Below are 55,969 nucleotides of genomic sequence, written 5' to 3' on the forward strand. Positions count from 1 at the left end.
AGGCCACGCTGGCCGTGAAGGAAAGCCAGACGCGCCTCGAGAGGGTGCCGATCGCGGTGAACCTGCGGCACGACCAGCTCGATGAACACCTGCCGGCCGAATTCCTCGAGGACCCCACCGCTTCGCGCGAGGGGGTTCCGGAGCCCGCCCTGCGCTTCCGCGCCGAACTGTCCTTCCTGTTCCGCCTCGCCAGGCAACTGAAGGCGCAGCGCGAGGTGCTGCGCGGCAAGCCGGAGAACTTCAACCGCCCCGACTACAACTTCCGCGTCCCCACGGCGGGCGAGCAGGGGCCCGCCGGCGACGAGCCGGTGGAGATCACCGTGCGCAAGCGCGGCGCCCCGCTGGACCTCATCGTGGCCGAGGCCATGATCCTCGCCAACAGCACCTGGGGCCTGTGGCTGGCGGAGTGCGGCGTGCCCGGCATCTACCGCAGCCAGGCCAGCCTGGCCCCCGGCGTCAAGGTGCGCATGGGGACCAAGGCCCTGCCGCACGCCGGCATCGGCGTGAAAAGCTACGCCTGGAGCACCTCGCCGCTGCGCCGCTACACGGACCTGGTGAACCAGTGGCAGATCATCGCGGCGGCGCGCCACGGCCGCACCGCCGCCCTGGCCGCGCCCTTCAAGCCGAAGGACGCGGAGCTGTTCTCCGTCATTTCCGCCTTCGATGCGGCCTATTCCGCCTACAACGGGCACCAGGCCGCGATGGAGCGGTACTGGACGCTGAAGTACCTCCAGAACAACGGCGTGCGCGAGCTGGAAGCCACCGTCTTCAAGGAGGGTCTCGCCCGTGCCGACACCCTGCCGCTGGTGCTGCCGGTGCTGGGAACCGCGGACCTGCCGCGGGGCGCCCGGGTGCGGCTGCGCCTGGGCGAGATCGACCTGATCACCCTCGACGTGAGCGGCTCGGTGCTGCAACGCCTGGATACCATTGCGGAGCCGGCGTCGGTTGAAGACGACAGCGAGGAGGAAACCGTCGCAGGTCCGATCGCGATTGCCGTGGATGTTTCGGAGACTTCCGAGGACAATCCGGTCATCGCGCCAGCAGGCGCCGACGTGAGTTCGTGAACCTGAAGTCCCTCAGCACCCTGCAGATCGCACTGGGCGTGTCCGTCGTCGTGCACGCGGCCCTGCTCACGGTGCGCATCGTCGACCCCGAAGGCTTCAACCGCGTGTTCCAGGACACGCCGCTGGAAGTCGTGCTGGTCAACGCGCGCAGCAGCGAGAAGGTGGACCGCGCCCAGGCCATCGCCCAGGCGTCGCTGGCCGGCGGCGGCGAGGCCGACAAGGGCCGCGCCACCTCGCCCCTGCCCGCCTCCGCGCTCACCTCCATCGGCGACGCCGCGGAAGACGAGCAGAAGAAGATCGAGACGATGCAGGAAGAGCAGATGCTGATGCTCGCGAACCTGAAGCGCACGCTCGCTGCCATGCCCCCCGCGGACCCGAGGCAGGCCAACTCCAATCCCCAGGCCGCGGCGCAGGAGGAAAAGCGCCGCCACCTGATCAAGCTGCTGGCCGAAATCGAGAAGCGCATCAACGAGGAGAACTCGCGGCCCAAGAAGCGCTACATCAGCCCCTCCACCCGCGAGGAGGTGTACGCGGTCTACTACGACTCGCTGCGGCGCCGGATCGAGGAGCGCGGCACGAACAACTTCCCCGAGCTGGCGGGCCGCAAGCTCTATGGCGAGCTCACCATGATCGTGACCGTCAACCACGACGGCAAGGTGATCGACACCGAGGTCGTGGAGACTTCCGGCAACCGCACGCTGGACCGCCGCGCCGCCACCATCGCCCGCGCCGCTGGGCCCTTCGGCCGCTTCAGCGACGCGATGCGGCGCAAGGCGGACCAGATCGTCGTCGTCTCGCGCTTCAAGTTCACGCGCGAAGACACGCTCGAGACCAAGCTCACCACCCGCTGAGGACCCCGCCGTGGACCGTTACTGCGTCATGGGCAACCCCGTGGAGCACAGCAAGTCGCCGTGGATCCATGCGCGCTTCGCCGCGCTGACGGGGCAGCCGCTGGAATACGGCAAGCGCCTGGTGCCGCTGGACGGCTTCGCGGCGGCGGTGCAGGCCTTCCGCGCCGAAGGCGGCAAGGGCTGCAACGTGACCGTGCCCTTCAAGTTCGAGGCGGCCACCCTGGTGAGCCACCGCAGCGCGCGTGCCGCGCTGGCCGGCGCCTGCAACACGCTGCGCTTCGATGCCGGCGGCATCCACGGCGACAACACCGATGGCCTCGGCCTGGTGCACGACCTGCAGGTCAACGCGGGCCTGCCGCTGGCCGGGCGCGACCTGCTCCTGATCGGCGCCGGCGGCGCGGCGGCCGGCGTACTGGGGCCGCTGGTCGAGGCGAAGCCGCGCCGCATCGTCATCGCCAACCGCACGCTCGCCAGGGCGCAGGCGCTGGTGGCAGGCCACGCCGCGCTGGCCGAAGCCACGGGCGTGGCGCTCGCCGCGAGCGGGCTGGACGCGGTGCCGGGCGCCTTCGACGTGGTGGTGAACGCCACGGCCAGCAGCCTCAAGGGCGCCGAGGTGCCGGTACCGCCGTCGGTGCTGAAGCCCGGGGCGCTGGCCTACGACATGATGTACGGCCCGGCCGCCGAGGGCTTCCTGCAATGGGCCCGCGCGCAGGGCGCCAGCGGCCGTGACGGCCTGGGGATGCTGGTCGAACAGGCAGCCGAGTCCTTCCTGGTGTGGCGCGGCGTGCGCCCGCCCTCGGGGCAGGTGCTGGCGGAACTGCGCCGGGAGCTGGCGCGATGAAGCCCGTGCTGCGCTGGATCGGCCTGGTGCTGGTCGCCTTCTTCGCGCTGCAGGCCTTCTTCATCGGCCGCATCGCGCTGATGACCGTGCTGGACCCGGAGTCGACGACCTTCCAGCGCTCGGAAGCATGGCGCATCGCCGTGGAGCGCGACCAGCTGCGCTGGAGCCAGCGCTGGGTGCCCTATTCCCGGATCTCCGACAACCTGAAGCGCGCGGTGATCGCCTCGGAGGACTCCACCTTCGTCGAACACGACGGGGTGGACTGGGACGCGCTGGAACGCGCCTGGCAGCGCAACGAAAAGGCGATGGAGGCGGCCGCCAGGCGCTCGATGCTGGCGCCGGCCCGCGCCAAGGCGCCGAAGATCGTCGGCGGCTCCACGATCACGCAGCAGCTTGCCAAGAACCTGCTGCTGTCCGGGGAACGCAGCCTGCTGCGCAAGGGGCAGGAGTTCGTGCTGGCGATGGCGCTGGAGCACCTGCTGACCAAGCAGCGCATCCTGGAGATCTACCTCAACAGCGTGGAATGGGGCGAGGGCGTGTTCGGCGCCGAGGCCGCCGCGCAGCACTACTTCCGCAAGCCCGCCAGCCGGCTGAGCGCGTACGAGGCGGCGCGGCTCGCGGTGATGCTGCCGCAACCCAAGCGCTTCGAGAAGATGCCGGGGTCGCGCTATCTCGCCGGTCGCACGTCGACGATCGTCGCCCGCATGAACGCGGCGGAAATGCCGTGATGCGGATTCTCGGCATCGATCCGGGACTGCAGACCACGGGCTTCGGCGTGGTCGATGCCGACGGCTACACGCTGCGGTACGTAGCGAGCGGCACCATCAGCACCATGCACCTGGAGCGCGGCGACCTGCCCGCGCGCCTGAAGGTGCTGTACGACGGGATCGGCGAGCTGCACACGCGCTACCAGCCCGATGCGGCGGCGATCGAGATCGTGTTCGTGAACGTCAACCCGCAGTCCACGCTGCTGCTGGGGCAGGCGCGCGGCGCCTGCATCACGGCACTGGTCGTCAACGCACTGCCGGTGGCGGAATACACGCCCATGCAGATGAAGCAGGCGGTGGCGGGCACGGGCAAGGCCGCCAAGACGCAGGTGCAGCACATGGTGCAGCGGCTGCTGCAGCTGCCCGCGTTGCCGGGCAAGGACGCGGCCGATGCGCTGGGGCTGGCGATCACGCACGCGCACGCGGCGATCGCGACGGCGAGGATCCAGCAGGCCGGGGGGGTCGCGCGACGCAATACCGGCTCGTACAAGACGGGCCGGGTGATCTAGGAAGACAGCCGGTCGGCGAAGATGGCCGCGAACAGGGCGAACACCGCCACCATCGTCCACTTGAACAGCACCAGGCCGAAGCGCTTGTACTTCGGCTGCCCGGTGAGCGCATAGAGCGCGAAGCTGAGACCGGCTGCAAGGAGCAGCAGCAGCACGAGGATGCGGACGACGGGCACGCCTACCAGGCGCGGGCCGGCTGCGCGAACCCCGCCGGAGCTTCCTTCTCGTCCCCGAAGCTCACCACCTCGAACGCATCCTGGTCCGCCAGCAGCGCGCGGATCAGCTTGTTGTTCAGGGCGTGCCCCGAACGGAAGGCGCCGTAGGCGGCCAGCAGGGGCTTGCCGATCAGGTACAGGTCGCCCATCGCGTCGAGGATCTTGTGCTTGACGAACTCGTCGTCGTAGCGCAGGCCGTCCGCATTGAGCACGCGGTAGTCGTCCACCACGATCGCGTTGTCCATTCCGCCGCCCATCGCCAGGCCGCGGGCGCGCATCATCTCCAGGTCCTTCGTGAAGCCGAAGGTGCGGGCGCGCGCGATGTCGCGCGAATACTGGCCCGAGCTCAGGTCGAATTCGTAGCGTTGCCCGGTCGAACTGACGACGCGGTGGTTGAACTCGATCTCGAAGCCCAGCTTGTAGCCGTGGTACGGATCCAGGCGGGCCCACTTCAGGTCCTCGCCCTCGCCTTCGCGCACTTCCACGGTCCGCAGCACGCGGATGAAGCGCCGCGGCGCGTTCTGCTGCTCGATGCCGGCGCTTTGCAGCAGGAACACGAAGGAGGCCGAAGAGCCGTCGAGGATCGGAACCTCTTCGGCGGTAATGTCCACGTAGAGGTTGTCGACGCCGAGGCCGGCGCAGGCGGACATGAGGTGTTCCACGGTGTGCACCTTGGCACCGCCGTTGGAGATGGTGGAGGCCATGCGCGTGTCCGTCACCGCCTGCGCGGAAACCGGGATGTCCACGGGCAGGGGCAGGTCCGTGCGGCGGAACACGATGCCGGTATCGGGCTGGGCGGGACGCAGCGTCAACTCGACGCGCTGACCGCTGTGGAGGCCCACGCCCACGGCCTTGGTCAGGGTCTTGAGGGTTCGCTGGCGCAGCATGCGGTCGATTTTACGGGCGGGCTGGGTTCCCCCCGGTTGACTTCCCGCATGTCCGCGATAGGTCCAGGCCATTGCATGAGCCTCGTGCGGGAGCGTGAAGCGCTGATGAAGCTGGGGTAAAACCGAACAGCCGGACGCAGAGGGCGCAAAGGGTACGCAGAGGACGCAAAGAAAACCTTTTCAAAAGGGCTGTTCTTTTGCGTCCTCTGCGTACCCTTCGCGTCCTCTGCGTCCGGTATCTGGTTTTCTTAATCCGCCTGCTTGCGCAGGAAAGCCGGGATCTCGAAGTCGTCCATCCCGCCGCTCGACAGCGCGTCCACCTTCGCCGCCGCCTGCGAGCGGTTGGTGCGCCAGACGCTCGGGACGGCCAGGTTGCCGTAGTCGGCCGGCTGCGGCGTGGTGGTGCGCGCCGTTTCCATTTCGCGCGTGACGATCGCGCCCGGGCCCGCCACCGCGTTGTGGATGGTCGGCACGTTGAAGGGCACGTTGTCGGTGCCGGTGCGCAACACCTGCAGCGGCGGCGCCGTGCGGCGCTGCTGGCCCTGGCGCGACAGGCCCGTGGCCACCACGGTCACGCGGACCTGGTCGTCCAGCGAGTCGTCGTAGGCCGTGCCGTAGATCACGTGCGCGTCGGCCGAGGCGTAGGCGCGGATCGTGTTCATCGCCAGCTTGGACTCGGACAGCTTCAGGCTGCCCTTGGCGGCGGTGATCAGCACCAGCACGCCCTTGGCGCCGGAGAGGTCGATGCCATCGAGCAGCGGGCAGGCCACGGCCTGCTCGGCGGCGATGCGCGCGCGGTCCGGCCCCGAGGCCAGCGCGGTGCCCATCATCGCCTTGCCCGGCTCGCCCATCACCGTGCGCACGTCCTCGAAGTCCACGTTCACGTGGCCGGGGACGTTGATGATCTCCGCGATGCCGCCCACGGCGTTCTTCAGCACGTCGTTGGCGTGCGCGAAGGCCTCGTCCTGGGTGATGTCGTCGCCCAGCACTTCGAGCAGCTTCTCGTTGAGCACCACGATCAGCGAATCGACGTTGGCCTCGAGTTCGGCCAGGCCCTGGTCCGCGTTGGTCATGCGGCGGCCGCCTTCCCAGTCGAAGGGCTTGGTCACGACGCCGACGGTGAGGATGCCCATCTCCTTGGCGACGCGCGCGATCACGGGCGCGGCGCCGGTGCCGGTGCCGCCGCCCATGCCGGCCGTGATGAACAGCATGTGCGCGCCGGCGATCGCCTGGCGGATGTCTTCCACCGCGGCTTCGGCGCACTCGCGGCCCTTGTCCGGCTTGCTGCCCGCGCCGAGGCCGGTGCCCCCGAGCTGGATCAGCTTGTGCGCCGCGCTGCGCGAGAGCGCCTGCGCATCGGTGTTGGCGCAGATGAATTCCACGCCCTGCACGCTGCGCTCGATCATGTGCGCCACGGCATTGCCCCCGCCACCCCCGACGCCGATCACCTTGATCTGCGTGCCCTGGTGGAACTCCTCGACTTCGATCATTTCGATGCTCATTTGATTCTCCTGACTCTTGCAGTTGCCACTGACGAACTTGTTGGATGGATGGTTAACGCGGGAACGGTGGATCGGTGCACCGACAGCGCTCCTTTCTCGGGGGACTCCCCCGCGCGAGCCAGAGTTTGTAGTGGGTCATGGTCAGAAGTTGCCCACGATGAAGTCGCGGATGCGGCCGAACGCGGTCTTCACCGAGCCGTGCTTCTGCGCCACGCGGGCGCCGCGCATGCGCGCCAGCCGCGCCTCTTCGAGCAATCCCATGACGGTGGCGGCCCGCGGCTGCGCCACCATGTCGGCCAGCGCGCCGCTGTAGCGCGGCACGCCCCGGCGCACGGGCTTCAGGAAGATGTCCTCGCCCAGTTCCACCATGCCGGGCATCACCGCGCTGCCGCCGGTGATCACGATGCCGGAGGACAGCACCTCCTCGTAGCCCGATTCGCGGATCACCTGCTGCACCAGCGAGAAGATCTCCTCCACGCGCGGCTCGATCACGCCGGCCAGCGCCTGTCGCGAGAGCATGCGCGGGCCGCGGTCGCCCAGGCCCGGCACCTCGACCTGCTGCTCGGGGTCGGCCAGCAACTGCTTGGCATAGCCCGACTCCACCTTGATGTCCTCGGCGTCCTTGGTCGGCGTGCGCAGCGCCATCGCAATGTCGCTCGTGATCAGGTCGCCGGCGATCGGGATCACGGCGGTGTGGCGGATCGCGCCGCCGGTGAAGATCGCCACGTCGGTGGTGCCCGCGCCGATGTCGAGGCAGGCCACGCCCAGTTCCTTCTCGTCGTCCGACAGCACGGACTGCGAGGAGGCCAGCGGATTGAGCAGCAGCTGCTCGACTTCCAGCCCGCAGCGCCGCACGCACTTGATGATGTTCTCGGCCGCGCTCTGGGCGCCGGTGACGATGTGCACCTTGGCTTCGAGCCGGATGCCGCTCATGCCGATCGGCTCCTTCACGTCCTGGCCGTCGATCACGAATTCCTGGGGCTCCACCAGCAGCAGGCGCTGGTCGGTGGAGATGTTGATGGCGCGCGCCGTCTCCACCACCCGCGCCACGTCGGCGGGGGTGACCTCGCGGTCCTTCACGGCCACCATGCCGCTCGAATTGATGCCGCGGATGTGGCTGCCCGTGATGCCCGTGTAGACGCGGGTGATCTTGCAGTCCGCCATCAGCTCCGCTTCCTTGAGCGCCTGCTGGATGCTCTGCACCGTGGCGTCGATGTTGACCACCACGCCGCGCTTGAGGCCGGTGGCCGGCGCCACGCCCAGCCCGGCGATCTTCAGTTCGCCGCCCGGCATGACCTCGGCCACCACGGCCATCACCTTGGCCGTGCCGATGTCCAGGCCGACGACGAGATCCTTGTATTCCTTCGCCATCCTCGTTGTTCCTCAGTTCCTCTGCGTCGCCGACTCTGTCGTGGCGACGCCCCTCAGCCTGACCGCATAGCCGTCCACGTGCCGCAGGTCCGCCGTCACCAGCGCCTCCGGCCGCCGGCCGTACTTCGAAGTGACCTGCGTGAGCGTGTGCGCGAAGCGCTCGCTGCGCGCCACCACCTCCTGCGCCGTGCCCCGCCCCAGTTCCACGACCGCGCCGCTGTCCAGGTGCAGCGTCCAGCCGCCGCGGCCGGTCAGCTGCACCTGCTCCACCGACAGTTCCAGCGGTTGCAGCAGCGGGTTGAGCGAGCGGTACATGGCCAGCACCTGCGCCGACGAGCCCTCGGGCCCCGCCAGCCGCGGCATCTCGTCGTCTTCCACGTCGCCGGCGTTGGCCTCGAACACCTCGCCGAAGGTGTTGACCAGGCGCGATTCCGAATCCGTGCCCCAGAGCGCCTCGGCCTTGTGCTCCTCGATCTGCACGCGCAGGCGGTTGGGGAATTCGCGCTTCACGACCGCCGTGCGCACCCACGGCACCGCCTCGAACGCTTCGCGCGCCTTCTGCAGGTCCAGGGTGAAGAAGTTGCCGGCCAGCCGCGGCGCCACGTTCGCGCGCAGGGTCGCCGCGCTGTTGTGCGTGACCTCTCCCTGCACCACGATCGCGCGGATCGCGAACACGGGATGCCGCACCGCCCACCAGGCGAGCGCCGCCAGCAGCACGACGCCGCAGGCCGCGAACAGCACCGTGGCGGTGATGTTCATCAGCCTGACGTCGAACGGCAGTTGCGACGGTTTCACAGGGCCCCCAAGCTTGTCACTTCGTGTACGGCGCTACCCCCCAGGGGGGCGCTCGCGCCTTCGGGCGGCCGTGCGGCGCTCGGTTTCCTCATTTCTTCGCCACCTCCTGCTGCGGCAGGTCCAGCGCGGCATCGGCCAGCAGTTGCAGGCACAGGTCCTCGTAGCTGATGCCGGCGGCCCGCGCCGACATCGGTACCAGCGAGTGGCCGGTCATGCCCGGCGAGGTGTTGATTTCCAGCAGGGAGGGCTTGCGGGTGCCGGCGTCGATCATCACGTCGATGCGGCCCCAGCCGCGGCAGCCCAGCACGCGATAGGCCTTGACCACGATCTCCTGGATCGCGGCCTCCTCGCCCTCGGGCAGGCCGCAGGGCACCAGGTACTTGGTGTCGTCGGTGAAGTACTTGTTCTGGTAGTCGTAGTTGCCCTCGGGCGCCACGATGCGGATCACCGGCAGCGCGCGGGCGCTGTCGCCGGTGCCGAGGATGGGGCAGGTGACCTCGTCGCCGGCGATGAACTGCTCGCACAGCACGTCGGTGTCCAGCGCCGCGGCGGCATCGACGGCGGCCAGCATCTCGGAGTAGCCCTGCACCTTCGCCACGCCGATCGACGATCCCTCGCGCGCCGGCTTCACGATCAGCGGCAGGCCCAGGTCGTCCGGGATCTTGACCACTTCCTCGCGCTGGTAGGCGCCGCGCTTGAGCAGCGTGTACTTCGGCGTCGGGATGCCCTCGGCCAGCCACACGCGCTTGGTCATCGTCTTGTCGATCGAGATCGCGGAGGCCATCACGCCGGAGCCCGTGTAGGGGATGCCGAGCAGTTCGAGCGCGCCCTGCACCGTGCCGTCCTCGCCGAAGCGGCCATGCAGCGCGATGAAGCAGCGCCTGAAGTTCTTGCGCTTGAGTTCCACCAGGTCGCGTTCGGCCGGGTCGAACGCGTGCGCGTCCACGCCCTTGGACTGCAGCGCCTTCAGCACGCCGCTGCCGGACATCAGCGAGACCTCGCGCTCGGCGGACTTGCCGCCCATGAGCACGGCGACCTTGCCGAAGGACTTGGGATCGATGCCTGCGCTCATGCCTTGGCCCCCAGCAGGTCGACCAGCTTGCCGGGCACGGCGCCGATGGTGCCGGCGCCCATGCACATCACCACGTCGCCATCGCGCACGGTTTCGATCACGGCCTGCGGCATGCCGGCGATGTCGCCGACGAATTGCGGCTCCACCTTGCCCGCAACGCGCACGGCGCGCGCGAGCGAGCGGCCATCCGCTGCCACGATCGGTTCCTCGCCGGCGGAATAGACCTCGGACAGCAGCACCGCGTCGGCGGTGCCCAGCACCTGCACGAAGTCCTCGAAGCAGTCGCGCGTGCGGGTGTAGCGGTGCGGCTGGAACGCCAGCACGATGCGGTGGCCGGGGAAGGCGCCGCGCGCGGCAGCCAGCGTGGCGCGCATCTCCACCGGGTGATGGCCGTAGTCCTCGATCACGGTGAAGGTGCCGCCGCCCTGCACGCCGGGCACGGGCAGCTCGCCGTAGCTCTGGAAGCGGCGGCCGACGCCGCGGAACTCGGCCAGGGCCTTGAGCACGGCGTCGTCGGGGATGTTCAGTTCCACGGCCACCGCGATCGCAGACAGCGCGTTGAGCACGTTGTGCATGCCCACGAGATTGAGCTTCACGTGCAGGTCGGGCAACGTCACGCCGTTGCGCCGCTGCACGGTGAAGTGCATCTGCGGGCCGACCGCCTTCACGTCCACCGCGCGCACCTGCGCGTCCTCGCCGAAACCGTAGGTGGTCACCGGGCACTGCACCTGCGGGACGATGGAGCGCACGGACTCGTCGTCGATGCACAGGATCGCCGTGCCGTAGAAGGGCATGCGGTGCAGGAATTCGAGGAAGGCCTTCTTCAGGTTGTTGAAGTCGTGGCCGTAGGTGTCCATGTGGTCGGCGTCGATGTTGGTCACCACCGCCATCACGGGCAACAGGTTGAGGAAGGACGCATCGGATTCGTCCGCCTCCACCACGATGTATTCGCCGGAGCCGAGCTTCGCGTTGGCGCCGGCGCTGTTCAGGCGTCCGCCGATCACGAAGGTGGGATCGAGCCCGCCCTCGGCCAGCACGCTCGCCACCAGGCTGGTGGTGGTCGTCTTGCCGTGCGTGCCGGCGATCGCGATGCCCTGCTTCAGGCGCATCAGCTCCGCCAGCATCACCGCGCGCGGAACGATCGGGATCTTGCGCTTGCGCGCGGCCACGACCTCCGGGTTGTCCTGCTGCACCGCGGTGGACGTGACCACGGCGTCGGCGCCGATCACGTTGCCCGCGGCGTGGCCGACGAAGGTCTGGATGCCCAGCTCGGACAGGCGCCGCAGCGTGGGCGAATCGGCGATGTCGGATCCGGAGATCAGGTAGCCGAGGTTGCGCAGGACTTCGGCGATGCCGGACATGCCGGCGCCGCCGATGCCGACGAAGTGGATGTGTTTGATCGCGTGTTTCATCGTGCGAGGGCCTCGCAGGCGGCGACCACCTGCTCGGTCGCCTGGGTCTTCTGCATGCGCTTGGCCGCCACCGCGCGTTGCAGCAGTTCGCCGCGCGTCAGGGTGATCAGCATGGTGGCCAGCTTGTCGGGGGTGAGCTCGCGCTGCGGCACGAGCCAGCCGCCGCCGGCGTCCACCAGGAACTTCGCGTTCGTGGTCTGGTGGTCGTCGACGGCGAAGGGAAAGGGGACGAAGAGCGCGGGCGCGCCCACCGCCGCGAGCTCGGTGACCGTGCTCGCGCCGGCGCGGCAGATCACGAGGTCGGCTTCGGCGAAGGCGCTCGCGGTGTCGTCGATGAAGGGCGTGAGTTCGGCCTGCACGCCCGCCTGGGCGTAGTTGGCCCGCAGTTCGTCGATCTGCTTCGCGCCGCTCTGGTGCAGCACGCGCGGGCGGTTGGGGCCCGGAATGCGCGCCAGGGCCTGCGGCACGATCTCGTTGAGGGCCTTGGCGCCGAGGCTGCCCCCCACGACCAGGATCTTCAGCGGGCCGTTGCGGCCGGCGAAGCGCTCCTGCGGCGCAGGCTGGTGCAGGAAGGCCTCGCGCAGCGGGTTGCCCACCCACTCGCCCTTCTTGAGCACATCGGGGAAGGCACTGTAGACGCGATCGGCAACGGCGGCCAGCACGCGGTTGGCCATGCCGGCCACCGAGTTCTGTTCGTGCAGCACCAGCGGCTTGCCGAGCAGCACGCCCATCATGCCGCCGGGGAAGGTGATGTAGCCGCCGAGGCCGACCAGCACCTGCGGCCGCACGCGCCGCAGCACCTGGATGCTTTGCCAGAAGGAGTGCAGGATGCGCAGGGGCAGGAAGGCATAGGCCTTCAGGCCCTTGCCGCGCACGCCGCCGAAGTTGATGGTTTCCAGCGGAAAGTCGCGCGGCGGCACCAGCTGCGCCTCCATGCTGTTCGGCGCGCCCAGCCAGTGCACGCGCCAGCCGCGCGCGCGCAGTGCCTCGGCGACGGCCAGGCCGGGGAAGATGTGGCCTCCGGTTCCCCCGGCCATGACGAGTGCGGTGCGCTCGGTCATGCGCGCCCTCCCCTCATCAAGGTGCGGTTCTCGAAATCGATCCGCAGCACCACCGCTATGGCCACGACGTTCATCAGCACCGCGGAGCCGCCGTAGGACATCAGCGGCAGGGTCAACCCCTTGGTGGGCAGCGCGCCGAGGTTCACGCCCATGTTGATGAAGGCCTGGAAGCCGATCCAGATGCCCACGCCCTGCGCGACCAGGCCCGCGAACACGCGGTCCAGCGCGATCGCCTGCCGGCCGATGTGCATGATGCGGCGCGTCATCCACAGGAAGCACAGGATCACGCCCAGCACGCCGACCAGCCCGAATTCCTCGCCGATCACCGCCAGCAGGAAGTCGGTGTGCGCCTCCGGCAGCCAGTGCAGCTTCTCCACGCTGCCGCCGAGGCCGACGCCGAAGATCCCGCCGCGGCCGATCGCGATCAGCGAGTGCGACAGCTGGTAGCCCTTGCCCAGCGCGTACTTCTCGTTCCACGGATCGAGGTAGGCGAAGATGCGCTCGCGCCGCCAGTCGGAGAAGGCGATCATCAGCATGAACGCCACCACGATCACCGCGGCGATCAGGAAGAACATGCGCGCGTTCACGCCGCCGAGGAACAGGATGCCCATGGCGATCACGGCGATCACCATGAAGGCGCCCATGTCGGGCTCGGCCAGCAGCAGCACGCCCACCATGGCGACGGCGGCCGCCATCGGCAGCACCGCGCGGAAGAAGCGCTCCTTCACGTCCATCTTGCGCACCATGTAGTTGGCGGCATAGAGCAGCACGGCGAACTTCGCCAGCTCGGACGGCTGGAAGGAGATGGGGCCCAGCGCCAGCCAGCGGCGCGCGCCGTTGACGCCCTTGCCGATATGCGGGATGAGCACCACGGCCAGCAGCACCAGCGAGCCGACGAACAGCCACGGCGCGGCGCGTTCCCAGGTCTCCACCTTGACCTGGAAGGTGAGCAGGCCGACCACGAAGGACAGCCCCAGGAACAACGCGTGGCGCGAGAGGAAATACGTGTGGGCGTAGCGGCCGAAGCGCGGGTTGTCCGGCATCGCGATGGAGGCCGAATACACCATCACCATGCCCCAGGCCAGCAGGGCCACCGTCAGCCAGAGCAGCGCCGGATCGAAGGGCCGCAGGCCCTCGACGGGGGCGGCGCCCCGGGTCACCCACGGCGCATCGCCGCGCGCGATGAACGGGTTGCGGCGGAACATGGCGGCGACGCCGGCGAGCGAAAGGTTCACGCCTCGCCTCCGTCCAGCATGGCGCCCGCTTCGTCGGCGACGGCCTGCACCGCGGCGCGGAACACCTCGGCGCGGTGCGGGTAGTTGCGGAACATGTCGAAGCTCGCGCAGGCCGGCGACATCAGCACGGCGTCGCCCGCGTGGGCGCGCTGCGTGGCGACGCGCACGGCCTCTTCCATCGTTGCCGCCTCGGCCAGCGCCACGCCCGCGGGTTCGAGCACCGCGCGGATCTGCGGGCCGTCGCGGCCGATCAACACCGCGGCGCGGGCGAAGCGCGCGACCGGCTCGGCCAGCGGCGCGAAGTCCTGCCCCTTGCCGTCGCCGCCCAGGATCACCACCAGCTTGCGCTCGGCACCCAGGCCGTGCAGCGCGGCGACGGTGGCGCCGACGTTGGTGCCCTTGCTGTCGTCGAAGTATTCGACCCCGTTGACGATGCCCACCGGCTCCACCCGATGCGGCTCGCCGCGGTACTCGCGCAGGCCGTACAGCATGGGCGCGAGCTGGCAGCCCGCCGCCGTGGCCAGCGCCAGCGCCGCCAGCGCGTTGATCGCGTTGTGCCGGCCGCGGATGCGCAGCGCGTCGGCCGGCATGAAGCGCTGCAGGTACAGCTCCTCCTCCGCGTCCTTGCGCCGCTTCTCGGTCTCGTCGGCTTCGTGCGCGCGCACCAGCCACGCCATGCCGTGCACGATCTCCAGGCCGTAGTCCCCGGGACGCAACGGCCGGTCGCCGCCGAAGGTGAGGTAGGGCCGCTGCTCGTACTTGCCGCCCTTGACGCGCACCGGCGCCGGCAGCATCTGCATCACGAGCGGATCCTCGCGATTGAGCACCATGATGCCGGTCTGGCCGAACACGCGCGCCTTGGCGCCGGCGTAGGCCTCCATCGTGCCGTGCCAGTCCAGGTGGTCCTGCGTCACGTTCAGCACGGTGGCCGCGGTAGGCTCGAAGCCGGTCACGCCATCGAGCTGGAAGCTGGAAAGCTCCAGCACCCAGACCTGCGGCAGCGCGTTCGCCTCGCGCCGGGACGCCAGCGTGTCCAGCAGCGTCGGGCCGATGTTGCCGGCGACCGCGACGGTCTTGCCGCTGCGCTCCACGAGCTGGCCGGTGAGGGAGGTGACCGTCGTCTTGCCGTTGGTGCCGGTCACGGCGAGGACGGCGGGGTGATAGCCCTCGGCCTGGCCCATCGCAGCGAGTGCGTCGGCGAACAGCTCCAGCTCGCCGCGCACGGCAACGCCCTGTGCGCGGGCCGCTTCCACCACGGGTGCGATCTGGGCGGGCGCGAGCCCCGGGCTGCGCAGCACGAGCTGCCGGCCCTGCGCCAGTTCCGCCGTGAAGCCGCCGCCGAGGAATTGCGCATCGGGCACCTGCTCGCGCAGCGTGGGCAGCTGCGGCGGATCCTCGCGCGTGTCCGCGACCGTCACGCGCGCGCCGTGCTGCGCGCACCAGCGCGCCATGGCGAGGCCCGAGGCCCCGCAGCCCAGCACCAGCACGTCGCGGTCGCGCAAGGTTTCCATCACCGCAGCTTCAGCGTGGACAGGCCGACGAGGCACAGCAGCATCGTGATGATCCAGAAGCGGATCACCACCTGCGTTTCCTTCCAGCCAGTTTTCTCGAAGTGGTGGTGCAGCGGCGCCATCAGCAGGATGCGCCGGCCCTCCCCGAACCTGCGCTTGGTGTACTTGAAGTAGATCACCTGCGCCATCACCGACAGCGCCTCCACCACGAAGATGCCGCCCATGATGGCCAGCACGATCTCCTGCCGCACGATCACGGCGATCGTGCCCAGCGCGCCGCCCAGCGCCAGCGCGCCGACGTCGCCCATGAACACCTCGGCCGGGTGGGCGTTGAACCAGAGGAAAGCCAGGCCCGCCCCGGCCACCGCGGCGCAGAAGATCAGCAGTTCGCCGGAGCCCGGGATGTGCGGCAGGAACAGGTACTTCGAGTAGACGGCGCTGCCGGTCACGTAGGCGAACACGCCCAGCGCCGAGCCCACCATCACCACCGGCATGATCGCCAGCCCGTCGAGGCCGTCGGTGAGGTTCACCGCGTTGCTGGAACCCACGATCACGAAGTAGGTCATGATCACGAAGCCGAACACGCCCAGCGGATAGGTCACTTCCTTGAAGAAGGGCACCCACAGGCCCGCCTTGGGCGGCAGGCTCATGTCGAAACCGGAGCGGACCCAGTCGAAGAACAGGCCCAGCACCCGCACGTTGGTCGTCTCCGACACGCTGAAGGCCAGGTACAGCGCAGCGACGAGGCCGATCAGGGACTGCCAGAAGTACTTCTCGCGCGAACGCATGCCTTCGGGGTCCTTGTTGACCACCTTGCGCCAGTCGTCCACCCAGCCGATCGCGCCGAAGCCCAGCGTGACCAGCATCACGATCCACACGAAGCGGTTGGTCCAGTCGAACCAGAGCAGGGTCGACAGCGTCACCGAGATCAGGATCAGCACGCCGCCCATGGTGGGCGTGCCGCTCTTCTTCAGGTGCGACTGCATCGCGTATTCGCGGATCGGCTGGCCGATCTTCAGGGCGGCCAGGCGGCGGATCACCCAGGGCCCGAAGATGATGCCGATCAGCAGCGCGGTCATGGCCGCCATCACCGCGCGGAAGGTGATGTACTGGAAGACGCGGAAGAAACCGAATTCATGCCCGTGGCTTTGCATCCACGCGGCCAGGCTGACGATCATCGGGCCTCCCCCTGGTCTTGCTGTCGGGCGTGCTCCGTGATGGCCTCGACCACGCGTTCCATCTTCATGAAGCGCGAGCCCTTGACCAGCACGCTCTCGGCCTGGGCCAGCGCCTGCACCACGGCGGCGTTGAGCGCATCCACGTCGGCGAAGTGCCGGCCCTTCATGCCCTGCGCCTGCTCGCCCAGGGTGAAGAGCTGCTCGACGCCGCGCTGGCGCGCATAGTCGCCGACCTCGGCGTGGAAGGCCGGGCCCTGGTTGCCGACCTCGCCCATGTCGCCCAGCACCAGCAGGCGCGGGCCGGGCAGTTCGGCCAGCACGTCGATGGCCGCGCGCACGGAGTCGGGGTTGGCGTTGTAGCTGTCGTCCACCACGGTGAGCGTGCGGCCGCCGAGCGCGACGGCCAGCGCGCGCGAGCGCCCCTTGACCGGTTCGAAGGATTCCAGCCCGCGCACGATGGCCTTCAGCGGCACGCCGGCGGCCAGCGCGCAGGTGGCCGCGGCCAGTGCGTTGCGCACGTTGTGGCGGCCGGCGATGTGCAGCGCGAAGTCGATCGTGCCGGCGGGCGTCTGCGCCCGGACCTGCCAGTGGCCCTGCTGCCAGTCGGCAGCGGCCAGGCGCACGTCGGCATCGCTGCCCGCCGCGTCGCCGAAGGTCATGCAGGGCCGCGCCTGCGCCATCCCGGTCCACAGCATCGTGAACTCGTCGCCGGCCGGGAACACCGCCACGCCGGTGGGCGGCAGCGCGCCGAACACGCTGCCGTTCTCCTGCGCCACGGCTTCCACGGTGGCCATGAATTCCTGGTGCTCGCGCTGGGCGTTGTTCACCAGCGCCACCGTCGGTGCGGCGATGCGCGCGAGGTAGCCGATCTCGCCCGGGTGGTTCATGCCCAGCTCGATCACGCCGAGGCGATGCGCCCGGCGCAGGCGCAGCAGCGTGAGCGGCAGGCCGATCTCGTTGTTCAGGTTGCCCTGGGTGGCGAGGTGGTGCTCGGGGTGCCAGGCGCGCAGGATCGACGCGATCATCTGCGTGACCGTGGTCTTGCCGTTGCTGCCGGTCACGGCGATCAGCGGCAGCTTGTACTGCTTGCGCCAGGCGTGCGCCAGTTCGCCCAGCGCCAGCTTGCTGTCTTCCACCTCGATGCCGGGCATGCCGGCCGGGAGCTTGCCCGGATGCGCGATCGCCGCCACGGCGCCCTTGGCGCGCGCATCGGCGAGGAAGTCGTTGGCATCGAAACGCTCGCCCTTCAAGGCGACGAACAGGTCGCCGGGCTGCAGCGTGCGCGTGTCGGAGTGCACGCGCTGCACTTCGAGCGCGCCGTCGCCGACCAGGCGGCCGCCGATCCAGTCGGCGGCCTGCTTGAGGTTCAACAGGCGTTCGGTCACTTGCGCATCTCCAGCGCCTTGCGCGCATGTTCCTGGTCCGAGAACGGGTGCTTCACGCCCGCGACCTCCTGGTAGTCCTCGTGGCCCTTGCCGGCCAGCAGGATCACGTCGCCGGCATCCGCCGCCGCGATGCTCTCGGCGATGGCACGCGCGCGATCGGCCTGCACCTGCACGCATTCCCGGTGCGACAGCCCCAGCAGGACCTGGCTGATGATGGCCTCCGGCCTCTCGCTGCGCGGGTTGTCGCTGGTGACCACGACGCGGTCCGCGTTCTTCTCGGCCACGGCAGCCATCAAGGGCCGCTTGGTCGGGTCGCGGTCGCCGCCGCAGCCGAACACGCACCACAGCTTGCCGCCCCGCTGCTGCGCCAGCGGCCGCAGCGCCTGCAGGCCCTTTTCCAGCGCGTCCGGGGTGTGCGCGTAGTCCACGGCCACCAGCGGCTTGCCCGCCTGCACCAGCCGCTCCATGCGACCGGGCACCGGCAGCAGGTCCGCGCACGCGGCCACCGCCTGCGCCAGCGGCACGCCGATGGCCCGCATCATGCCGATCACGCCGAGCAGGTTCGAGACGTTGTACTGGCCCACCAGCTTCGTCTGCAGCACGTGGCGCTGCGCGTCGCCGGCTTCGGCAATGGTGAAGCGCAGGCCTTCGTCGCCGTAGCCGATGTCCAGTGCGCGCACCCGCGCGTCGCGCACGCAGGAGACGGTCCACAGGTTCACGGGGCCGTTCCACAGCTTGGCCTCGAGCCGCTCGCCGTACATGTCATCGAGGTTGACCACCGCCGCCTGCAGCCCGGGCCAGTCGAACAGCTGCTCCTTGGCCGCCCAGTAGGCGTCCATCGAGCCGTGGTAGTCCAGGTGGTCCTGCGTGAAGTTGGTGAAGCCCGCGACGCGGATGCGCGTGCCGTCCATGCGCCGCTCCACGATGCCGATGGACGACGCCTCGATCGCGCAGGCCCTGGCGCCCTCCTGCAGGAAGCGGCGGAAGTGGCGCTGCATCAGCACCGGGTCGGGCGTGGTCAGGCCCGTGTGCTCCACGTGCGGCGGCCGGCCGATGCCCAGCGTCCCCACCAGGCCGCAGGGCATGCCGACGTTGGTGAGCGCCTGCGCGAGCCACCACGCGGTGGACGTCTTGCCGTTGGTGCCCGTCACGGCCAGCACGTCGAGCTGGTGCGTCGGCTCGCCGTAGAACAGCGCGCCGATGGGTCCGGTGGCGGCCTTCAGGCCTTCGTAGGCGGCCACGGCATCGCTCGTGAAGCGGAAGGCTTCGCTGCCCGCCGCCTCCACCAGGCAGGCGGTCGCGCCCTGCTGCAGGGCCGCCGGCACGAACTTGCGGCCGTCGGTGGCCGCGCCCGGCCAGGCGATGAAGCCGTCGCCGCGGCCGACCTTGCGACTGTCGCAGTGGACCTCGCCGGCCACGCGCTCGCGCAGCCACTGCGCGGCTTCCTGGGGCGTGCGCAGGATCCGCATCAGATCGACTCCTCCACGGCCTGCACCACGATCTGCGGCTTGACGTTCATGTCCGGCTGCACGCCCAGCATGCGCAGCGTCTGCTGCACCGTGGAACTGAAGACGGGCGCGGCGACGTCGCCGCCGAAGTAGCGGCCGGCGCTCGGCTCGTCGATCATCACCGCCACCACGATGCGCGGCTTGTCGATCGGCGCGATGCCGACGAAGACGCCGCGGTACTTGTGCTCGGCATAGCCGCGTCCTTCCTGCTTGTGCGCGGTGCCGGTCTTGCCGCCCACCGAGTAACCCATGGTCTGCGCCTTGGGCGCGGTGCCGCCGCTCATGGTGACGAGGTGCAGCATCTGGCGCATTTCCTGTGCGACCTGCGGCTGCAGCACGCGGATGCCCGCCGCCGGCGCCTCGGTCTTGAGCAGCGTCACGGGGACCAGCTCGCCGTCGCGCGCGAACACCGTGTAGGCGCGCGCGAGCTGGAACAGGCTGGTCGCCACGCCGTAGCCGTAGCTCATGGTGGCCTGCTCGATGGGCCGCCAGGTCTTCCACGCCCGCAGCTTGCCGCTGACGGTGCCCGGGAAGGGCACCTGCGGGCGCTGGCCGAAGCCCACCTGCGTGTACAGCTCCCACATCTCGCGCGGCTGCAGCTGCATGGCCATGCGCACGGTGCCGACGTTGCTGGATTTCTGGATCACCTCGGTGACCGTCAGGTCGCCATGCGCATGCGAGTCGGTGATGGTGGAGCCGCCCAGCGTGATGCGGCCCGGCGCCGTCTGGATGACGGTCGTCGGCTTGACGAGCCCCTTCTCCAGCGCCAGCGAGATGGCGAAGGGCTTCATCGTCGAACCGGGCTCGAAGCTGTCGGTGAGCGCGCGGTTGCGCAGCTGCGCCCCCGTGAGGTTCTGGCGATGGGCCGGCGAGTAGCTCGGATAGTTGGCCAGCGCCAGCACCTCGCCCGTCTGCACGTCCAGCACCACGACGCTGCCGGCCTTGGCCTTGTTGGCCACCACGGCGTCGCGCAGCTGCTGGTAGGCGAAGAACTGCACCTTGCTGTCGATCGACAGCTGCAGGTCGCGGCCGGCCACCGGCGGCACCTGCTCGCCCACGTCCTCCACGATGCGGCCCAGGCGGTCCTTGATCACGCGGCGCGAGCCGGTCCGGCCCGCCAGGTCCTTGTTGAACGCCAGCTCCACGCCCTCCTGGCCGTGGTCCTCGACGTTGGTGAAGCCCACGATGTGCGCCGCCGCCTCGCCCTCGGGATACTGGCGGCGGTATTCCTTGCGCTGGTAGATGCCCTTGATGTCGAGCGCCGCGATCCGGCGCGCCGTGGCCTCGTCGACCTGGCGCTTGACCCAGACGAAGTTGCGGTCTTCCTCCAGCTTGGCCATGAGCTCGGGCAGCGGCATCTGCAGCAGCTTGGCGAGCTGCACCAGCTTGGCCTTGTCGCGCTCCACGTCTTCCGGGATCGCCCAGATGCTCGGCACCGGCACGCTCGTGGCGAGCAGCAGGCCGTTGCGGTCGAAGATGCGGCCGCGGTTGGCCGGCAGTTCCAGCGTGCGGGCGAAGCGCACTTCGCCCTGCTTGCGGTAGAACTCGTTGCCGAACACCTGCACCCACGCGGCACGCCCGGCCAGGCCGAAGAAGCCCAGCGCGATGCCCGCGACGATGAACTTGCTGCGCCACACCGGCGTGCGGCTGGCCAGCAGCGGGCTGGAGGAATAGGCGACGACGCGTCCGCTCACGGGGCCGCCTCCTTCGCCGCGCCCTTGAGCGTGACGTACTGCGTGATCGCGGGCGTGGCCGGCCGCATGCGCAGCTGCTCGCGCGCGACCTTCTCGACCCGGGCGGAGGTGGCCTGCGCGCGCTTTTCCACCTGCAGCCGCTCGTTCTCGATCTCCAGCTTGCGCGCCTCGTTCTGCGCCCGCTCGATCTCGTTGTAGAGCCGGCGCGACTCGTACTGCACGTTCACGAGGTACAGCGCGCTCGCGATCACGGACACCAGCAGCGTCAGGTTCAGGCGCAGCATCATGGTGCCCCCACGCTTGTCACTTCGTGTACTGCGCTGCCCCCCGAGGGGGCGTTCGCACCTTGGAGCGGTCCTGCGGTGCTCATGCCTGCGTCCTCTCCGCCACGCGCATGATCGCGCTGCGGGCGCGCGGGTTGGCCCCGACTTCCGCCGGCGTGGGCTTGACGCGCTCGATCGCGCGCAGCTTGGTCGGCTTGGGCGCGGCGAAGGGCGCGCGGCGGTCGAACGCCTCGCGCGAATGCTTGGCGATGAACTGCTTGACGATCCGGTCTTCCAGCGAATGGAAGCTGATCACCACCAGCCGGCCCGAGGGTTGCAGCACGTCGAGGCTCGCTTCTAGCGCCGCTTGCAGCTCTTCAAGCTCGGCGTTGACGAAAATCCGAAGAGCCTGAAATGTGCGCGTTGCAGGGTCCTGGCCCGGCTCGCGGGTTTTGACCGCACCAGCCACGAGCTGGGCCAGCTCGGAGGTGCTGGCAAGAGGCCCCCTTTCCTGTCGGCGAGCTGCAATCGCCTTTGCGACCGGGAGAGCAAACCGTTCTTCGCCGTATTCACGGATCACCTCCGCCATCTGTTCCACTGGGGCGGTGGCGAGCCAGTCCGCGGCGCTGGTGCCGCGCGTGGGGTCCATGCGCATGTCCAGCGGGCCGTCGGCGCGAAACGAGAAGCCGCGCTCGGGGTTGTCGATCTGCGGCGAGCTCACGCCCAGGTCCATCAGCACCCCGGCCACGCTGTTCGCCTGCAGCTCGCGCAGCGCCGCGAAGCCCTCGTGCCGGATCTCGAAGCGCTGGTCGTCGATGGCGTTCGCCACCGCCACGGCCTCCGGGTCCTTGTCGAAGGCGACCAGCCGCCCCTGCGGCTCCAGCCTCGACAGGATCAGGCGCGAGTGGCCGCCGCGGCCGAAGGTCGCGTCGATGTAGGTTCCATCCGGCTTGGTGACGAGGGCGTCGACTGCTTCGTTCAACAAGACGGTGGTGTGTTGCCATCTGCTTTCCACCACCTGCCTTCAGAAAGAGAAGTCCTTGAAGGCTTCGGGCATTCCGCCTCGCATGGCCTCGGCCTCCTTGGCCTCGTAGGTCGCCTTGTCCCACAGTTCGAAGTGCGCGCCCATTCCAAGCAGCATCGTTTCCTTCTCGATGCCGGTGGCGGCACGCAATTCGGGCGCGACCAGCACGCGGCCGGTCGAATCCAGCTCCACGTCCTGTGCGTTGCCCAGGAAGATTCTCTTCCACCACTGCGCGTCCATGGGGAGCTGCGCGAGGCGGTCACGAAATTTTTCCCATTCGGGCCGCGGGAAGATCATGAGGCAGCCGTGGGGATGCCGCGTGATGGTGAGCTGGTTGGCGGCGGAGGCGGCCAGGACGTCACGGTGCCGGGTCGGCATGGACAGCCGGCCCTTGGCATCGAGATTCAGCGACGACGCGCCCTGGAACACCTTTGTCTGCCCTCACTGCACCGGTAAGCCCTGGATCCCCGCCTGCGCGGGAACGACGGGCGACGGGAAATCCCACTGTCCCCCACTTCATTGCACTTTTTTGCACTGTATCAGGAAAACGCAGAGGCGCAAGGGCGCGGCGGTAAGAATTGGCAATGAAATCAAGCACTTAGAAGCGACTTCGGCGGCCCGAGGCCGCCGAAATCCGTTCTAAAGCAAGCACTTACGTGATGCTGTGAATGTGATGCTTGAGCCAGATCAGAGGATGTAGCGCGAAAGGTCCTCGTTCTTGCTGAGTTCACTCAGGCGCGCGTCGACGTAGCCGGCATCGATCGTCACCGCCTGGCCTTCCAGCCGGGTGGCCTCGAAGCTCACCTCGTCGAGCAGGCGTTCCATCACGGTCGAGAGGCGCCGGGCGCCGATGTTCTCGGTCCGTTCGTTGACGTCGTAGGCGATCTGCGCCAGCCGCGTGATGCCGTCGGCCGCGAAGGTCAGCTGCACGTTCTCGGTGGCCAGCAGCGCCTGGTACTGCTTGACCAGGGACGCATGCGTGGAGGTGAGGATCGCCTCGAAATCCTGCACCGACAGGGAGCCGAGTTCGACCCGGATCGGGAAGCGCCCCTGCAGCTCGGGGATCAGGTCGCTCGGCTTGGACAGGTGGAAGGCGCCGCTGGCGATGAACAGGATGTGGTCGGTGCGGATCGGGCCGTACTTGGTGGAGACCGTGGTGCCTTCCACCAGCGGCAGCAGGTCGCGCTGCACGCCCTGGCGCGACACGTCGGCGCCCTGCATCTCGCTGCGCGAAGCCACCTTGTCGATCTCGTCGATGAAGACGATGCCGTTCTGCTCCGCGTTGTGGATCGCCGCGGCCCTGATCTCGTCCTCGTTGACCATGCCGGCGGCTTCCTCGTCGACCAGCAGCTTCATCGCCTCCCCGATCCTGAGCTTGCGCGACTTGCGCCGCACGCCGCCGAACTGCGTGAACAGTCCGCGCAGCTGCTCGGTCATGTCCTCCATGCCGGGCGGGCCCATGATCTCCAGGTTCGGCCTGGCCTCGGCGACGTCGATCTCGATCTCCTTGTCGTCGAGTTCGCCCTGGCGCAGCTTCTTGCGGAAGGCCTGGCGCGTCGGGTTCTCGCCGGGTTCGTCGCCGCGCGGCGCGGGGATCAGCGCGTTGAGGATGCGATCCTCGGCGGCGTCCTCGGCGCGGGTGCGCACCTTGCGCATTTCCGCGCCGCGGGTCTGCTTGACGGCGATCTCCGCGAGGTCGCGCACGATCGAGTCGACATCCTTGCCGACGTAGCCGACCTCGGTGAACTTGGTCGCCTCCACCTTGATGAAGGGCGCGTCGGCGAGCTTGGCCAGGCGGCGCGCGATCTCCGTCTTGCCGACACCGGTGGGGCCGATCATCAGGATGTTCTTGGGCGTGATCTCCTGGCGCAGCTTCTCGTCGACCTGCTGGCGGCGCCAGCGATTGCGCAGGGCAATGGCCACCGCGCGCTTGGCGTCCTTCTGGCCGACGATGTGGCGATCGAGCTCGGAGACGATCTCCTGGGGGGTCATGGCGCTCATTTCCGCGCCCCCACGCTGGTCACTTCGTGTACTGCGCTGCCCCCCGGGGGGGCCTTCGCGCCTTTTGGCGGCCGTGCGGCTCTCATTCGAGCACCTCGATGGTGTGATGCATGTTCGTGTAGATGCACAGCTCGCCCGCGATCTCGAGCGACTTCTTGACGATGTCGCGCGCGGCCAGCTCGGAGTTCTCCAGCAGCGCGCGGGCCGCGGCCTGCGCGTAGCCGCCCCCCGAGCCGATCGAGACGATGCCGTGCTCGGGCTCGAGCACGTCGCCGTTGCCGGTGATGATCAGCGAGGACTCGCGGTCGGCGACGGCGAGCATCGCCTCGAGCCGGCGCAGCACGCGGTCGGTGCGCCAGTCCTTGGTGAGCTCGATGGCCGCGCGCACCAGGTGGCCCTGGTGCTTCTCCAGCTTGCCCTCGAAGCGCTCGAAGAGGGTGAACGCGTCGGCCGTGGCACCGGCAAAGCCGGCGAGCACCTTGTCGTGGTAGAGCTTGCGCACCTTGCGGGCCGAGCCCTTGACGACGATGTTGCCGAGGGTGACCTGGCCGTCGCCGCCGATGGCCACCTGCCAGCGGCCATCGGCGCTCTTGCGCCGCACGCTGACGATGGTCGTGCCGTGAAACTGTTCCATGGGAAGGGTCTAGGGGCTAGGGACTAGGGACTAGGGACTAGGGGTCAGGGATGAAGGAGCAAGGGCGAGCGTAACAGCCGCCACAGCTTCATTTGGGGCCGAGTCGCTGTTTCCCCAGCCCCCAGCCCCCAGCCCCTGGGGCTCAGTCCAGCCGCAGCCCGATGCGCGCGTGCTCGCTGATGCCGATCACGTTGAAGAAGGCGGCGACCAGGCGGTGCACGTCCACGAACTGCACCTGCCGGCCTTCGGAGACGCGCGCCGTCACCCAGTTCAGCAGGGTGCCGGCGGCGGTGAAGTCGATGCGCATCAGGCGCGCGCACGAGATGATCATCACGTCGGCGTCGCCGAGCTTGGCATCGAGCAGTTCCAGCGCTTCCTTGCCGTCGCCCAGGATCTGGCCGGAAAGCTCCACGGTCGCCACGCTGGACAGCTGCGAGCTCACGGCGGCGAGCTGCGAGTCGCCGTAGGTCATGACGCTGGACATGACCGAGTCGCGGAAGGCTTCGCCCACGATCGTGTTGCGCGTAGTGAGGCTGCCATCCGGCTGCATGGACTTGTATTCGCAGCGCGCGCTGTCCCACGACGGCGGCGACACCTCGTACGTCACGCAGTAATCGAGCGCGACCAGCTCGAATTCATCGGGCCGGTGCATCACGCGCAGGACTTCCATGCGCAGCTTCCACCAGGCCGGATTCACCGCGCGGTCGCCGGAGGGCGTGTTGTCCTTCAGCACCTTCTCCAGCGAGTCGGCGCCGATGAAGCGCAGCTGCAGGGTCTGCCTGGCCCACTGGGTGAACAGCTTGGTCAGCGGCTCGATGGCCGAATCGACGATCGAATTCAGCTTCGTCCAGTTCAGCTTGTACGGCTGCGAGGCCTTCGCCATCGCGGCATTCAGCGCGGCGAGCGTCTGCGTGCCGAAGACGGCCGGCGACGTCCAGTCGGCGATCGACTGGCCGGGGCCCAGGGGCACGGCGGAGGTCGGGCTGGCCATGCGCCCCACGATCTCCGGCAGCGAGAACCACTGCGGCGCGGAGCGGCCGAAGCGGCCGGCGAACTCGATGGCGGCGGACTCGAAGCGGTCCTGCTTGCCGGTGGCGCGATAGAGGTCGAACAGCGTGAGCCACGTTTCGTCGTGGTTCACGCGCGAGCCCTGCGGGCCGAGCACTTCGAGCAGGCCGGCCTCCGCGCCGTCGTCGTCGCCGTTGGCGAAGCGGATGGAGGCTTCCTCCAGCTCCGGGTCGTGCGCGAATTCCTCGACCTGGATCGCGTACTGCTTCGAGTGCGAGAACACGCTGGGCAGGCTCGGCGCGCCGCCGGGGACGTCCTTGCCGGGCGTGCCGGATGCGGGGGCGCCGGCAGCGGCGCCGGCTGCGGGCCGCGCGGGCGCGCCGGGCTGCTGCGGCGGCAGGCCGGCGGCAGCGCCGGCGCCGGCGGCGCGCTGCGCGGGCGTCTGCGGCAGCACCGATTGCAGCATCGGCTGCGCGGCCGCGGCCGAGGCGGTGGCCCCGTTCGCCAGCTCCTGCGGCGCCGTGCGCGAGTAGGACGTGGCGGCCGGCCCGGGCTGCTGCTGCACCACCTCCGGCGGCATGTGCGAGGAGACGGCGAAGCCGCTGTTGGCGGGCTGCTGCGACTGGCCTCCATGCTTGGTCTTCCACCACTGCATGGACATCTGCGCCTCGATCTCGTCGATCTTCTTGAGCGTGGTGGCGCGGTCGTCCGGCTTGGACGGCATCGAGCTCTGGAAGAAGGAGGGGCGCAGCCCGGGATCCTGGCCCGCGAGCACCTCGCTGCGGCGCATCTTGCGCAGCATGTCGAACTCGCGCTTGCGCACGAAGTCGTTGCGCCGCTTGCGCTCGATCATCTCCTTGAGCATCTGCTTGGAGTACGAGCTCTCGCGGTCGGCTTCGGCCTCGGTACTGTTCTCGCCCCAGCCCGTGCCCGGACTCTTGACGAACCGCACCACCCTCGACAGCAAACCACCGGGCGCGGATTCGTCTTTCTGTGCCATGGACAGGTGCGGGTACTGCTACGTTGCGGCGATCTTCAATCGCCGAACATTTTCTGCTTCAGTTCCCGGCGCTGCTGTGCTTCGAGCGACAGGGTCGCGGTCGGACGGGCCAGCAGGCGGCCCACGCCGATCGGCTCGCCGGTCTCGTCGCAATAGCCGTAGTCGCCGGCGTCGATGCGCGCGATCGACTGCTCGATCTTCTTGAGCAGCTTGCGTTCGCGGTCGCGGGTGCGCAGCTCCAGTGCGTGCTCCTCCTCGATCGTGGCGCGGTCGGCCGGATCGGGGACGATGACGGTGTCCTCGCGCAGGTGCTCGGTGGTCTCGCCGGCGCTATTGAGGATGTCCTGTTTGAGTTGCAACAGCTTCAGGCGGAAGAACGCCATCTGCTTGTCGTTCATGTATTCGGTGTCCGGCATGGCGAGCACTTCTTCATCCGTGAGCTCTTCTGCGGACTTGGTCTTCCAGTTGTTCGCCAATTTCGGGTCTTTCTTGATGGCGACCATGGGCGGGGGCGTCAATACGGATTGGGTGGCCATGGGGATATAGCTTGCCTTGGCGGCGCCCGGTGCGGCAGGCGTGGCGACGGCCGGTGGCTGCGCTGCCCGCGGCGCGGCAGGCGCCGGCTTCGGGGCAGGCGCGGGCACGGGTGCCGGATGCGCTGCGGCGGGGGCCGCGGGTGGGTGGGATGCCTTGGCGCTCACGGCCTTCGCGGGGGCCGGGCTCGCCTTGGCAGGGATTTTCTTGGCGGCGGCGACCACCGCCTTGGCGCCGCTCACGACGGCCTTCGCCACCGCGCCGACGACCTTGCCCGCCGCCGTCCTGGCGGTCTTGGGCGCGGCCTTCACCGTGCTCTTCGCAGCCTTGGCCGGAGCGGCCTTGGCAGGCGTCTTCGCCGGGGCCTTGGCGACCGGCTTGGTGGCCTTGGCGGGGGCCTTCGGGACGGCCTTCACGGCCACCTTGGCATGGGTCTTGGCCGGCGTCGTCTTGCCGGCTGGCTTGGCGGCCTTGGCCGTCGCCTTGGGGGCGGACCTGGACGCGGGCTGGGATTTCGCCGCAGTTTTCTTCGTGGTCTTCGCAGCGGCCTTGGGCTGAGCCTTCACTTCCCGTCTCCTCGCGTCGGCGCAGGCAGGCAGCGGACAAATTTCCGCCAACGAGCCTTTTCTTCTGGGTGCAACGCCGTCATGACCGCGATTTATACCCTGATTGTTCGGCTCTGCACGACCGTGAACCTCCTTTTCGTCATGGCGCGGCCGCGCCACCCCTGATGGGATGGACCTGGTCAGTTGCGGAACTGAGACAAACACGGGCGCCGGATGCTGGTGCATGAAGGGCGCCAGCGTAGCCCCGGGACCCGGGGCGCGCCCTTCAGACCATGCCGACGCGCCGCGTCAGACAAGGCACTGCTCGAGACCCTGCAAAAAGATGTCCCGGGGCAGGTCGATGCCGATGAAGACCATCTTCGACTGGCGCGCCTCGCCCTCGGCCCACTGGGGGCCCAGGTCGCTTCCCATGAGCTGGTGCACGCCCTGGAAGATCACCTTGCGCTCGGTGCCCTTCATGTGCAGGACGCCCTTGTAGCGCAGCATGCGCGGGCCGTAGATGTTGACCACGGCGCCCAGGAAGTCCTCCAGCTTCATCGGATCGAAGGCGCGGTCGGAGCGGAACACGAAGCTCTTGACGTCGTCGTCGTGCGCGTGATGGTGCGGGTGGTCGCAGTGCTCGCCGTGTTCGTGGTCGTGGTCGTGGTGCGCGTGGTCGTGCTCGTCCTCCTCCTTGAGGAAGTCGGGGTCGATGTCCAGCTTGGCATTCAGGTTGAAGCCGCGCAGGTCGAACACGTCCTTGATCGGCACGTCGCCGAAGTGCACCGCGCGCTGCGGCGCGCGCGGGTTCATGTGCTTCAGGCGATGCGTGAGGGCGTCGACTTCGTCCTGGCCCACCAGGTCGGTCTTGCTGATGAAGATCTGGTCGGCGAAGCCCACCTGCCGGCGCGCTTCCTGGCGGTCGTCCAGCTGCTTGTCCGCGTGCTTGGCGTCCACCAGGGTGAGGATGGAGTCGAGCAGGTAGCTCTCGGCGATCTCGTCGTCCATGAAGAAGGTCTGGGCCACGGGGCCGGGGTCGGCCAGGCCGGTGGTCTCGATGACGACGCGGTCGAAATCGAGCAGGCCCTTGCGCTTCTTGGCGGCGAGCAGTTGCAGCGCGGCGCGCAGGTCCTCGCGGATGGTGCAGCAGATGCAGCCGTTGCTCATCTGGACGATCTGTTCCTGCGTGTCGTTCACGAGGATGTCGTTGTCGATGTTCTCCTCGCCGAACTCGTTCTCGATCACGGCGATCTTCTGGCCGTGCGCCTCGCTCAGCACGCGCTTGAGCAGCGTCGTCTTGCCGGAGCCGAGGAAGCCGGTGAGGATGGTGGCAGGGATGAGGCTCATGGGTTGTCTTGTGTTGGGTATCGTGGGTCAGTTTAGCGCCGCAAGAACAACCGGACGCAGAGGACGCGAAGGGTACGCAGAGGACGCAAAAAGGACCTTTTTCGAAGGGCTGTTCTTTTGCGTCCTCTGCGTACCCTTTGCGTCCTCTGCGTCCGGAAGTCCGGCTGTTCCTGTTCTACTTGCGGATCACCACCAGCCCCTTCAAGTATTCCCCCTCCGGGAACGCCAGCGTCATCGGATGGTCCGGGGCGGCGCCCAGGCGGTCGGCGATGTAGCCGTCGACGCCGGCGTCGGTGCCGGCCGAAGCGACGATCTTGTGGAACAGGTCCGCGGAGATGCCGCCGGAGCACGAGAACGTGAACAGCACGCCGCCCGGCGCCAGCAGCTTCAGGCCCAGCCGGTTGATGTCCTTGTACGCCCGCGCGGCGCGCTCGGCATGCGCCACGGTCGGCGCCAGCTTGGGCGGATCCAGCACGATCGCGTCGAACTGCCGGCCGGCCTCGCCGAAGCGCCGCAGGCTCGCGTTGACGTCCGCATCCAGGAACTCGCACTGCGCGGCGTCGAATCCGTTGCGCACGACGTTCGCGCGCGCCCGCTGCAACGCCGGCCCCGAGGAATCGATCGACGTGAGCTCGCCGGCCCCGCCCGCGAGCGCCGCCACCGTGAAGCCGCCGGTGTAGCAGTAGCAATTGAGCACCCGCTGCGCGCCCAGGCGCCGCACCCAGTCGGCGAAGCGCGCGCGGTTCTCGCGCTGGTCCAGGTAGAAGCCGGTCTTGTGGCCCCCCGCGATGTCCAGGCCGAATTTCCAATCGTGTTCGGCGATCGCCAGTTCGGTGGGACCGTCACCCCGCAACCAGCCCGTGACCTCCGGAAGACCCTCCAGGCCGCGGGAGTTGGCATCGGAGCGCTCGTACAGGCGTTGCATTCCCGTCACGTCCAGGAGGGCGTCAGCGAGAACTTTCTTCCACTTTTCCGCTCCGGCTGAAAGAAACTGCGCGACCAGGGTGTCCCCGTAGCGGTCCACCACGAAACCGGGCAGCCCGTCCGATTCGCCGTGCACCAGGCGCACGCCTTCGCTGGGGACCTTAAGCCGTTGCCTCAGGCTAAGCGCCTGCCCTAGCCGCTGGCGGAAGAAGGCCGGATCGATCCGCTCCCCCTCCTCGAAGCTCCAGGCCCGGGCGCGGATCTTCGAGGCGGGGCTGAACGCCGCCCAGGCCAGGAAGGCTCCGTCATGCCCCTCCACCCGTACCGTCTCCCCCGGGTCGGCCCCGCCCCGGGCAATGGCGGAATCGAAGATCCATGGATGGCGGCGCGACAGCGAGCGCTCGCGACCTTCCCGCAACCGAATCACTTTCATCCCCCTATTGTCGACCGGCCGGGAAAGCGTAAGAATGTGCAACAGGAATTCAACGAAGGAGAAGCGCCGATGGCATGGTTCGCCCGGGGTTGCCGGGTGGTGGTGGCGCTGCTGTGGCTGGTGACGCTGGGCGTCGCCGGTCCGGCCGCTGCTCGCTCCATGCTCGCGTTCGATCCGGCACGGCAGCCGGTCATGCTCCGGGATTCCGGCGAAGCCTGGCTGGACGAAGGCGGCAGGATGAGCATCGAGGACGTCGCCAACGACGCGCGCATCCGCTGGCACCCCACCAACGACATGAACATCTACCGCCTCGACAAGGGCGAGGCGCTGTGGGTCCGCTTCACCGTGCCGCCGACACCCAACACCGAGCGCTGGTACCTCGAGATCCCCTATCCCGGCGTCGACCGGGTCAGCCTGTTCGTGCAGAACGCCGCCGGCGAGTGGGGGGTGCGTACGGCGGGCGACAACGTGCCGATCTCCACCTGGCCGCTGCCGCACCGCCACCCCATCATGCCGGTCGCGGTGTCGCCGCAGACGCCGCGCGTGCACTACGTGCGCGTGCAGAACGGCACGATCTTCGGCGCGCCGATGCAGTTCGTCAGCGACAACTACATCATGCGCACCGAGCAGGGCATCTCGCTCGCGCTGGGCATCTACTTCGGCCTCGTCGTGCTGGCGGTGATGCTCTCGGTGGCCGGCGCCGTCACGCTGAAGGACCACATCTACTCGCTCTATGCCGTCTCGGCGGTGCTGATGGCATTGACGCAGGCCACCATCACCGGCCTGGCGGGCCTGCACGTCTGGGGCGAGTGGCCCTGGTGGAACAACATGGCGCCGCAGGTGCTGCCGCTGTTCGCCATCGCCTCGCTGCAGCTGTTCCTGGCCGAACTCGTTTCGCTGCGCGAACGCTCGCGGCTGCTCTATCGCCTGCTGGTCACGGCGGGGCTGGTGTCGCTGCCGTTGTCGATCTACCTCATGATCACGCCCGACGTGATGGAGCGGCTGCGCCTGATCGTCATCTACTTCCTGGCCGAGACCATCGCCGGCCTCGGCGTGGTGGTGTGGAGCGCGCTGCGCGGCGACCGCTACGCACCCTGGCTGCTGGTGGGCTCCGCGCCGGTGGCGATCGGCGCCCTCTTCCCGCTGGCGCGCGCCGCCGGCCTGATCCCGATCGGCTTCTGGACCACGCACGGCATGCAGGTGGCCATCGCCGCCGAACTGCCGATCCTGCTGCTGGTGATGGTGCTGCGCAGCCAGCACCGCCGCGAGCACGTGCGCCGCATCCAGGGGCTGGACCGCATCGACCCGTCCACCGGCCTGATCAACGCCGCGGTGTTCCACGAGCGGCTGGTGCGCCTGATCGCGCGCTCGCAGCGGCTGAAGTTCCGCAGCGCCATGCTGCTGGTGGACCTGTCCAACATCGACCAGATCAAGCGCCAGTTCGATTCCGAATCGGCGCGCGAACTCACGCTGCGCGTGGCGGGCCGCCTGCTGTCGGTGGCGCGCGAGATCGACACGGTGGCGCGCCTGTCGGAGCACCGCTTCGGCGTGCTGCTCGAAGGCCCGCTGCACGCCGACGAAGTGGCCGAAGCGGGACCGCGCATCGTGGCGCGCTGCCTCATGCCCTTCAAGGGCCATCCGCTCGAATGGTCGGCGCACGTGCGCGTCGCGCAGGCGCTGATCCCGATGGACGGCACGGATCCGGCGCAGCTGCTCGGCCGCCTCGAGATGCTGCTGGCCAGCGCCCCGGCCGACAGCCGCCGCGCGGTCTTCATGCTCTCCAAGGCCGGCGGCCTGGCCTCCATGGCCGCCCCGGCCTGAGCGGCCCGGCCCTCGGGTAAGTCCCGACCCGCCCGCGCGCGCGGGGTGCGACAACTCCGGTTCGCCCCAACCAGGAGACCCGCGCATGGCCCCTCCCGCCCCGTCCATCCTCCGTCCGCTCGTTGCCGGCGCCGTGCTGGCCCTTGCCGCGGCACCCGCGCTCGCGCAGGAAACGTTCAAGGTCGGCATCGTGAGCTTCCTCTCCGGCCAGGCCGCGGAAAGCTTCGGCGTGCCCGCCGTCAACGGCGCCAAGGTGCTGGTCGAGGCCTTCAATGCCGGCAAGGCGCCCGCGCCTTACAACAAGACCGGCTTCGGCGGCATGAAGATCGAGCCGGTGTACGTGGACGAGAACGGCGGCGCCACCAAGCAGGTGCAGGAACTGCGCAACCTCTACGAGCGCGAGAAGGTGGATGCGGTGGTGGGCTACGTCGGCTCCGGCGACTGCCTGGCCGTCGCGCCGGTGGCCGAGGAGATGAAGAGGTTCCTGATCCTCTACGACTGCGGCACGCCGCGCATCTTCGAGGACGGCAAGTACAACTACGTGTTCCGCACGGCCGCCCACGCGACGATGGACAACGTGGCGCTGGCACGCTACCTGAAGTCGCGCAACGTCAAGGTCGGCACCTACAACATGATCAACCAGGACTACGCCTGGGGCCAGGACAGCCGCAAGGACTTCACCCTGGCGATGCAGACGCTGTACAAGGACGCGAAGTACGACGCCGACCTGCTGCCCAAGTTCGGCGCCGGCCAGTACGGCACCGAGGTTTCGGCGCTGCTGTCCAAGCCCGCGGACATCGTGCATTCCAGCCTGTGGGGCGGCGACCTGCAGGCCTTCATCCTGCAGGCCGGCGCGCGCGGCGTGTTCCAGAAGCAGACCCCGGTGTTCTCGGCGGCGGACCACGTCCTGCCCGGCCTGGGCGAGAAGATGCCCAATGGCGCCATCCTCGGTGCGCGTGGCGCCTACGGCCTGATGTCCCCCAAGTCCGGGCTGAACGACTGGTGGTGGGACCTCTACTCCAAGGCCTACAACGTGTACCCCGTGCAGGCCCCGTACCGCATGGCGCAGGCGCTGCTGGGCCTGAAGCTCGCGGCGGAGAAGGCGATGGCGGCCAACGGCGGCAAGAAGCCGACACCGGAGCAGCTCGCGGCGGCGCTCAAGGGCATGCAGTGGGAGTCGCCCGCCGGCTCGATCCGCATGGTGCTGGGCGACGGCCATCAGGCGATCCAGGAGACGGCGATCGGCCGCACCCGCTGGGACGCGGGCCGGAAGATGGTGGTGCTGGAGGACATCCAGCGCTTCCCGGCCGAATGCGTCAACCCGCCGGCCAACATGAAGAGCGAGGACTGGCTGAAAGCCGGCATGCCGGGCGCCAAGTGCTAGTCAAGGCCCTCCCCCGAAGCGCCTTCGGCGCCTCCCCCTCAAGGGGGCGCCACCAGCGGCCCGGCAAAGCCGGTTCCGCGGTGGCACCTGGTTCGCCCGTGCGACTGCGAGCGCCGCTCCCGCCAAGTGGCCGGGGGGCTGGCAAGGAGTGAACCTGGCCGCGACGATCCTGTTCGACGGCCTCACCTACGCGGCCTGGCTGTTCATCGTCGCGCTGGGGCTCACGCTGGTGTTCGGGGTGCTCAAGATCCTGAACATCGCGCACGGCAGCTTCTATGCCGTGGGCGCTTACGCCGGCGCGAGCCTGGTCGCGTGGCTGGTCTCCATGAAGTTCTCGCCGGCGCTCAGCGTGGGCGCGCTGGTGCTCGCGGCGGCCGGCGTCGCCGCGGTGCTGGCGCCGCTGACCGAGCGCGGCCTGCTGCGCATGTTCTACCACCGCGACGAAGTGCTGCTGGTGCTGGTCACGTACGCCCTGTTCCTGATCCTGGAAGACGTGACCAAGCTGCTGTGGGGCGTGAACCCCTACTACGCCGCCGACACCTACCAGGCCTTCGGCAACCTGCAGCTCGGGCCGATCGCCTACGCCGGCTACGACCTGATGCTGGTCGGGGTGGCGCTCGCGGCGGGCGGCCTGTGCTGGTGGGTGTTGAACCGCACGCGCCAGGGCAAGATCGTCACGGCGGTGATCCACAACGCGGAGATGGCCGCGAGCATGGGCGTGAACGTCTCGCGCGTGTACACGGGCGCGTTCGTGGTGGGGGTGTTCCTCGCCGCGCTCGGGGGCGCGCTCACCGCGCCGATGATCTCGGTGCAGCCGGGCCTGAGCGTGGGCGTCATCGTGGTGAGCTTCGCGGTCGTGATCATCGGCGGCCTGGGCAGCATCGAGGGCGCCGCCCTCGGCGCCGTGGTGGTGGGGCTCGCGCGCGCCGCGTCGGTGCACCTGTGGCCGGCGGCGGAGCTTTTCAGCATCTACATCGTGATGGCCGTGATCCTCGTGTTCCGCCCCGAGGGCGTGTTCCAGCGCGTGCAGGCGCGCAAGATCTGAGACGCCATGCAGGCCACTTCGCTCCAACGCACCGCCCTCGCCACGGCCTTCGGCCTGGTGGGCCTGCTGGTGGCCGGCGCGCTCGCCCCGCGCTGGCTCACCTCGCTGGCCACGCTGGCGCTGGCCAACGGGCTGGTGTCGCTCGGCATCGTGGTCATGATGCGCTGCGGCGCCGTGCCCTTCGGCCAGGGGCTGGTGTTCGCCGCCGGCGGCTACGCGGCCGCGCTCGTGTTCAACAAGGCCGGCATCACGGACATCGTGCTGCTCGCCACGCTGGGCGGCGTCGCCGGTTGCGCGGTCGCCGCGCCCTTCGCGCCGCTGCTGGCGCGCTACCGCGGCATCTTCTTCGCGATGCTGACGCTGGCCCTGTCCATGGTGCTGTACGGCCTGTTGATGAAGACCGAGGCCCTCGGCGGCTCCGACGGCTTCAACGTGGGCCGCGCCACCCTCTTCGGCTGGAAGCCCCCGGATGCCGCCGCGCACTACGTGCTGTGGGCCGTCACGGCGGCGATCGCCTGCGGGCTGGCCGGCCTGATGCGCGTCTACTTCGACTCGCAGCGCGGGCTGCTGTCGCTCGGGGTGCGGGAGAACGAACTGCGCGTGGAATACCTGGGGACCTCCGTGCCGCAGATCGTCGCGGTCAACTACATCGTCGCCGCGGCCCTGGGTGGCGTCGGCGGCGCGCTGGCGGTGCTGGCGCTGGGGCACATCGACCCGAACTTCAGCTACTGGACGACCTCGGGCGAATTCGTGTTCGTCGCGATCCTGGCCGGCCACCACAGCGTGATCGCGGTGCTCGCGAGCTCGCTGCTGCTGGAACTGGTGCGCTCGTTCTCCAGCGCCTACTTCCCGAACACCTGGCAGCTCGCCCTGGGCCTGTTCCTGCTGCTGGTGATCCGCTTCCTGCCCGATGGCCTGGGCTCGCTGCTCGGGCGCCTGCCCGCGCTGCGGCGGAGGGCCGCATGACATCGACTCCCCCCGTGCAGGACCCCACCGGCCCGGTGCTGTCCGCGCGCAAGCTGCAGCGCATGTTCGGCGCCGTGGTCGCCGCCGGCGACATCAGCCTCGACGTGCACGCCGGCGAGCGCCTGTGCCTGATCGGCAGCAACGGCGCGGGCAAGACCACCTTCGTCAACATGGTCACCGGCTACCTGAAGCCCACGTCGGGGACGATCGTGCTGGCCGGCGAGGACGTCACGCAGCGCTCGCCGCGCGAGATCACGCGGCGCGGCGTCGCGCGCTCGTTCCAGATCCCGCAGCTGTGCCTGCACATGACGGTGCTGGACAACATGCTCACGGCGCTGCACTCCAGCCGCGGCCACGCGCACTTCCTGCGGCCCGCGCACGATGCCGCGTCGCTGGAGCGCTCGCAGGAGCTGCTGCGCGGCTTCGGCCTCGCGGCCCATGCGGCACGACCGGTGCGCGAACTGCCCGGCGGCGTGCGCAAGCTGCTGGACATCGCCATGGCGCTCACCGGCCACCCGCGCCTGCTGCTGCTGGACGAGCCCACCAGCGGCGTCAGCGCCGACGAGAAGTTCGCCACCATGGACACCGTGGTGCGCGCCATCGAAAGCCACCAGGACCGCTCGCCCGTGACGGTGGTCTTCGTGGAGCACGACATGGACATCGTGCGCCGCTACGCGAGCCGCGTCGCCGCCTTCGCGGGCGGCCGCATCATCGCCGACGGCGCGCCGCACGACGTGCTGGAGGATCCGGAAGTGCAGCGTTACGTCACCGGCTCCGCCCCCGCAGCGCAAGGGGCGGCAGCATGATCCGCATCGCCGATGCGCGCGTCGCGATCCAGAACGTGGAGGTGCTGCGCGGCTTCTCGCTGCACGTGGCGCCGGGCACGATGGTGGGCCTGATCGGCCGCAACGGCGCCGGCAAGACCACGGTGATGCGGACCATCATGGGCCACCTGCCGCTGCTGGCGGGCAGCCTGGCCATGGATGGCGCGGATCTCGCCGCCCAGGCGCCGCACCGGCGGGCGGCGCTGGGCATCGGCTACATGCCCGAGGACCGCGGCCTCGTGCCGGAACTCACGGTGGAGGAAAACATCTGCCTGCCGCTGTGGGTCACGAACGCGCTCGACCTGCGGCAGCGCCTGGATTTCGTCTACGGCATCCTGCCCGAACTCGAGGACATGCGCGAACGCAAGGCGCTGCTGCTCTCCGGCGGCCAGCAGAAGCTGGTGGCGCTGGGGCGCGCGCTGGCGGTGGGCACGCGAGTGCTGCTGCTGGACGAGCCGTTCGAGGGCGTGGCTCCGGCGCTGTCGCAACGCCTGTCCGAGGTGGTCGGCCAGCTGCGCGGGTCGGGCCTCACGGTGATCCTCAGCCAGTCCGACCTGAACCACTCGCGCCGGCTGCTCGACGACGAGGTCGTGATCGAGCGCGGCGCCAACCTTGCCGCTCCGGTGTCCGCATGAACCGCAACGACTGGCCCGAAGTACACCTGCGCCAGGAGCGCCATTTCGGCGAGCGCGTGCTGCGCTGCTTCGCCGAGCGCCCCGCCCACCTGCCTGCCATGCTCGCCGCCGCCGAGGCGCAGGATCCCCAGGCCCTCGCGCTGGTCGACGGCGAGCGCCGCTGGAGCTGGCAGGCGCTGCGCGACGCCAGCACGCGCCTCGCCCTTGGCCTGCGCGGGCTCGGCGTGAAGACGGGGGACCGCGTCGTGCTGCTGGCGCCGAACCGCGCCGAGTTCGTCGTCGCCACCCACGCCGTGCTGCGGCTCGGCGCCGTGCTGGTGCCGGTGAGCATGCGCGAGGCGGGCCCCGGCATCGCGTTCATCCTGAACCAGTGCCGCGCCTCGGTGGTGATCGCGGACCCCGTGATGATGATGCTGGTGCCGCCGGCCCTCGCGGATGGCGAGCCGCTGCAGCGGGTGTGCCTGCCGGGCGCGAGCGCGAGCGACGGCTGGCTGCGCTGGGAGGCCCTGCTGGACCAGCGCAGCGCGGACTTCGCCGACGCGGCCCCGGGCGAGGAAGAGGCGGCGGTGATCCTCTACACCTCCGGCACGACGGGGGCGCCCAAGGGGGCGGTGCTGACGCACTTCAACCTGATCCACTCGGTGCTGCACTACCGCCATGGCCTCGGCTTGCGCGCGGGGGAATGCGGCCTGCTCGCGGTGCCCGGCTCGCACGTCACGGGGCTGGTCGCGCTGGTCCTGGCGATGGCGGGCGTGGCCGGCAGCGTGGTGCTGCTGGCGGACTTCAAGGCGGCCGCCTCGCTGGCGCTGGTCGCGCGCGAACGCGTGACGTACACGCTGATGGTGCCCGCCATGTACGCGCTGTGGCTGCGCGAGCCGGCGCTGCGGGAGACGGACCTCTCTTCGCTGCGCCTGGCGGGCTTCGGCGGGGCGCCGATGGCGCCCGCCACGATCGAGGGCCTGCGCGCCAGCTGCCCCGGCATCCGCCTCTTCAACGCCTACGGTTCCACCGAAACCTCCTCGCCCGCCACGATGACGCCGCCCGGCTCCCAGGTGCTGGAAGCCGTGGGCAAGCCCCTGCCCTGCGCCGACATCCGCGTGATGGACGACGACGGCCGCGAGGTCGCGCGCGGCACGCCCGGCGAGGTCTGGATCGCCGGCCCGATGGTGGTGCCGCGCTACTGGGAGAACCCGAAGGCGACCGCCGACAGCTTCGTGGCCGGCTACTGGAAGTCGGGCGACATCGGCACGATGGACGCGCAAGGCTACCTGCGCGTGCACGACCGCAAGAAGGACATGATCAACCGGGGCGGCTACAAGGTGTTCTCGGTGGAAGTGGAGAACTGCCTGCTGGGGCACCCGGCGGTGCAGGAAGCCGCGACCGTGGGCGTGCCCTGCCCGGTGCTGGGCGAGCGGATCCATGCCTTCGTGTATGCGCCGGGCGCGAGGGACACCGAGCGGCTGCGGGAGGAGCTGGTGGCGCGCTGCAGGGCGGAACTGGCGGACTACAAGACCCCCGACGAGTGGAGCTGGCTGGCGGAGCCCTTGCCCCGCAATGCGAACGGGAAGGTGATGAAGCGGTCGCTGCGCGAGCGGGTCGCCTAGAAACGCTGGGGTTCGCGGCCTTCGGCGCTCACCGCCAGCCTACGAGTCGCGGCCCGCCGATCCGGTATTCATGCGCTACGAGCCGCGGCCGGCGCCTACGATGTTCATGCGCGACCAGCCGCGGCCGGCGCACCCGGTATTCATGCGCGACGAGCCGCGGCCGGCGCACCCGGTAGGCTGGCGGTGAGCCGCGAAGCGCGCGAACCCCAGCAATGCGTGCACCGCTACGCCTTCCTCTTCGCCCGCGGATGCGCCGCGTCGTACGCCTTCGCCAGGTGCTGGAAATCCAGCCGCGTGTACACCTGCGTCGTCCCGATGTTCGCGTGCCCCAGCAGTTCCTGCACCGCCCGCAGGTCCCCGCTGGACTGCAGCACGTGGCTGGCGAACGAATGCCGCAGCATGTGCGGATGCACCGGCGTCGCCAGCCCCGCGTGCAGGCTGCGGCGCTTCAGGCGCGCCCAGATAGCCTGCGCGCCCAGGCGCGTGCCGTTGCGGCCGATGAAAAGCGCCGCCTCGCCCGCATGAGGGCCCGCGCCACGCTGCTCCAGCCAGAGCTGCAGGGCCTGAAGCGCCTTGGCGCCCACCGGCACCGTGCGCCGCTTGCTGCCCTTGCCCAGCACGTGGGCCTCGCCCGCCTGCAGGTCGACCCAGCCCTTGGCCGCCTTGCTCGCCTGCGCGTCGAGCCCGACCAGCTCGCCCACGCGCAGCCCGCAGCCATAGAGCAGTTCGACGATGGCGGCATCGCGCGCCTCGAGCCAGGCATCGCCAGTGTCCTCGGTGAATTCCGCCAGCTGCACCGCGTCGTCCACGCTCAGGGCCTTGGGCAGGGGCTTGGCGACCTTGGGCGCGCGCACGTCCTGCACGGGGTTGCTGTCGACGAGTCGCTCCCGCCCGAGCCACGCATAGAAGCCGCGCCAGCCGGAGAGGATCAGCGCGATGCCGCGCCCGCTGCGCCCGCCGCCGTGCATCTGCGCGACCCAGCGCCGCACGTGCGCGTTCTGCACCCGGGTGAGCGCGATGCCCGCCTTGGCGGCGTGCTCCGAGAGCTTGTGCAGGTCGAGCGCATAGAGCTCCACCGTGCGCGCGGCCAGCCGCTTTTCGACGCGGACGTGTTCGAGGTAGCGTTCGACCAGTCCGCTTTCGTCCATGGCGATCAGCGCGGACGCAGCCGCGAGAGCGCGGCGCTCGCGAGTTCCGCGATGCGCTCCAGGAAGTCCGTGGCCATCCCGGACTGGAAGCGCTGCGGGTCCGGCGAGGCCAGCACCAGCATGCCGAAGGCCGGCGCCACGCCGTTGACCGCGCCCGCGCGCAGCGGGACGAGCGCCAGCGACATCGCGGTGTCCGGCTGCTCCAGCCAGCTGACCGCCTCCAGGCCGGAAACGACGCCGCAATACGGCTGCTGCAGCGAGGTGGCGAAGGCCCTGGCGTCCTCGCTCACGCCCTGCGCGAACGGCTCCTCGCGGTAGCGCTCGTCCACGTCCCACACCTTCAGCGCCACCTGCGGCACCATGAACAGGGCCTGCAGTTCGGCCACCAGCGTGGCGGGCAGCGCGCGCGAGGAGGTCACCAGCAGCAGCGCGCGGGCCCAGCGGTGCACCCGCTCCGAAATGACCATGTTCTCGTTGCCGTGCCGCACCATGTCCATGATGCGGTGCTCCAGCGCCTTGATCTTGTCGCGCAGCATCTCGGCCTGCCGCTCCTGCAGGCTCACCGCGCGGTTGCCGTGCGGGCTGGTGAGCTGCACGCTCGCCAGCAACTGGGCATGGCGCTCGAAGAACGCCGGGTTGTTGGCCAGCCAGTTGGCGATGTCGTCTTCCGTGATCGGGTTCATTGGATCTTCGTTGCCCATCTCAGTCCTGCAGTTCGATTTCGCCTTCGAAGACCGTCACGGCCGGTCCCGTCATGTAGACCGGCGCGTCGCCGCCGGCCCATTCGATCGTGAGCAGGCCGCCGCGCGTCTCCACGTCCACGCGCGCGTCCAGCCGCCCCAGCCGGATGCCAGCGACCACGGCGGCGCAAGCACCCGTGCCGCAGGCGAGCGTCTCGCCGGCGCCGCGCTCCCACACGCGCAGCTTGATGCGGCCGCGGTCCACCACCTGCATGAAGCCGGCGTTCACGCGCTTGGGGAAGCGCGGATGCAGCTCGATGGCGGGGCCTTGCGTGCGCACCGGCGCCTGTTCCACGTCCGCCACTTCCTGCACCGCGTGCGGGTTGCCCATCGAGAGCACGGCCACCGGCACGATGGCCGATTCGGCATCGACTTCCAGCGCCAGGTGCCACAGCTGCCAGTGGCCTTCGCGGTGCGGGCTCAGGCCCGCCGCGTCGAACGGCACCGCCTGCGCATCGAAGATGGGCGCACCCATTTCCACCGTCACGCGGCCGTCGGCGTTGAGCCGCGGCTCGATCACGCCCGAGAGGGTCTGCACGCGGATGCGGTCGCCATGGGCCAGGCCCTTGTCGGCGACGTAGCGGGCGAAGCAGCGGGCGCCGTTGCCGCACTGCTCCACCTGGCCGCCGTCGGCGTTGTGGATCACGTATTCGAAGTCGACCCCGGGCGCGGGCGAAGGCCGCACGATCAGGACCTGGTCGGCGCCGACGCCGAAGTGCCGGTCGGCCAGCTGCCGGTACTGGGCCGGCGTGAGGTTCAGGCGCTGGCGCGTCTCGTCGAGCACGACGAAATCGTTGCCGGCCCCTTGCATCTTGGTGAAGCGGATGCGCATGCGGCGATTATCCTCCGGCCTTCCCTTCGAAAGAGAGCCAGACATGCGCATCCCCGACTGGACCCCCGAACGCAAGCCGCAGCCGCAGGACCTGGTGCAGGCCATCCTCGAGCGCCGGGGCGGCACGCTGCTGAACCTGGACCGCGCCCTGCTCTGGAGCGAGCCGCTGGCGCGCGGCTGGAACACCTACCTGAAGGCAGTGCGCACCGGCCTGGGCGCGAGCCGGCAGCTGCGCGAACTCGGGATCTGCACGGTGGCCCTCGCCACCGGCGCGCACTACGAATACCACCACCACGCGCCGGACTACCTCGCGGCCGGGGGCACGCAGGCGGCGCTCGATGCGCTGCAGGCGTACGTTCGCACGGGCACGAAGGGCGAGCCGCCAGGGCTTGCCGGCGACGAGGCGCTGGTCGCCCGCTACGCGCTCCAGATGACGCGCGACGTGAAGGTCGACGACGCGCTGTTCGCGGCGATGCAGGAGCGCTTCGAGACCACCGAAGTGGTGGAGATCACGGCCGCGATCGCGACCTACAACATGGTCGCGCGCTTCCTGCTGGCGCTGGGGGTGACGCCGGAGGACTGATCCTCCGTCATCCCCGCGCAGGCGGGGATCCAGGGCTTGCCGGCTCGCCGCCAGCTATTCCGGCTTGATGTTGTTTTCCTTCACCACCTGCGCCCACGTATCGATCTGCTTGTCGATGAAGGCGGTGGCGGCTTCGGGCGTGCCGCCCACCAGGGTCATGCCCTGGCCGCGCAGCTTGCCGGCGATCTCGGGCACCTGCAGGGCCTTGTTGATCTCCTCGTTCATGCGCCGCACGATCTCGGGCGGCACCTTCGCGGACGTGAGCACGCCCCACCAGGCCGGCGCGTCGAAGCCCGCGAAGCCGCTCTCCGCGATCGTGGGCACCTCGGGCAAATCGGGCGCGCGCTTGCTGGTCGTGACGGCCAGCGGCCGCAGCCGCTTGCTGTCGATGTGCGGCTTGGTCACCACGATGGTGGCGATCGACAGCGGCACGTGGCCGGCCACCGCATCCTGCATCAGCGGACCGCCGCCCTTGTAGGGCACATGCGTCATCTCCAGGCCGCCGTTCTTCGCCAGCAGGGCCATCGCCAGGTGGCCCAGGCTGCCCGAGCCCACGGTGCCGAAGTTCACGTTCTTCTTCGCCTTCGCCGCCGCCACCACGTCGGCGAAGGTCTTGTACTCGGAGCCGGCCTGCGTCGCGATCACCATCGGCGCGGTGCCGATCAGGATCACCGGCGCGATGTCCCGGCGCGTGTCGTACGGCAGGTTCGGGATCAGGCTGGGATTGACGCCGTGGGTGTCGAACACCACCGCGTAGGTGTAGCCGTCCGGCGGCGCCGTGACGACGGCATGCGTGCCGATCGAGCCGGAGGCGCCCACCTTGTTCTCCACGATCACCGTCTGCCCCAGCTGCTGGGTCAGCTGCAGCGCGAGGATGCGCGCGACCTGGTCCACCGAGCCTCCGGGCGGGAAGACCGCCACCAGCCGGATCGGCTGGCGCTTGGGCCAGTCGCCGGTCTGGGCTTGGAGGGGCAGGGCGGCGCAGGCCAGCAGCAGGGCCAGGCCAGCGAATATCCGGCGGGACGGGTTCACAGACACCTCCGTGATGTAATCGCCGGCATGGTACGAGCCAGCCAGCTTCTGCACCCTCAGCGTGAACCCGCAGTGCCGCGCCCCGCGGCCACCGTCCTGCTGCTGCGCGACGGCGAAGCGGGCCTGGAGGTGCTGATGACGCGACGCTCCGCCACGGCGAGCTTCGCCCCCGGCGCCTACGTCTTCCCAGGCGGCGGCATCGACGCCGGCGATGCGCAGGCGCACGACCTGGCGGCGCGCCGGCCCACCCAGTCCGACGAACGCCTGACGCAGGCCGTCGCCGCGATCCGCGAAAGCTTCGAGGAGCTGGGCGTGCTGCTCGCCCGGCATGCCGACGGGCGCGCCGTCGGCCCGCACGAAGTCGCCGGCCTGGCCCGGCACGCGCCGCTCTTGCCGCAGTGCCGCGCGCAAGGCCTGGTGCTGGCAGCCGACCAGGTCTACCTGCTCGCCCACTGGATCACGGACCGCGACCTGCCGCGGCGCTTCGACGTGCCCTTCCTCGTCGCGCGCATGCCCGCCGGCCAGACGCCCGTGGCCGACGAGGCGGAGCAGTTCGAGCCGGTGTGGGTGCGCCCGGCCGACGCGCTGGAGCGCCACCAGGCCGGCCAGTTCTTCATGATCTTCCCCACGATCCGCACGCTGGAGCGCCTGCGCCCGTACCACACGGTGGACGCGGTGCTGGCCGCCTGCGCGGGCGAACAGCCGCTGTGGACCAGTTGCCCCCGCGCCGGCCTCGTGCAGGGCGCCGAGGCGCGCTTCATGGAACACGAGATGCCGTACGGCGAGCTGGCGCTGGTGTGCCCCGACGGCCAGCTGCTGCACCACCTGGACTGGCGCACCGACGATCCCGTGCCGCTGCTGAAGAACGTCACCCGCGTCACCGCGCCCAATCCCGGCGTGATGACCGGGCCCGGCACCAACAGCTATGTCGTGGGCGACCCGGACACCGGCTACATCGTGATCGATCCCGGCCCGGACGAGCCCGAGCACCAGCAGCGGATCTGGCGTGCCGCCGGCGGCGACATCCGCCTGATCGTGTGCACGCACTCGCATCCGGACCACTCGCCCGGCGCCCGTCCCCTGCAGGCCATGTGCAACAGGCCGCCGCCGATCTTCGGCCTGCCCTCCGCACCCACGGCGCGCGCCGCCAGCGAATTCACGCCCGACTGCGTGCTCGCCGATGGCGAGACCCTGGTCGTTTCCGGCGCGGGTCGGCAGCACAGCCTGCGCGCCATCCACACTCCGGGGCATGCCGCGAACCACGTCTGCCTGGTGCTGCTGGAAGACGGGCTGCTGCTGTCCGGCGACCACGTGCTCAATGGCAGCACCACGGTCGTCGATCCGCCCGACGGCGACATGACGGCCTACATCGACTCGCTGGACCGCCTGATCGCGGCCTGCGACACCTACGGCATCGAGTTCATCCTGCCCGCGCACGGCCACGTGCTGGGCCCGGCACGCAGGGCCATCGAGATGCTCAAGGCGCACCGCCTGCAGCGCGAATCGCGCGTGGTGGCCGCCATGCGCCAGCGGCCCGGCGGCACGCTGGACGACTGGGTGGAACTCGCCTACGCCGACGTGCCGCCCCGCATGTGGCCGATGGCCAAGCGCTCGCTGCTGGCGCACGTGCAACGCATCGAGGCCCTGCAACTGGCCGGCTGAACGGGCGCGGGCTACACTGGCCCTCGCGGCGGGAGGGCTCATGGCGGACGACAACGGCACCCCGGGCCAGAGGCCCGGCATCGACAAGCACGCGGTGGAATTCACCGGCAGCGGCGGCGAGTACTTCCGCGTCTGGATCGTCAACGTGCTGCTCTCGGTGGTGACGCTCGGCTTCTACACGCCCTTCGCCCGCCGGCGCACCGCGCAGTATTTCTACGGCCACACCCTGGTGGCGAGCAGCCCGCTCGAATTCACCGCGCAGCAGCGCAAGATGGTGATCGGCTTCGTGCTGCTGGTCGCGCTCTATGCCGCCTTCAAGACCGCGTCGCAGACCGGGCAGGACACGGTCGTCGCGCTGATGACGTTTGGCGGCGCGGCGCTGGCACCGTACTTCTGGGGCAGCGCCATGCGCTTCCGCCTCAACGCCACGCGCTGGCGCGGCGTGCGCCTGCAGTTCACCGCCGGCTGGGGCGAGGTGTACCGCGCGAGCTGGCCGCTGTTCGCGATGGCCCTGGCCTGGACGGCGGCCATGCTGCTCGCGGGCGCGCTGGTGCCCGAAGGCCTGTCGCCGGCGACCCGCAGGGCGGCGTCCGTACCGGTCCTGCTGGCCACCTCCGCGGCGGCAGTGGCCGTCTCGGTGTGGTGCCTGATGCGCCTGGAATACAACTACAAGAGCCTGCTGGTGCTGCGCGGGCGCATCGGCGGCCAGCCCGGGCGCTGGAAGCCGGTGTTCGGCGACTTCGTGCGGATCTGGCTCGCCACCCTGGGCGTGTTCCTGCTCACGCTGCTGGTAATCGCCGCGCTGGTCGCCGCGGCGCTGGGTGGCTCCTTCGCCATCCTGCCGAAGCTGCGGGGAATGGGGTTCCTCGCGATCCTGGTGGCGATCGCGATCGGCATCGGCACGGTGCTGCTGCTGTTCCTGGCGTCGGCGCCCGCGCGCGCCTACCGCGAGGCGCGCATCTTCCAGCTGGTGTGGAACAACATCGGCGTCAGCCAGGTGGCCCGCTTCCGCTGCCGGCTGCAGGCGCGCCGCTACGTGGGCCTACGCATCCGCAACGTGCTGCTCACGATCCTCAGCCTGGGCTTCTTCCGTCCGTTCGCGGTGGTCAGCGAATACCGCATGAAGTCCGAATCGGTGACGCTGCACGTCAAGGGCGGCCTCCACCAGCTCGCGGGCCAGCTGGCGCGCGAGGAACAGGGCCTGGGCGACGCCATCGCGGACGCGGTGGGGCTGGGCCTGGTCGGCTGATGGCGCCCACCCTGCGCGGTGCCTGGTTCGACGGACGCAGCAGCCGGCCGCGCGAGGTGCGGGTGCGCCTCGCGCCGGGCACCGGCGGGGCCACGCTTGAATTGCAGCCCCTGGACGGCGGCGCCGCGCCGCCGCCGCTGCTGGAGCGGGAGATCGACCTGCCCGAGGCCTGGAGCGACCGCCGCACCCCGCGCAAGCTGGTGGTGGACCTGCGCGAATACGGCAGCCTCGAAGTGGAAGATGCCGCCGGCTGGCATGCGGCGCTGCAGGCCGCCGGCCACCGCGTCCCCCTCGCGCAGCGCATGCAGACGCGCTGGAGCGCGATGCTCCTGGTGCTGGCCGTGGCGGCGGGTGCGCTGCTGGCGTTCTATCGCTGGGGCACGCCCTGGGCGGCCACGCAGCTCACACGGCAGGTGCCGCTCGCGTGGGAGCAGAGCCTGTCGCAGCGCGTGCTGGCCGACATGGACTCCGCCTGGCTGCATCCGAGCAAATTGCCGGCGCAGCGCCAGGCCGAACTGCGCGCGCGCTTCGACGCCCTGGCCGGCCAGGTCGCGCCTTCGCTGCGCCGCTACCGCGCGTACGCGCCGCCGCTGGTGCTGCAGTTCCGCTCCGGCCTGCCGCCGAATGCCTTCGCCCTGCCGGGAGGCACCATCGTCATGACCGACGCGCTGGTACAGGAAGCCGCGCGCCAGAATCTGCCGGACGATGCGCTGATCGGCGTGCTGGCGCACGAGATGGGGCATGTCATGCACCGGCACACCACGCGCATGATCGTGGAACAGGGGGTGTTGAACATCGGGCTGGGCCTGGCGCTGGGCGACGTCTCGACGCTGGTCTCGACCGGCGCCTCGCTGCTCACCGGCCTGTCGTACCGGCGCAGCCACGAGACCGAAGCGGATTGCTTCGCCGCGGCGCTGATGCGGCAGGCGAAGGTTCCCACCGCGCCGATGGCGGACCTGCTGCTCGGGATCCATGGCAAGGCGCAGGGGGAGAAGGCCGCGACGCCCTCCTGGATGAACCTCCTGAGCAGCCATCCCGACACGGCGCAGCGCTCGCGCGACCTGAAGGAGGGGCATGCGCAGGCATGCCGCTGAAGAAAAAGTGTGAAGCCCGCCGATACGCCGGATCCTGTGCGCCCGGTTGCCCGGGCGTGACCGTCATTCATCTGGGCCGGGGGTCGCCCCACCGGCTCGGTGCTACCTACCCGCCAGCTGCCCGCGGGCCACGGGATCGGGAGGGCGGCATGCCGCCCTCCGTGTGCTGGCCTATTTGGTATTGCTGCGCGTAGAGATTGCCCGTTTCACCCGGTCTGCCGCCGCTCCGCGCAGCCCTCGTAGAGGGCTTTGCGTCGGCTTTCGCCGCCGCGACGGCATCCCGACTCGTCTCTGTTGCTCTGATCCTCACCTCGCGGTGGACAGGTGTTACCTGCTACGCTGCCCTGTGCAGTCCGGACGTTCCTCCAGTGCGGCCTTTCGGCGAATGCACCAGCGACGGCCTGGCTTGCTTCACGGAACGATTATCCCCCGACATCCGCAAATGCCGGACAGCCGGACGCAGAGGACGCAAAGGGGACGCAGAGGACGCAAAAAAGATCAGGAAAAAGGAATGACCCCAAATACCTTCACCAGTTTTCTTCTGCGTCCTCTGCGTACCCTTTGCGTCCTCTGCGTCCGGCTGTTGGGTCTTGTTGAGGCCGCCGCCCGCTCCGCCGTTACGCGGCCCGTTGCAGCGCCGCGATGCGTTCCTCGATCGGCGGGTGGGTCGAGAACAGCTTGCCCACGCCGGAGGTGATGCCGAAGGCCTGGATGCTCTTGGGCAGTTCGCCCGGCACCATGCCGCCCAGGCGCGCCAGCGCGTTGATCATCGGCTGCTTGCGGCCCATCAGGTGGGCGGAGCCGCTGTCGGCGCGGAATTCGCGCTGCCGCGAGAACCAGGCCACGATGATCGCCGCCAGGAAACCGAGCAGGATGTCGAGCACGATCGTGGTGATCATGTAGCCGATGCCCGGGCCCGAGCGCTGCTCGCCGCGGCTCAACCAGCCGTCGACCAGGTAGCCGATCACGCGCGAGAGGAACACCACGAAGGTGTTCATCACGCCCTGGATCAGCGTCATGGTCACCATGTCGCCGTTGGCGATGTGCGCCACCTCGTGGCCGATCACGGCCTCGACCTCCTCGCGCGTCATGCCCTGCAGCAGCCCGGTGGACACCGCGACCAGCGCGCTGTTCTTGAAGGCGCCGGTGGCGAAGGCGTTCGGGTCGCCGGGGAAGATGCCGACCTCGGGCATGCCGATGCCGGCCTGGTCGGCGAAGCGGCGGACCGTGTTGACGATCCAGGCTTCATCCGGGCCTTCGGTGCCGGAGATCACCTGCACGCCGGAGCTCCACTTGGCCACCGGCTTGGAGATCAGCAGCGAGATGATCGCGCCGCCGAAGCCCATGATGAGGGCGAACACCAGCAGCGCGCCCAGGTTCAGGCCGTTGGCGGTGAGGTATCGGTTCACGCCGAGGAGGCTGGCGACCACGCCCAGCACCACCACCACCGCAAGGTTGGTCAGCACGAACAGGAAGATGCGTTTCATTGCTTGGAAGACTCCGAAGGGTGGAACACGTTCACCCAGCGCGTCCGACATGAGGCTGGACCAGCCGCAAATCAAGAGCGCGCAGGGCCCGCGGACGTTGTTGTTGTGATGCGTTCTGGCGTCTTGCGTGGACGGAATACGAGAGAGTCATCATAGAAGGAAAAGTTCTCGCTTCCGGCGCACCAGCCGGGCACGCCCAGCACCGGCAGCGGCGTGAAGGGCTTGCCCGCGAGTACTTCCGGCCTGCATTGCGCGGCCAGCCACGCATCGGGATCCTCCCCCGCCTGCAACGCCGGCACCGCGCACCACACGTGCGCGGTGAGCGCCTTGCGGGGCGAGGCCAGCTGCTCCAGCAGTGCGTGGCCGAAGATCGCCAGCCGCGCCTCGCGCCACAGCGGCCGCAGGTCCACGAACAGGCGCCGCCATTCGCGCTCGCGCAGCGCCTGCCACAGCGCGGGCGGCGCCTGCAGCAGCGCGCCGTTCTCGTCGAACACGGTGATGGCGTCGCGCACCGGCCCGCGGCGCGGCGCGATGCCGCTGCGAGCGATCTCCTGCGCCTGCAGCCGGTTGAGCGCGGCCTTCGCCCGCGGGAACGCCAGCCACACCAGCCCGTTGAAGAAGTCGTGCCGGCCGGCTCGCACCGGGCACTGGCCGGACTCCCGGACGAAAAGCTCGTAGGGGGTGCCGAGCGGCAAGGCCTCCTGCGGCACGAAGCGCACCGGCGCGCCGCCGGCGGCGTCCAGCGCCTCGTGCAGGGGCGTGCCGCCCGCCACCGCCTGCGCCACGGCCTCGCCGGGCAGGCGCCAGGGCGCGTACCAGGGCCGGGCCCAGTCGACCTGCATCAGTCCTTCAGGCGCAGGTAGTTGGGCGAGAGCTCCACGTAGGGTGCGTTCTTGCGCAGGAAGGCCGGGCCCGTCGCGCTCTTGCCCATCAGGCCGGCGGCGCGCAGGCGCTTGACGACTTCGTTCATCGCGATCTCGCGTCCCTGGCGGAAGCCGGCTATCGTCTCCAGCACGTCACGCACCGGATCCTCGGGCGGGGGCGGCGCGGCCTTCTTGCGCGCGGGCGCCTTGCGCGCGGCGCGCGCGGGCGCCGGCGCCGACCGGGGTGCGGGGGCGGGGTCTTCGGCGGACGCCCCGGCGCTTTCCACCGCGATCAGCTGGTCGTAGCAGCGGGTGAGGTCGGCGTCGGCCGACTTGCCGCTCTGGGCGAAGCAGATCACCCAGGTGCCGCCCTCGCGCAGCCGCACCGCGAGCGGGGCGAAATCGGCGTCGCTGGAAGCGATCGCCACCACCGGCGGCAGGCGGCCCTCGTGCAGCAGGTCCATCGCGTCGACGACCAGCAGCGCATCGGTGGTGCCCTTGCCGTTGTTCACGAGCGAGCGCACGCCGTTGCGCAGCAGGCAGTCCTTCATGCCGGCCAGCTTCTCGTGGCCGCCGTAGGCGCGGCGCAGCGTCACGCGCCAGCCCTGGTGCGCCATGTGGGTGAAGCACTGTTCGACGGCCGCCGGCGACAGGTTGTCGGCGTCGATCAGGATGGCCGCGGCATCCCCCGCGCGGGCTTCCCGGGCGCTCATTCGACGAACGTCCGCCATGCGAGCATCTCACCCGCGCGCAGCGGCTTCACGTGCGCCTCGCCGAAGGGCAGCTGCTCGGGAACCTGCCAGGGCTGCTTCTTCAGCGTGAGGGTGCCGGCGTTGCGCGGCAGGCCGTAGAAGTCGGCGCCGTGGATGCTCGCGAAGCCTTCCAGCTTGTCGAGCGCGCCGGCCGCCTCGAAGGCCTCGGCGTACAGTTCCATCGCGGAGAACGCGGTGTAGCAGCCCGCGCAGCCGCTGGCGTGCTCCTTCAGCACGGAGGCGTGCGGCGCGCTGTCCGTGCCCAGGAAGAACTTCGGGTTGCCGCTGGTGGCCGCGCCCACCAGCGCCTGGCGGTGCTCCTCGCGCTTGAGGATCGGCAGGCAGTAGTAGTGCGGCCGGATGCCGCCCATGAAGAGAGCGTTGCGGTTGTACAGCAGGTGGTGCGCCGTGATCGTGCCGGCCATGTGAGCGTCCGCTTCCTCCACGTACTGCACGGCCTCGCGCGTGGTCATGTGTTCCAGCACGACCTTCAGCTCGGGGAAGTCGCGCCGCAGCGGGATCAGCACCTTGTCGATGAACACGGCCTCGCGGTCGAAGACGTCCACCGCCGGGTCCGTCACCTCGCCGTGCACCAGCAGCAGGATGCCTTCGCGCTGCATCATGTCCAGCGTGTGGAAGGTGCGCTGCAGGTTGGTCACGCCCATGTCGCTGTTGGTGGTGGCGCCGGCGGGATAGAGCTTCACCGCCACCACGCCCGCCGCCTTGGCGCGCGGGATCTCGCTGGGCGGCAGGTTGTCGGTCAGGTACAGGGACATCAGCGGCTGGAACCCGAAGGCCTTGGGCACGGCGGCGAGGATGCGCTCGCGGTAGTTGTTGGCCATGGCCGCCGTGATGATCGGCGGCTTCAGGTTCGGCATGATCAGCGCGCGGCCGAACTGCGCGGCGGAGTGCCGCACGACCGAGGCCATGGCCGCGCCGTCGCGCACGTGCAGGTGCCAGTCGTCGGGTCGGGTGATGGTGAGCGTTTCGGACATCCGGCGATTGTCCCACTGCGCGTCCCCGCGGCCGCGGCGGACAGACCAAAGTGATCGGGCATTGCCCCCGCTGCGCCGCCGGCCCCGCGCGCGCCCGTCCGCTCAGTGCGACAGGATCTTGTTGAGGAAGTCCTTGGTGCGCGGCTGGCGGGCTTCCATGTTGCCGAAGAATTCGTCCTTGCTGCAGTCCTCCAGCAGCCGGCCGCCGACATCCATGAAGATCACGCGGTTGGCCACCTTGCGGGCGAAGCCCATCTCGTGCGTGACCACCATCATGGTCATGCCTTCCTTGGCCAGGCCGATCATCACGTCGAGCACTTCGCCGACCATCTCGGGGTCGAGCGCCGAGGTGGGCTCGTCGAACAGCATCACGTAGGGGTCCATCGAGAGCGCGCGGGCGATCGCCACGCGCTGCTGCTGGCCGCCCGAGAGCTGGCCCGGGTACTTGTCCTTGTGCGCCATGAGGCCCACGCGATCGAGCATCTTGAGGCCGCGGGCCTTCGCCTCGTCCTGCGAGCGCCCGAGCACCTTCACCTGCGCGATGGTCAGGTTCTCCGTCACCGACAGGTGGGGGAACAGCTCGAAGTGCTGGAACACCATGCCCACGTGGCTGCGCAGCTTGGGCAGGTTGGTCTTCGGGTCGTTCACCTGCACCCCGTTGACGAAGATCTCGCCCTTCTGGATCGGCTCCAGCCCGTTGACGGTCTTGATCAGCGTGGACTTGCCCGAACCCGAGGGCCCGCAGACCACCACCACGTCGCCCTTGTCGATGCGCGCGGTGCAGTCGCTCAGCACCTGCACCGGCCCGTACCACTTGGACACGTTGCGGATGTCGATCATCGGTTGCATATCGCTCATGGCGGACCCTTTTCCTATCGGATGATCGCGATCTTCTGCTGCACGCGCTTGACGATCCACGACAGGCTGAAGCAGATGACGAAGTACAGGACCGCGGCGAGGATGTACGACTCGCGCGGCCGGCTCAGGTTGTTGCCGGCCACCGTGAAGCCGTGCAGCAGGTCGTGCGCCGTGATGATGTAGACCAGCGACGTGTCCTGGAACAGGATGATGGTCTGCGTGAGGAACACGGGGATCATGTTGCGGAAGGCCTGCGGCAGGATCACCAGCCGCATGTTCTGCCCGTAGCTCATGCCCAGGGCCTGCCCCGCATAGACCTGCCCGCGCGAAATCGACTGGATGCCGGCGCGCACGATCTCGCTGAAGTAGGCGGCCTCGAAGGCGACGAAGGTGATCACCGCCGTGAGCTCCGCGCCGATCGGCCGGCCGATGATGAAGGGCACCATCAGGAAGAACCACAGCAGCACCATCAGCAGCGGGATGGAACGCATGCCGTTGACGTACGTGGCCGCCACCAGCTCCAGCGGCTTGATGCCGGACAGGCGCAGCAGCGCCAGCACGGTGCCGAACACGATGCCGCCCAGCGTCGCGACCACGGTGAGCACGAGGCTGAAGTACAGCCCCTGCAGGATGTAGGCCTTGAAGACCTCGGCGGTGAAGACGCTGAAGTCCAGCATCTCAGTGGCCCCCGCCCGTGCTCGCCACGAAGCCGGGCACGCGCACGCGCCTCTCGATGAAGGCCATCACGCGGTTGATGGCGAAGGCGGAGATCACGTACAGCACCGTGACGGCGAGGTAGACCTCGATGCCCCGCGACGTTTCCTCGCCGGCCTGCTGGGCGAAGAAGGTCAGTTCCGTGACCGACACCGCGAACGCCACCGAGGAGTTCTTGAAGATGTTCATCGTCTCGCTGGTCAGCGGCGGCACGATGATGCGGAAGGCCATGGGCAGCAGCACGTAGCGGTAGTACTGCGGCGTCGTGAAGCCCATCGCCATGCCGGCATAGCGCTGCCCGCGCGGCAGCGCCTGGATGCCCGCGCGCACCTGTTCGGCGATGCGCGCCGAGGTGAACAGGCCCAGGCCCATCACCACCAGCAGCAGCTTGGGCGTGTCGGCGAACACGGGGATCAGCACCGGCACCACGTGGTACCAGAGGAAGATCTGCACCAGCAGCGGGATGTTGCGGAAGAACTCGACCCAGACGTTGCCCAGGCGCACCACCATCGGGCTGTCCGGCAGGGTGCGGATGGTGCCGATGATGGACCCCACCACCAGCGCCACCACGAGCGACAGCGCGGCCACCATCACCGTCTGGCCCCAGGCCTGGAGCAGCCAGTCCAGGTAGGTCTGGGTGCCCCTGGCGCCGCCGCTGCCGAAGCAGCCGGCCACGACCGTGCGCTCGATCGTGTCCTGGCAGAAGACCTGCCACTCCATGGCCATGGTCCGTCCTTGCTCGTTGTTGTTGGGGGCGCCGGCCGCGGAGGGCGGCCGGCGCGGACGTCACACTTTACTTGTTGTACTCTTCGGCCGGGGCGTCCGACGGATTCTTCAGCAGGCCCTTCAGCACGCTGCCCATGGGCAGGTTCACGCTGGTGTTCTTCGGCGGGATCGGCGACATGAACCACTTCTTGTACAGCAGGTCGATCTCGCCGGCCTTGATGGCGCCGCGGATGTAGTCGTCCACCGCCTTCTTGAACTTCGTGTCTTCCTTGCGGACCATGATCGCGATCGGCTCGACGTTGAGCGTCTCGCCCACGATCTTGAAGTCCTTCGGGTTCTTGGACGAGGCGATCAGGCCCGCCAGGATGTTGTCGTCCATCACGAAGGCATCGGCGCGGCCGGATTCGAGCAGCAGGAAGCTGTCGGCGTGGTCCTTGCCGTACACCTCGTTGAACTTGATGTTCTGCGCGCGCTTGTTCTTGCGCAGCAGCGCCACGGAGGTGGTGCCGGTGGTGGTGGCCACCGTCTTGTTGTTCAGGTCGGCCACCGACTTGATGTTGGAGTTGGCCTTGACCGCGGTGCGCACTTCGGTCACGTAGGTGGTGAGCGCGAAGGCGACGTCCTTCTGGCGGGCCGCGTTGTTGGTGGTGGAGCCGCACTCGATGTCGACCGTGCCGTTCTGCACCAGCGGGATGCGGTTGGCGGAGGTCACGGCGACGTATTCGACGGCCACGCCGGGCAGCACGGACTTCAGGATGCGCTGGCAGAGTTCCACGTGGTAGCCGGTGAACTGGTTGCCGCCGAGCGTGTAGGCGAGCGGGGCGGAGGATTCCCGCGTGCCCATGACGACCTTGCCGGAGGCCTTGGCCTTGGCGATGGTGTCGTTCAACTGTGCGAAAGCGCCGCTGGCTGCGAGGGCCGAGAGAGCGAAGGCCAGCAGATACTTCTTCTTCATTCAAATCTCCTGTGTTGAAACTGGTACCCGAACCGGAAATTCTAGGCTGGCGCCGACAAGGGGCGGCGGCGGCCGGGGGCGCCGACAGCTTAGGGCCAGCAAGCAGCGCCGGTAAGCAGGGTTTATGCCCGGTAGCATGCCACCGGGCGCGGGGCGGCTACTCCTTCAGCAGCGAGGCGGCCCCGCCCTCGTTCACGAGGAAGTTCCACAGTGCCTGCGCGGTGCCCTTGGGTGCGTGCTTGCCGCCCGGGCGCTCGCGGTAGGCGCGCACGTCCATCGTGACCGTCAGGGTGCCCAGCTCCGCGGGCGCGGCCGGCACCAGCTTGCCGGCGCGCAGTTCCTTCTTGACCGCACTGTAGGGGAGGAATGCGATGCCGTGGCCCTCGACCGCCATCACCTTCAGGCCTTCGGCCATGTCGGTCTCGTACACGCGATCGAGATGGATCGCCGTGCCCGCCTGCTTGAGGAGCAGGTCCGTGACCTGGCCGAGGTAGGCGCCCGGCGCGTAGCCCAGGTAGGGCAGGGGCTGCGCGCTGCGTCCGGGCAGGCGGAACAGCGGCTCGCCGGCCGCGTCGGGCTTGCAGTAGGGCGCGAGCGTTTCCTGTCCCAGCGTCACGACCTCGTAGCGGTCCGCATCGAGCTGCAGCGGCTGCGCGCCCTGGTGGTAGGCGATGAGCACGTCGCAGCTGCCTTCCACCAGCCGCAGGACGGCGTCGTGCACGTTCAGCGCGATCAGGCGGCTCTTGATGGGGCCGAACTTCTCGCGCAGGCTGGACATCCAGGCCGGGAAGAAGGTGAAGGCCAGCGTGTGCGGCACCGCGAATTCGATCACGTCCTGGCCGGCGGAAGCGTGCCCGCGCAGCATGGCGCGGGTGCTTTGCAGCGCCTGCAGCATCTCCAGCGATTGCGCGTAGAGCGTCTCACCGGCGGGCGTGAGGCGGGTGGGATAGGAACTGCGGTCGACGAGGTCGGTGCCGGCCCAGGCCTCCAGGGCCTGGATGCGGCGCGAGAAGGCGGGCTGCGTGACGTGACGCAACTGCGCCGAGCGGCTGAAGCTGCGCGTCTCGGCGAGGCTGACGAAGTCTTCCAGCCATTTGGTTTCCATGGGGCATTATTGCCATGGAGCGGCATCTCGCACACTAGGACGTCGTCCCTCTGCACGTCATCCCCGCGCACGCGAGGATCCAGAGGACGCCGCCATGCGCCTCCGATTGCTTGCCGGGGGCGTCACGACGGCCGGCGCACGGCGCGGGCCCGCGACCGAGCCGCTGGAAGCGGCGTAGTCGTGCGAATGCCCGTACGGTGTCGGTCCGGCGGCTTCGCGCGCCGGACTTCCCCGGAAAATCGGGCCTGCCGGCACGCGCAACATAACTCCCTCCGAGTTTGCGGCGTACCGCAAACTCTCCGGTCAAACAGATGTTGCGAGCAT

The 55,969-nt window shown here is 69.5% G+C and carries 52 protein-coding genes and 1 other RNA gene (1 of these 53 cut by a window edge); 16 read left to right on the forward strand and 37 right to left on the reverse strand.

The window, feature by feature from the left end; all coding sequences use genetic code 11:
* The 5 genes in view from WG923_RS01555 to ruvC are tightly spaced (at most 10 nt apart) and all read left to right on the forward strand, a layout consistent with a single transcriptional unit that may run on beyond the window.
* Window positions 1–1,064: the 3' portion of a ribonuclease catalytic domain-containing protein gene (locus tag WG923_RS01555; RefSeq protein WP_340349150.1), read on the forward strand. 1,003 nt of this gene lie to the left of the window's left edge; only the last 1,064 of its 2,067 coding nucleotides appear in the window; the start codon falls outside the window, past its left edge; it ends in the stop codon at window positions 1,062–1,064.
* A gap of 2 nt (window positions 1,065–1,066) precedes the next feature.
* Entirely contained in the window at window positions 1,067–1,915 is an 849-nt protein-coding gene (locus WG923_RS01560) for an energy transducer TonB (protein ID WP_340349331.1), read from the forward strand.
* A gap of 10 nt (window positions 1,916–1,925) precedes the next feature.
* Window positions 1,926–2,756, forward strand: a complete 831-nt coding sequence (gene aroE, locus WG923_RS01565; protein WP_340349151.1) for a shikimate dehydrogenase — start codon at window positions 1,926–1,928, stop codon at window positions 2,754–2,756.
* The gene (mtgA, locus tag WG923_RS01570) at window positions 2,753–3,484 is read left to right on the forward strand and encodes a monofunctional biosynthetic peptidoglycan transglycosylase (RefSeq protein ID WP_340349152.1); all 732 of its coding nucleotides are present in this window, start codon (window positions 2,753–2,755) and stop codon (window positions 3,482–3,484) included. Before aroE ends, mtgA begins: the two co-directional genes overlap by 4 nt.
* Window positions 3,484–4,032: a crossover junction endodeoxyribonuclease RuvC gene (gene ruvC, locus WG923_RS01575; RefSeq protein WP_340349332.1), complete on the forward strand. Its 549-nt coding sequence runs from the start codon at window positions 3,484–3,486 to the stop codon at window positions 4,030–4,032. The genes mtgA and ruvC overlap by 1 nt, the downstream gene beginning before the upstream one ends.
* On the opposite strand, the gene WG923_RS01580 is transcribed toward ruvC, so the two are convergent.
* From WG923_RS01580 to WG923_RS01690, 23 genes are all read right to left on the reverse strand, one after another.
* Complete coding sequence (locus tag WG923_RS01580) at window positions 4,029–4,208, reverse strand: hypothetical protein (protein ID WP_340349153.1); 180 nt, start codon at window positions 4,206–4,208, stop codon at window positions 4,029–4,031. The two genes, ruvC and WG923_RS01580, sit on opposite strands and share 4 nt — an antisense overlap.
* Before the next feature lie 2 nt (window positions 4,209–4,210).
* Window positions 4,211–5,134, reverse strand: coding sequence for a UDP-3-O-acyl-N-acetylglucosamine deacetylase (lpxC, locus tag WG923_RS01585; protein WP_340349154.1), 924 nt, complete (start codon window positions 5,132–5,134; stop codon window positions 4,211–4,213).
* Window positions 5,135–5,382: 248 nt separating this feature from the next.
* A complete protein-coding gene (gene ftsZ, locus WG923_RS01590) occupies window positions 5,383–6,636 on the reverse strand; it encodes a cell division protein FtsZ (RefSeq protein WP_340349155.1) in 1,254 nt (417 codons plus the stop codon).
* 141 nt (window positions 6,637–6,777) lie between these two features.
* Complete coding sequence (ftsA, locus tag WG923_RS01595; RefSeq protein ID WP_340349156.1) at window positions 6,778–8,007, reverse strand: cell division protein FtsA; 1,230 nt, start codon at window positions 8,005–8,007, stop codon at window positions 6,778–6,780.
* 12 nt (window positions 8,008–8,019) lie between these two features.
* Window positions 8,020–8,766, reverse strand: coding sequence for a cell division protein FtsQ/DivIB (locus WG923_RS01600; RefSeq protein WP_340349333.1), 747 nt, complete (start codon window positions 8,764–8,766; stop codon window positions 8,020–8,022).
* A gap of 124 nt (window positions 8,767–8,890) precedes the next feature.
* The gene (locus WG923_RS01605; RefSeq protein ID WP_340349157.1) at window positions 8,891–9,874 is read right to left on the reverse strand and encodes a D-alanine--D-alanine ligase; all 984 of its coding nucleotides are present in this window, start codon (window positions 9,872–9,874) and stop codon (window positions 8,891–8,893) included.
* Window positions 9,871–11,286, reverse strand: a complete 1,416-nt coding sequence (gene murC / locus WG923_RS01610) for a UDP-N-acetylmuramate--L-alanine ligase (protein WP_340349158.1) — start codon at window positions 11,284–11,286, stop codon at window positions 9,871–9,873. Before murC ends, WG923_RS01605 begins: the two co-directional genes overlap by 4 nt.
* Complete coding sequence (gene murG / locus WG923_RS01615; protein ID WP_340349159.1) at window positions 11,283–12,347, reverse strand: undecaprenyldiphospho-muramoylpentapeptide beta-N-acetylglucosaminyltransferase; 1,065 nt, start codon at window positions 12,345–12,347, stop codon at window positions 11,283–11,285. Before murG ends, murC begins: the two co-directional genes overlap by 4 nt.
* A complete protein-coding gene (ftsW, locus tag WG923_RS01620) occupies window positions 12,344–13,552 on the reverse strand; it encodes a putative lipid II flippase FtsW (RefSeq protein WP_445322885.1) in 1,209 nt (402 codons plus the stop codon). Before ftsW ends, murG begins: the two co-directional genes overlap by 4 nt.
* 26 nt (window positions 13,553–13,578) lie before the next feature.
* Window positions 13,579–15,093: a UDP-N-acetylmuramoyl-L-alanine--D-glutamate ligase gene (gene murD, locus WG923_RS01625; RefSeq protein WP_340349161.1), complete on the reverse strand. Its 1,515-nt coding sequence runs from the start codon at window positions 15,091–15,093 to the stop codon at window positions 13,579–13,581.
* Window positions 15,093–16,271, reverse strand: a complete 1,179-nt coding sequence (gene mraY, locus WG923_RS01630; protein WP_340349162.1) for a phospho-N-acetylmuramoyl-pentapeptide-transferase — start codon at window positions 16,269–16,271, stop codon at window positions 15,093–15,095. The genes murD and mraY overlap by 1 nt, the downstream gene beginning before the upstream one ends.
* The gene (locus tag WG923_RS01635) at window positions 16,268–17,656 is read right to left on the reverse strand and encodes a UDP-N-acetylmuramoyl-tripeptide--D-alanyl-D-alanine ligase (RefSeq protein ID WP_340349163.1); all 1,389 of its coding nucleotides are present in this window, start codon (window positions 17,654–17,656) and stop codon (window positions 16,268–16,270) included. Before WG923_RS01635 ends, mraY begins: the two co-directional genes overlap by 4 nt.
* Window positions 17,653–19,125 (reverse strand): UDP-N-acetylmuramoyl-L-alanyl-D-glutamate--2,6-diaminopimelate ligase, encoded by a 1,473-nt coding sequence (locus WG923_RS01640; RefSeq protein ID WP_340349164.1) that lies wholly within the window; start codon window positions 19,123–19,125, stop codon window positions 17,653–17,655. The genes WG923_RS01635 and WG923_RS01640 overlap by 4 nt, the downstream gene beginning before the upstream one ends.
* Window positions 19,125–20,858, reverse strand: coding sequence for a peptidoglycan D,D-transpeptidase FtsI family protein (locus WG923_RS01645; protein WP_340349165.1), 1,734 nt, complete (start codon window positions 20,856–20,858; stop codon window positions 19,125–19,127). Before WG923_RS01645 ends, WG923_RS01640 begins: the two co-directional genes overlap by 1 nt.
* Entirely contained in the window at window positions 20,855–21,142 is a 288-nt protein-coding gene (gene ftsL / locus WG923_RS01650) for a cell division protein FtsL (RefSeq protein ID WP_340349334.1), read from the reverse strand. Before ftsL ends, WG923_RS01645 begins: the two co-directional genes overlap by 4 nt.
* Before the next feature lie 82 nt (window positions 21,143–21,224).
* Window positions 21,225–22,136, reverse strand: a complete 912-nt coding sequence (gene rsmH / locus WG923_RS01655; protein WP_340349166.1) for a 16S rRNA (cytosine(1402)-N(4))-methyltransferase RsmH — start codon at window positions 22,134–22,136, stop codon at window positions 21,225–21,227.
* A 9-nt stretch (window positions 22,137–22,145) separates the two neighbouring features.
* On the reverse strand, window positions 22,146–22,574 hold the full coding sequence (gene mraZ, locus WG923_RS01660; RefSeq protein ID WP_340349167.1) for a division/cell wall cluster transcriptional repressor MraZ: 429 nt from the start codon (window positions 22,572–22,574) through the stop codon (window positions 22,146–22,148).
* A gap of 258 nt (window positions 22,575–22,832) precedes the next feature.
* Window positions 22,833–24,146: an ATP-dependent protease ATPase subunit HslU gene (hslU, locus tag WG923_RS01665; protein WP_340349168.1), complete on the reverse strand. Its 1,314-nt coding sequence runs from the start codon at window positions 24,144–24,146 to the stop codon at window positions 22,833–22,835.
* Between the two features lie 82 nt (window positions 24,147–24,228).
* Entirely contained in the window at window positions 24,229–24,780 is a 552-nt protein-coding gene (hslV, locus tag WG923_RS01670) for an ATP-dependent protease subunit HslV (protein ID WP_340349169.1), read from the reverse strand.
* A 142-nt stretch (window positions 24,781–24,922) separates the two neighbouring features.
* A complete protein-coding gene (locus tag WG923_RS01675) occupies window positions 24,923–26,788 on the reverse strand; it encodes an STAS domain-containing protein (protein WP_340349170.1) in 1,866 nt (621 codons plus the stop codon).
* A 35-nt stretch (window positions 26,789–26,823) separates the two neighbouring features.
* Window positions 26,824–28,113, reverse strand: coding sequence for an RNA polymerase-binding protein DksA (gene dksA / locus WG923_RS01680; protein ID WP_340349171.1), 1,290 nt, complete (start codon window positions 28,111–28,113; stop codon window positions 26,824–26,826).
* A 63-nt stretch (window positions 28,114–28,176) separates the two neighbouring features.
* Window positions 28,177–29,214, reverse strand: coding sequence for a CobW family GTP-binding protein (locus WG923_RS01685; protein ID WP_340349172.1), 1,038 nt, complete (start codon window positions 29,212–29,214; stop codon window positions 28,177–28,179).
* A gap of 175 nt (window positions 29,215–29,389) precedes the next feature.
* On the reverse strand, window positions 29,390–30,571 hold the full coding sequence (locus WG923_RS01690; RefSeq protein WP_340349173.1) for a class I SAM-dependent rRNA methyltransferase: 1,182 nt from the start codon (window positions 30,569–30,571) through the stop codon (window positions 29,390–29,392).
* 69 nt (window positions 30,572–30,640) lie between these two features.
* Between WG923_RS01690 and WG923_RS01695 the strand changes: the two genes are divergently transcribed.
* The 7 genes from WG923_RS01695 (at window position 30,641) to WG923_RS01725 (ending at window position 38,850) form a co-directional block, all read left to right on the forward strand.
* Window positions 30,641–32,392, forward strand: coding sequence for a sensor domain-containing diguanylate cyclase (locus tag WG923_RS01695; RefSeq protein ID WP_340349174.1), 1,752 nt, complete (start codon window positions 30,641–30,643; stop codon window positions 32,390–32,392).
* A gap of 85 nt (window positions 32,393–32,477) precedes the next feature.
* Window positions 32,478–33,776 carry an ABC transporter substrate-binding protein gene (locus tag WG923_RS01700; protein ID WP_340349175.1) on the forward strand — a complete coding sequence of 433 codons (1,299 nt, stop codon included), beginning with the start codon at window positions 32,478–32,480 and terminating at the stop codon, window positions 33,774–33,776.
* A 148-nt stretch (window positions 33,777–33,924) separates the two neighbouring features.
* Complete coding sequence (locus tag WG923_RS01705; RefSeq protein ID WP_340349176.1) at window positions 33,925–34,821, forward strand: branched-chain amino acid ABC transporter permease; 897 nt, start codon at window positions 33,925–33,927, stop codon at window positions 34,819–34,821.
* A gap of 6 nt (window positions 34,822–34,827) precedes the next feature.
* Entirely contained in the window at window positions 34,828–35,787 is a 960-nt protein-coding gene (locus WG923_RS01710; RefSeq protein WP_340349177.1) for a branched-chain amino acid ABC transporter permease, read from the forward strand.
* Window positions 35,784–36,593 carry an ABC transporter ATP-binding protein gene (locus tag WG923_RS01715; protein ID WP_340349178.1) on the forward strand — a complete coding sequence of 270 codons (810 nt, stop codon included), beginning with the start codon at window positions 35,784–35,786 and terminating at the stop codon, window positions 36,591–36,593. The genes WG923_RS01710 and WG923_RS01715 overlap by 4 nt, the downstream gene beginning before the upstream one ends.
* On the forward strand, window positions 36,590–37,246 hold the full coding sequence (locus tag WG923_RS01720) for an ABC transporter ATP-binding protein (protein ID WP_340349179.1): 657 nt from the start codon (window positions 36,590–36,592) through the stop codon (window positions 37,244–37,246). Before WG923_RS01715 ends, WG923_RS01720 begins: the two co-directional genes overlap by 4 nt.
* The gene (locus tag WG923_RS01725; protein WP_340349180.1) at window positions 37,243–38,850 is read left to right on the forward strand and encodes a class I adenylate-forming enzyme family protein; all 1,608 of its coding nucleotides are present in this window, start codon (window positions 37,243–37,245) and stop codon (window positions 38,848–38,850) included. Before WG923_RS01720 ends, WG923_RS01725 begins: the two co-directional genes overlap by 4 nt.
* A gap of 224 nt (window positions 38,851–39,074) precedes the next feature.
* Here WG923_RS01725 and WG923_RS01730 read toward each other — a convergent pair whose 3' ends face one another.
* The 3 genes from WG923_RS01730 to dapF are packed head-to-tail and all read right to left on the reverse strand — an operon-like array spanning window position 39,075 to window position 41,570.
* Window positions 39,075–39,998: a tyrosine recombinase XerC gene (locus WG923_RS01730; RefSeq protein ID WP_340349181.1), complete on the reverse strand. Its 924-nt coding sequence runs from the start codon at window positions 39,996–39,998 to the stop codon at window positions 39,075–39,077.
* Between the two features lie 5 nt (window positions 39,999–40,003).
* Entirely contained in the window at window positions 40,004–40,681 is a 678-nt protein-coding gene (locus WG923_RS01735) for a DUF484 family protein (protein ID WP_340349182.1), read from the reverse strand.
* A gap of 19 nt (window positions 40,682–40,700) precedes the next feature.
* The gene (gene dapF, locus WG923_RS01740; RefSeq protein WP_340349183.1) at window positions 40,701–41,570 is read right to left on the reverse strand and encodes a diaminopimelate epimerase; all 870 of its coding nucleotides are present in this window, start codon (window positions 41,568–41,570) and stop codon (window positions 40,701–40,703) included.
* Between the two features lie 43 nt (window positions 41,571–41,613).
* On the opposite strand from dapF, the gene WG923_RS01745 reads away from it, so the two are divergent.
* Window positions 41,614–42,153 (forward strand): carboxymuconolactone decarboxylase family protein, encoded by a 540-nt coding sequence (locus WG923_RS01745; protein WP_340349184.1) that lies wholly within the window; start codon window positions 41,614–41,616, stop codon window positions 42,151–42,153.
* A gap of 54 nt (window positions 42,154–42,207) precedes the next feature.
* On the opposite strand, the gene WG923_RS01750 is transcribed toward WG923_RS01745, so the two are convergent.
* A complete protein-coding gene (locus WG923_RS01750) occupies window positions 42,208–43,185 on the reverse strand; it encodes a tripartite tricarboxylate transporter substrate binding protein (RefSeq protein ID WP_340349185.1) in 978 nt (325 codons plus the stop codon).
* Window positions 43,186–43,212: 27 nt separating this feature from the next.
* Between WG923_RS01750 and WG923_RS01755 the strand changes: the two genes are divergently transcribed.
* From WG923_RS01755 to WG923_RS01765, 3 genes are read left to right on the forward strand one after another with little or no spacing between them, the layout of a single operon-like run.
* Window positions 43,213–44,847 carry an MBL fold metallo-hydrolase gene (locus WG923_RS01755; RefSeq protein WP_340349186.1) on the forward strand — a complete coding sequence of 545 codons (1,635 nt, stop codon included), beginning with the start codon at window positions 43,213–43,215 and terminating at the stop codon, window positions 44,845–44,847.
* A 40-nt stretch (window positions 44,848–44,887) separates the two neighbouring features.
* Window positions 44,888–46,096, forward strand: coding sequence for a YjgN family protein (locus WG923_RS01760; RefSeq protein WP_340349187.1), 1,209 nt, complete (start codon window positions 44,888–44,890; stop codon window positions 46,094–46,096).
* Window positions 46,096–47,190: a M48 family metallopeptidase gene (locus WG923_RS01765; RefSeq protein WP_340349188.1), complete on the forward strand. Its 1,095-nt coding sequence runs from the start codon at window positions 46,096–46,098 to the stop codon at window positions 47,188–47,190. Before WG923_RS01760 ends, WG923_RS01765 begins: the two co-directional genes overlap by 1 nt.
* 7 nt (window positions 47,191–47,197) lie before the next feature.
* On the opposite strand, the gene rnpB is transcribed toward WG923_RS01765, so the two are convergent.
* From rnpB to WG923_RS01815, 10 genes are all read right to left on the reverse strand, one after another.
* An RNA gene (gene rnpB, locus WG923_RS01770) (RNase P RNA component class A) lies at window positions 47,198–47,603 on the reverse strand.
* Window positions 47,604–47,807: 204 nt separating this feature from the next.
* Window positions 47,808–48,677, reverse strand: a complete 870-nt coding sequence (gene htpX / locus WG923_RS01775) for a protease HtpX (protein ID WP_340349189.1) — start codon at window positions 48,675–48,677, stop codon at window positions 47,808–47,810.
* Window positions 48,678–48,748: 71 nt separating this feature from the next.
* The gene (locus WG923_RS01780) at window positions 48,749–49,519 is read right to left on the reverse strand and encodes a DUF3025 domain-containing protein (RefSeq protein ID WP_340349190.1); all 771 of its coding nucleotides are present in this window, start codon (window positions 49,517–49,519) and stop codon (window positions 48,749–48,751) included.
* Complete coding sequence (locus WG923_RS01785) at window positions 49,519–50,253, reverse strand: NYN domain-containing protein (RefSeq protein ID WP_340349191.1); 735 nt, start codon at window positions 50,251–50,253, stop codon at window positions 49,519–49,521. The genes WG923_RS01780 and WG923_RS01785 overlap by 1 nt, the downstream gene beginning before the upstream one ends.
* Window positions 50,250–51,287 (reverse strand): dihydroorotase, encoded by a 1,038-nt coding sequence (gene pyrC / locus WG923_RS01790; RefSeq protein ID WP_340349192.1) that lies wholly within the window; start codon window positions 51,285–51,287, stop codon window positions 50,250–50,252. The genes WG923_RS01785 and pyrC overlap by 4 nt, the downstream gene beginning before the upstream one ends.
* 102 nt (window positions 51,288–51,389) lie before the next feature.
* Complete coding sequence (locus tag WG923_RS01795) at window positions 51,390–52,127, reverse strand: amino acid ABC transporter ATP-binding protein (protein WP_340349335.1); 738 nt, start codon at window positions 52,125–52,127, stop codon at window positions 51,390–51,392.
* Between the two features lie 32 nt (window positions 52,128–52,159).
* Window positions 52,160–52,822 (reverse strand): amino acid ABC transporter permease, encoded by a 663-nt coding sequence (locus WG923_RS01800; RefSeq protein ID WP_340349193.1) that lies wholly within the window; start codon window positions 52,820–52,822, stop codon window positions 52,160–52,162.
* 1 nt (window position 52,823) lies between these two features.
* The gene (locus WG923_RS01805; protein WP_340349194.1) at window positions 52,824–53,585 is read right to left on the reverse strand and encodes an amino acid ABC transporter permease; all 762 of its coding nucleotides are present in this window, start codon (window positions 53,583–53,585) and stop codon (window positions 52,824–52,826) included.
* A 67-nt stretch (window positions 53,586–53,652) separates the two neighbouring features.
* On the reverse strand, window positions 53,653–54,540 hold the full coding sequence (locus tag WG923_RS01810) for an amino acid ABC transporter substrate-binding protein (protein ID WP_340349195.1): 888 nt from the start codon (window positions 54,538–54,540) through the stop codon (window positions 53,653–53,655).
* 157 nt (window positions 54,541–54,697) lie between these two features.
* A complete protein-coding gene (locus WG923_RS01815; protein ID WP_340349196.1) occupies window positions 54,698–55,645 on the reverse strand; it encodes a LysR substrate-binding domain-containing protein in 948 nt (315 codons plus the stop codon).
* Window positions 55,646–55,969 lie beyond the last annotated feature (324 nt).

The sequence above is a fragment of the Ramlibacter sp. AN1133 genome (assembly GCF_037890035.1).
In the GTDB taxonomy this organism is placed as follows: Bacteria; Pseudomonadota; Gammaproteobacteria; order Burkholderiales; family Burkholderiaceae_C; genus Ramlibacter.

Excerpts from the sequence above, each read along its gene's own strand:
- mtgA (WP_340349152.1), top strand. The coding sequence starts at position 2,753 with ATGAAGCCCGTGCTGCGCTGGATCGGCCTGGTGCTGGTCGCCTTCTTC.
- ruvC (WP_340349332.1), top strand. The coding sequence starts at position 3,484 with ATGCGGATTCTCGGCATCGATCCGGGACTGCAGACCACGGGCTTCGGC.
- lpxC (WP_340349154.1), bottom strand. The coding sequence starts at position 5,134 with ATGCTGCGCCAGCGAACCCTCAAGACCCTGACCAAGGCCGTGGGCGTG.
- ftsZ (WP_340349155.1), bottom strand. The coding sequence starts at position 6,636 with ATGAGCATCGAAATGATCGAAGTCGAGGAGTTCCACCAGGGCACGCAG.
- ftsA (WP_340349156.1), bottom strand. The coding sequence starts at position 8,007 with ATGGCGAAGGAATACAAGGATCTCGTCGTCGGCCTGGACATCGGCACG.
- WG923_RS01600 (WP_340349333.1), bottom strand. The coding sequence starts at position 8,766 with ATGAACATCACCGCCACGGTGCTGTTCGCGGCCTGCGGCGTCGTGCTG.
- WG923_RS01605 (WP_340349157.1), bottom strand. The coding sequence starts at position 9,874 with ATGAGCGCAGGCATCGATCCCAAGTCCTTCGGCAAGGTCGCCGTGCTC.
- murC (WP_340349158.1), bottom strand. The coding sequence starts at position 11,286 with ATGAAACACGCGATCAAACACATCCACTTCGTCGGCATCGGCGGCGCC.
- murG (WP_340349159.1), bottom strand. The coding sequence starts at position 12,347 with ATGACCGAGCGCACCGCACTCGTCATGGCCGGGGGAACCGGAGGCCAC.
- ftsW (WP_445322885.1), bottom strand. The coding sequence starts at position 13,552 with ATGTTCCGCCGCAACCCGTTCATCGCGCGCGGCGATGCGCCGTGGGTG.
- murD (WP_340349161.1), bottom strand. The coding sequence starts at position 15,093 with ATGGAAACCTTGCGCGACCGCGACGTGCTGGTGCTGGGCTGCGGGGCC.
- mraY (WP_340349162.1), bottom strand. The coding sequence starts at position 16,271 with ATGATCGTCAGCCTGGCCGCGTGGATGCAAAGCCACGGGCATGAATTC.
- WG923_RS01640 (WP_340349164.1), bottom strand. The coding sequence starts at position 19,125 with ATGCGGATCCTGCGCACGCCCCAGGAAGCCGCGCAGTGGCTGCGCGAG.
- ftsL (WP_340349334.1), bottom strand. The coding sequence starts at position 21,142 with ATGCTGCGCCTGAACCTGACGCTGCTGGTGTCCGTGATCGCGAGCGCG.
- hslU (WP_340349168.1), bottom strand. The coding sequence starts at position 24,146 with ATGAGCGCCATGACCCCCCAGGAGATCGTCTCCGAGCTCGATCGCCAC.
- hslV (WP_340349169.1), bottom strand. The coding sequence starts at position 24,780 with ATGGAACAGTTTCACGGCACGACCATCGTCAGCGTGCGGCGCAAGAGC.
- WG923_RS01675 (WP_340349170.1), bottom strand. The coding sequence starts at position 26,788 with ATGGCACAGAAAGACGAATCCGCGCCCGGTGGTTTGCTGTCGAGGGTG.
- dksA (WP_340349171.1), bottom strand. The coding sequence starts at position 28,113 with ATGCACCAGCATCCGGCGCCCGTGTTTGTCTCAGTTCCGCAACTGACC.
- WG923_RS01685 (WP_340349172.1), bottom strand. The coding sequence starts at position 29,214 with ATGAGCCTCATCCCTGCCACCATCCTCACCGGCTTCCTCGGCTCCGGC.
- WG923_RS01690 (WP_340349173.1), bottom strand. The coding sequence starts at position 30,571 with ATGAAAGTGATTCGGTTGCGGGAAGGTCGCGAGCGCTCGCTGTCGCGC.
- WG923_RS01695 (WP_340349174.1), top strand. The coding sequence starts at position 30,641 with ATGGCATGGTTCGCCCGGGGTTGCCGGGTGGTGGTGGCGCTGCTGTGG.
- WG923_RS01700 (WP_340349175.1), top strand. The coding sequence starts at position 32,478 with ATGGCCCCTCCCGCCCCGTCCATCCTCCGTCCGCTCGTTGCCGGCGCC.
- WG923_RS01710 (WP_340349177.1), top strand. The coding sequence starts at position 34,828 with ATGCAGGCCACTTCGCTCCAACGCACCGCCCTCGCCACGGCCTTCGGC.
- WG923_RS01715 (WP_340349178.1), top strand. The coding sequence starts at position 35,784 with ATGACATCGACTCCCCCCGTGCAGGACCCCACCGGCCCGGTGCTGTCC.
- WG923_RS01720 (WP_340349179.1), top strand. The coding sequence starts at position 36,590 with ATGATCCGCATCGCCGATGCGCGCGTCGCGATCCAGAACGTGGAGGTG.
- WG923_RS01725 (WP_340349180.1), top strand. The coding sequence starts at position 37,243 with ATGAACCGCAACGACTGGCCCGAAGTACACCTGCGCCAGGAGCGCCAT.
- WG923_RS01730 (WP_340349181.1), bottom strand. The coding sequence starts at position 39,998 with ATGGACGAAAGCGGACTGGTCGAACGCTACCTCGAACACGTCCGCGTC.
- WG923_RS01735 (WP_340349182.1), bottom strand. The coding sequence starts at position 40,681 with ATGAACCCGATCACGGAAGACGACATCGCCAACTGGCTGGCCAACAAC.
- dapF (WP_340349183.1), bottom strand. The coding sequence starts at position 41,570 with ATGCGCATCCGCTTCACCAAGATGCAAGGGGCCGGCAACGATTTCGTC.
- WG923_RS01745 (WP_340349184.1), top strand. The coding sequence starts at position 41,614 with ATGCGCATCCCCGACTGGACCCCCGAACGCAAGCCGCAGCCGCAGGAC.
- WG923_RS01755 (WP_340349186.1), top strand. The coding sequence starts at position 43,213 with ATGGTACGAGCCAGCCAGCTTCTGCACCCTCAGCGTGAACCCGCAGTG.
- WG923_RS01760 (WP_340349187.1), top strand. The coding sequence starts at position 44,888 with ATGGCGGACGACAACGGCACCCCGGGCCAGAGGCCCGGCATCGACAAG.
- WG923_RS01765 (WP_340349188.1), top strand. The coding sequence starts at position 46,096 with ATGGCGCCCACCCTGCGCGGTGCCTGGTTCGACGGACGCAGCAGCCGG.
- htpX (WP_340349189.1), bottom strand. The coding sequence starts at position 48,677 with ATGAAACGCATCTTCCTGTTCGTGCTGACCAACCTTGCGGTGGTGGTG.
- WG923_RS01780 (WP_340349190.1), bottom strand. The coding sequence starts at position 49,519 with ATGCAGGTCGACTGGGCCCGGCCCTGGTACGCGCCCTGGCGCCTGCCC.
- WG923_RS01785 (WP_340349191.1), bottom strand. The coding sequence starts at position 50,253 with ATGAGCGCCCGGGAAGCCCGCGCGGGGGATGCCGCGGCCATCCTGATC.
- pyrC (WP_340349192.1), bottom strand. The coding sequence starts at position 51,287 with ATGTCCGAAACGCTCACCATCACCCGACCCGACGACTGGCACCTGCAC.
- WG923_RS01795 (WP_340349335.1), bottom strand. The coding sequence starts at position 52,127 with ATGATCGACATCCGCAACGTGTCCAAGTGGTACGGGCCGGTGCAGGTG.
- WG923_RS01800 (WP_340349193.1), bottom strand. The coding sequence starts at position 52,822 with ATGCTGGACTTCAGCGTCTTCACCGCCGAGGTCTTCAAGGCCTACATC.
- WG923_RS01805 (WP_340349194.1), bottom strand. The coding sequence starts at position 53,585 with ATGGCCATGGAGTGGCAGGTCTTCTGCCAGGACACGATCGAGCGCACG.
- WG923_RS01810 (WP_340349195.1), bottom strand. The coding sequence starts at position 54,540 with ATGAAGAAGAAGTATCTGCTGGCCTTCGCTCTCTCGGCCCTCGCAGCC.
- WG923_RS01815 (WP_340349196.1), bottom strand. The coding sequence starts at position 55,645 with ATGGAAACCAAATGGCTGGAAGACTTCGTCAGCCTCGCCGAGACGCGC.